This is a genomic window from Halobacillus sp. HZG1 (genome assembly GCF_035818575.1).
Classification (GTDB): Bacteria; Bacillota; Bacilli; order Bacillales; family Halobacillaceae; genus Halobacillus; species Halobacillus litoralis.
Map to the genome: position 1 here is coordinate 173,014 of NZ_JAYLVQ010000061.1, position 57,671 is coordinate 230,684.

49 protein-coding genes (2 of these 49 only partly in view) are annotated in these 57,671 nt (G+C 41.9%); 8 read left to right on the forward strand and 41 right to left on the reverse strand.

What is annotated here, in order from left to right:
* The 4 genes from VKA52_RS09970 to VKA52_RS09985 form a co-directional block, all read left to right on the forward strand.
* Positions 1-1,112, forward strand: the 3' portion of a protein-coding gene (locus VKA52_RS09970; RefSeq protein ID WP_326315544.1) for an acetoacetate--CoA ligase. The gene continues 832 nt to the left of window position 1, outside the view; only the last 1,112 of its 1,944 coding nucleotides appear in the window; its start codon lies beyond the left edge, outside the window; its stop codon occupies positions 1,110-1,112.
* Complete coding sequence (locus VKA52_RS09975) at positions 1,112-2,272, forward strand: thiolase family protein (protein ID WP_326315546.1); 1,161 nt, start codon at positions 1,112-1,114, stop codon at positions 2,270-2,272. The genes VKA52_RS09970 and VKA52_RS09975 overlap by 1 nt, the downstream gene beginning before the upstream one ends.
* On the forward strand, positions 2,269-2,691 hold the full coding sequence (locus tag VKA52_RS09980; RefSeq protein ID WP_326315548.1) for a Zn-ribbon domain-containing OB-fold protein: 423 nt from the start codon (positions 2,269-2,271) through the stop codon (positions 2,689-2,691). Before VKA52_RS09975 ends, VKA52_RS09980 begins: the two co-directional genes overlap by 4 nt.
* A gap of 95 nt (positions 2,692-2,786) precedes the next feature.
* On the forward strand, positions 2,787-4,286 hold the full coding sequence (locus VKA52_RS09985) for a sodium:solute symporter family protein (protein WP_326315550.1): 1,500 nt from the start codon (positions 2,787-2,789) through the stop codon (positions 4,284-4,286).
* 514 nt (positions 4,287-4,800) lie between these two features.
* Here VKA52_RS09985 and VKA52_RS09990 read toward each other — a convergent pair.
* The 16 genes from VKA52_RS09990 to VKA52_RS10065 form a co-directional block, all read right to left on the reverse strand.
* Positions 4,801-6,102: a hypothetical protein gene (locus VKA52_RS09990; protein ID WP_326315551.1), complete on the reverse strand. Its 1,302-nt coding sequence runs from the start codon at positions 6,100-6,102 to the stop codon at positions 4,801-4,803.
* A 21-nt stretch (positions 6,103-6,123) separates the two neighbouring features.
* The gene (locus tag VKA52_RS09995; protein WP_326315552.1) at positions 6,124-7,419 is read right to left on the reverse strand and encodes a lipopolysaccharide biosynthesis protein; all 1,296 of its coding nucleotides are present in this window, start codon (positions 7,417-7,419) and stop codon (positions 6,124-6,126) included.
* A 43-nt stretch (positions 7,420-7,462) separates the two neighbouring features.
* Positions 7,463-7,990 (reverse strand): acyltransferase, encoded by a 528-nt coding sequence (locus VKA52_RS10000; protein WP_326315553.1) that lies wholly within the window; start codon positions 7,988-7,990, stop codon positions 7,463-7,465.
* An 18-nt stretch (positions 7,991-8,008) separates the two neighbouring features.
* Positions 8,009-9,133, reverse strand: coding sequence for a glycosyltransferase family 4 protein (locus VKA52_RS10005; RefSeq protein WP_326315554.1), 1,125 nt, complete (start codon positions 9,131-9,133; stop codon positions 8,009-8,011).
* 18 nt (positions 9,134-9,151) lie between these two features.
* Complete coding sequence (locus VKA52_RS10010; protein ID WP_326315555.1) at positions 9,152-10,471, reverse strand: nucleotide sugar dehydrogenase; 1,320 nt, start codon at positions 10,469-10,471, stop codon at positions 9,152-9,154.
* Between the two features lie 43 nt (positions 10,472-10,514).
* On the reverse strand, positions 10,515-11,681 hold the full coding sequence (locus VKA52_RS10015) for a nucleotide sugar dehydrogenase (protein WP_326315556.1): 1,167 nt from the start codon (positions 11,679-11,681) through the stop codon (positions 10,515-10,517).
* A gap of 23 nt (positions 11,682-11,704) precedes the next feature.
* Entirely contained in the window at positions 11,705-12,871 is a 1,167-nt protein-coding gene (locus tag VKA52_RS10020; RefSeq protein ID WP_326315557.1) for a glycosyltransferase family 2 protein, read from the reverse strand.
* 12 nt (positions 12,872-12,883) lie between these two features.
* Positions 12,884-13,513: an acetyltransferase gene (locus VKA52_RS10025; protein WP_326315558.1), complete on the reverse strand. Its 630-nt coding sequence runs from the start codon at positions 13,511-13,513 to the stop codon at positions 12,884-12,886.
* A 21-nt stretch (positions 13,514-13,534) separates the two neighbouring features.
* The gene (locus tag VKA52_RS10030) at positions 13,535-14,167 is read right to left on the reverse strand and encodes a sugar transferase (RefSeq protein WP_326315559.1); all 633 of its coding nucleotides are present in this window, start codon (positions 14,165-14,167) and stop codon (positions 13,535-13,537) included.
* A complete protein-coding gene (locus tag VKA52_RS10035) occupies positions 14,167-15,282 on the reverse strand; it encodes a DegT/DnrJ/EryC1/StrS family aminotransferase (protein ID WP_326315560.1) in 1,116 nt (371 codons plus the stop codon). The genes VKA52_RS10030 and VKA52_RS10035 overlap by 1 nt, the downstream gene beginning before the upstream one ends.
* Positions 15,283-15,425: 143 nt before the next feature.
* A complete protein-coding gene (gene galU / locus VKA52_RS10040; RefSeq protein ID WP_326315561.1) occupies positions 15,426-16,310 on the reverse strand; it encodes a UTP--glucose-1-phosphate uridylyltransferase GalU in 885 nt (294 codons plus the stop codon).
* 20 nt (positions 16,311-16,330) lie between these two features.
* Entirely contained in the window at positions 16,331-18,196 is a 1,866-nt protein-coding gene (locus VKA52_RS10045; RefSeq protein WP_326315562.1) for a polysaccharide biosynthesis protein, read from the reverse strand.
* Positions 18,180-18,335 carry a hypothetical protein gene (locus VKA52_RS10050; protein WP_326315563.1) on the reverse strand — a complete coding sequence of 52 codons (156 nt, stop codon included), beginning with the start codon at positions 18,333-18,335 and terminating at the stop codon, positions 18,180-18,182. Before VKA52_RS10050 ends, VKA52_RS10045 begins: the two co-directional genes overlap by 17 nt.
* A 219-nt stretch (positions 18,336-18,554) precedes the next feature.
* Entirely contained in the window at positions 18,555-19,322 is a 768-nt protein-coding gene (locus tag VKA52_RS10055) for a tyrosine-protein phosphatase (protein WP_326315564.1), read from the reverse strand.
* Between the two features lie 188 nt (positions 19,323-19,510).
* A complete protein-coding gene (locus tag VKA52_RS10060; protein ID WP_442788836.1) occupies positions 19,511-20,209 on the reverse strand; it encodes a CpsD/CapB family tyrosine-protein kinase in 699 nt (232 codons plus the stop codon).
* Positions 20,199-20,960, reverse strand: a complete 762-nt coding sequence (locus tag VKA52_RS10065; protein ID WP_326315566.1) for a YveK family protein — start codon at positions 20,958-20,960, stop codon at positions 20,199-20,201. Before VKA52_RS10065 ends, VKA52_RS10060 begins: the two co-directional genes overlap by 11 nt.
* Before the next feature lie 270 nt (positions 20,961-21,230).
* On the opposite strand from VKA52_RS10065, the gene VKA52_RS10070 reads away from it, so the two are divergent.
* Positions 21,231-23,255: an InlB B-repeat-containing protein gene (locus tag VKA52_RS10070; RefSeq protein WP_326315567.1), complete on the forward strand. Its 2,025-nt coding sequence runs from the start codon at positions 21,231-21,233 to the stop codon at positions 23,253-23,255.
* A gap of 57 nt (positions 23,256-23,312) precedes the next feature.
* On the opposite strand, the gene VKA52_RS10075 is transcribed toward VKA52_RS10070, so the two are convergent.
* The 17 genes from VKA52_RS10075 to VKA52_RS10155 all read right to left on the reverse strand — a co-directional run bounded on the left by VKA52_RS10075 (position 23,313) and on the right by VKA52_RS10155 (position 46,693).
* Complete coding sequence (locus VKA52_RS10075) at positions 23,313-23,762, reverse strand: RDD family protein (protein WP_326315568.1); 450 nt, start codon at positions 23,760-23,762, stop codon at positions 23,313-23,315.
* A gap of 264 nt (positions 23,763-24,026) precedes the next feature.
* The gene (gene gndA / locus VKA52_RS10080; RefSeq protein WP_326315569.1) at positions 24,027-25,439 is read right to left on the reverse strand and encodes an NADP-dependent phosphogluconate dehydrogenase; all 1,413 of its coding nucleotides are present in this window, start codon (positions 25,437-25,439) and stop codon (positions 24,027-24,029) included.
* Positions 25,440-25,479: 40 nt separating this feature from the next.
* Positions 25,480-26,925, reverse strand: a complete 1,446-nt coding sequence (zwf, locus tag VKA52_RS10085; RefSeq protein WP_326315653.1) for a glucose-6-phosphate dehydrogenase — start codon at positions 26,923-26,925, stop codon at positions 25,480-25,482.
* 479 nt (positions 26,926-27,404) lie between these two features.
* Entirely contained in the window at positions 27,405-28,922 is a 1,518-nt protein-coding gene (locus VKA52_RS10090) for a tripartite tricarboxylate transporter permease (protein WP_326315570.1), read from the reverse strand.
* A gap of 16 nt (positions 28,923-28,938) precedes the next feature.
* Positions 28,939-29,403 carry a tripartite tricarboxylate transporter TctB family protein gene (locus VKA52_RS10095; protein ID WP_442788840.1) on the reverse strand — a complete coding sequence of 155 codons (465 nt, stop codon included), beginning with the start codon at positions 29,401-29,403 and terminating at the stop codon, positions 28,939-28,941.
* A 49-nt stretch (positions 29,404-29,452) separates the two neighbouring features.
* Positions 29,453-30,460: a tripartite tricarboxylate transporter substrate binding protein gene (locus VKA52_RS10100; protein WP_326315571.1), complete on the reverse strand. Its 1,008-nt coding sequence runs from the start codon at positions 30,458-30,460 to the stop codon at positions 29,453-29,455.
* A gap of 287 nt (positions 30,461-30,747) precedes the next feature.
* Positions 30,748-31,425 (reverse strand): response regulator, encoded by a 678-nt coding sequence (locus tag VKA52_RS10105; RefSeq protein WP_326315572.1) that lies wholly within the window; start codon positions 31,423-31,425, stop codon positions 30,748-30,750.
* Positions 31,406-33,013: a sensor histidine kinase gene (locus VKA52_RS10110; RefSeq protein ID WP_326315573.1), complete on the reverse strand. Its 1,608-nt coding sequence runs from the start codon at positions 33,011-33,013 to the stop codon at positions 31,406-31,408. The genes VKA52_RS10105 and VKA52_RS10110 overlap by 20 nt, the downstream gene beginning before the upstream one ends.
* Positions 33,014-33,219: 206 nt before the next feature.
* Complete coding sequence (locus tag VKA52_RS10115; RefSeq protein WP_326315574.1) at positions 33,220-34,302, reverse strand: glycosyltransferase; 1,083 nt, start codon at positions 34,300-34,302, stop codon at positions 33,220-33,222.
* Positions 34,303-34,313: 11 nt separating this feature from the next.
* Complete coding sequence (locus tag VKA52_RS10120) at positions 34,314-35,756, reverse strand: O-antigen ligase family protein (protein ID WP_326315575.1); 1,443 nt, start codon at positions 35,754-35,756, stop codon at positions 34,314-34,316.
* Positions 35,757-35,787: 31 nt separating this feature from the next.
* Complete coding sequence (locus VKA52_RS10125; protein ID WP_326315576.1) at positions 35,788-36,669, reverse strand: PIG-L deacetylase family protein; 882 nt, start codon at positions 36,667-36,669, stop codon at positions 35,788-35,790.
* Positions 36,666-38,192 carry a murein biosynthesis integral membrane protein MurJ gene (gene murJ / locus VKA52_RS10130; RefSeq protein WP_160911094.1) on the reverse strand — a complete coding sequence of 509 codons (1,527 nt, stop codon included), beginning with the start codon at positions 38,190-38,192 and terminating at the stop codon, positions 36,666-36,668. Before murJ ends, VKA52_RS10125 begins: the two co-directional genes overlap by 4 nt.
* A gap of 343 nt (positions 38,193-38,535) precedes the next feature.
* Positions 38,536-40,917 (reverse strand): cell wall-binding repeat-containing protein, encoded by a 2,382-nt coding sequence (locus tag VKA52_RS10135; RefSeq protein WP_326315577.1) that lies wholly within the window; start codon positions 40,915-40,917, stop codon positions 38,536-38,538.
* A gap of 20 nt (positions 40,918-40,937) precedes the next feature.
* Complete coding sequence (locus tag VKA52_RS10140; RefSeq protein WP_326315578.1) at positions 40,938-41,822, reverse strand: hypothetical protein; 885 nt, start codon at positions 41,820-41,822, stop codon at positions 40,938-40,940.
* A gap of 35 nt (positions 41,823-41,857) precedes the next feature.
* A complete protein-coding gene (locus VKA52_RS10145) occupies positions 41,858-44,083 on the reverse strand; it encodes a cell wall-binding repeat-containing protein (protein ID WP_326315579.1) in 2,226 nt (741 codons plus the stop codon).
* 609 nt (positions 44,084-44,692) lie between these two features.
* On the reverse strand, positions 44,693-45,403 hold the full coding sequence (locus VKA52_RS10150) for a WecB/TagA/CpsF family glycosyltransferase (RefSeq protein WP_326315580.1): 711 nt from the start codon (positions 45,401-45,403) through the stop codon (positions 44,693-44,695).
* Between the two features lie 12 nt (positions 45,404-45,415).
* Positions 45,416-46,693, reverse strand: a complete 1,278-nt coding sequence (locus VKA52_RS10155; RefSeq protein ID WP_326315581.1) for a nucleotide sugar dehydrogenase — start codon at positions 46,691-46,693, stop codon at positions 45,416-45,418.
* A gap of 523 nt (positions 46,694-47,216) precedes the next feature.
* Between VKA52_RS10155 and VKA52_RS10160 the strand changes: the two genes are divergently transcribed.
* A complete protein-coding gene (locus tag VKA52_RS10160) occupies positions 47,217-48,233 on the forward strand; it encodes a GNAT family N-acetyltransferase (RefSeq protein ID WP_326315582.1) in 1,017 nt (338 codons plus the stop codon).
* Positions 48,234-48,276: 43 nt separating this feature from the next.
* On the opposite strand, the gene VKA52_RS10165 is transcribed toward VKA52_RS10160, so the two are convergent.
* The 8 genes from VKA52_RS10165 to VKA52_RS10200 all read right to left on the reverse strand — a co-directional run bounded on the left by VKA52_RS10165 (position 48,277) and on the right by VKA52_RS10200 (position 55,850).
* A complete protein-coding gene (locus tag VKA52_RS10165) occupies positions 48,277-49,362 on the reverse strand; it encodes an MraY family glycosyltransferase (RefSeq protein WP_326315583.1) in 1,086 nt (361 codons plus the stop codon).
* Positions 49,363-49,948: 586 nt separating this feature from the next.
* The gene (locus VKA52_RS10170) at positions 49,949-50,512 is read right to left on the reverse strand and encodes a hypothetical protein (RefSeq protein ID WP_326315584.1); all 564 of its coding nucleotides are present in this window, start codon (positions 50,510-50,512) and stop codon (positions 49,949-49,951) included.
* Between the two features lie 74 nt (positions 50,513-50,586).
* Positions 50,587-50,823, reverse strand: a complete 237-nt coding sequence (locus tag VKA52_RS10175) for a helix-turn-helix domain-containing protein (RefSeq protein WP_160911077.1) — start codon at positions 50,821-50,823, stop codon at positions 50,587-50,589.
* A 275-nt stretch (positions 50,824-51,098) separates the two neighbouring features.
* Entirely contained in the window at positions 51,099-52,289 is a 1,191-nt protein-coding gene (locus tag VKA52_RS10180; protein ID WP_160911075.1) for a helix-turn-helix domain-containing protein, read from the reverse strand.
* An 83-nt stretch (positions 52,290-52,372) separates the two neighbouring features.
* Positions 52,373-52,510: an anti-repressor SinI family protein gene (locus VKA52_RS10185; protein ID WP_160911073.1), complete on the reverse strand. Its 138-nt coding sequence runs from the start codon at positions 52,508-52,510 to the stop codon at positions 52,373-52,375.
* 263 nt (positions 52,511-52,773) lie between these two features.
* Entirely contained in the window at positions 52,774-53,214 is a 441-nt protein-coding gene (locus VKA52_RS10190; protein WP_326315585.1) for an IDEAL domain-containing protein, read from the reverse strand.
* A 252-nt stretch (positions 53,215-53,466) separates the two neighbouring features.
* Positions 53,467-55,173 carry a phospho-sugar mutase gene (locus VKA52_RS10195; RefSeq protein ID WP_326315586.1) on the reverse strand — a complete coding sequence of 569 codons (1,707 nt, stop codon included), beginning with the start codon at positions 55,171-55,173 and terminating at the stop codon, positions 53,467-53,469.
* Between the two features lie 434 nt (positions 55,174-55,607).
* Complete coding sequence (locus VKA52_RS10200) at positions 55,608-55,850, reverse strand: hypothetical protein (protein WP_326315587.1); 243 nt, start codon at positions 55,848-55,850, stop codon at positions 55,608-55,610.
* A 451-nt stretch (positions 55,851-56,301) separates the two neighbouring features.
* Here VKA52_RS10200 and VKA52_RS10205 point away from each other — a divergent pair, with 451 nt between their 5' ends.
* Positions 56,302-57,594, forward strand: a complete 1,293-nt coding sequence (locus VKA52_RS10205) for a homoserine dehydrogenase (RefSeq protein ID WP_326315588.1) — start codon at positions 56,302-56,304, stop codon at positions 57,592-57,594.
* Between the two features lies 1 nt (position 57,595).
* Positions 57,596-57,671 carry the 5' portion of a threonine synthase gene (gene thrC, locus VKA52_RS10210; RefSeq protein ID WP_160911064.1) on the forward strand. Its footprint extends 980 nt past the window's final position, so the window shows 76 of its 1,056 coding nt (coding positions 1-76); it begins with the start codon at positions 57,596-57,598; the stop codon falls past the right edge of the window.

Here is a 57,671-nt window from a genome sequence, read left to right on the forward strand (position 1 = left end):
CGATTGTCCATTCGGTCGGTGGGACGCTTCTGCAACATGTGAAAGAACACCAGCTCCATTGCGATGTCCAGCAAGATGACGTGTTGTTCTGGTACACCAATACCGCCTGGATGATGTATCCATGGCTCGTGTCGGGGCTAACCAGTGAAGCCGCCATCCTGTTGTATGACGGCTCTCCTGTAAGACAGGATTCCCTCACCCATTTGTGGGACATTGCGGATGAAGTCGGCATCACCCATTTTGGTACAAGTCCTAAATACCTAGATACATTGATGAAAGCAGGCGTCGACCTGAAAAGCAGTCATTCGCTCGACTCTTTGAAAAGTCTGCTATCCTGCGGGGCTCCCTTAGCCCCTGAGCAATACAACTGGATTTATCAAACCATCAAACAGGATTTGTTCCTTGCTTCCATTTCCGGCGGAACAGAAATTATCGGCTGTTTTGTGATGGGATCTCCGGTCCACCCTCTTAAACAAGGCGAAATCGCATGCAAAGCGTTGGGGATGGCGGTGGATGTATTGGATGAGCGAGGAGCTTCTGTTTACGAAGAAAAAGGAGACCTTGTGTGTACGAAACCGTTCCCGAGCATGCCGCTCACCTTCTTCGGCGAAGGTGGAGAGGAACGCTACCGGAAGAGCTACTTTTCCAAACGACCAGGGATCTGGACCCATGGGGACTTAGCTGAACAGACCATCGACCAATCCTTCATCATTTATGGACGTGCCGATACAACATTGAATCCAGGCGGCGTCCGTATTGGGACGGCTGAAATTTACGGTGTCGTAGACCATATCAAAGAAATCAAAGACAGCGTCGTTTTCGGATTACCGAAAAATAACGACGAAGAAATCACCCTTTGTGTCGTTACGGGACATCTGACGGAAGACTTGGCAAAAGAAATACGCCAACAGATTCGGACCAAAGCTTCTCCCCGTCATGTACCGAAGCGAATTTATCAAGTGGAGGAAATCCCTCATACCATCAATGGAAAAAGGGTCGAAGGAGCAGCGAAAACAGCCGCTTTAGGAGAAGAAGTGAAAAACGAAGCGTCCTTACGTAATCCATCCAGCTTACAAGCATTTCGTCAGCTTTCAGAAAGGGAGTTCGTGTAATGGCCAGTCAAATTCAAGGGGCGATCACCGGAATCGGTGAGCTGAAGCCCGTCCGTTATTCAGAAGGAAAAACCACCTTAAGTTTGATTGCAGAATCCGTCCGACTTGCCATCCAGGATGCCGGCATCTCAAAGGAAGATGTCGACGGCCTGCTCGTCGGACCCCAAGTCGGGGAGACGCCACAGCATGTGCCGGCGACGGTTTCTGAGTATCTAGGAATCGATCCCACGATGTCTAATACGGTTGATCTCGGCGGAGCGACCGGTCCAGGGATGATATGGAGAGCAGCCGCAGCCATTCAGGCCGGCATGTGCGAAACCGTCGTCTGTGTATTAGCCAACAAAAATGAAAAAGGCGAAACACTAAGGTCTCCGAACCGTAATCCGATCCGCGAGTTTGATGTGCCTTTCGGTGCCTCAGGAGCGAATACATCCTATGCCCTCTTAAAAAGACAGCACATGGAAGAACACGGATCCACCCAGGAAGACTTTGCAAGGATCGCCTACTGGCACAGGAGAAATGCCCAGTTGAACCCGGATGCGATTTTTTATGGAAAGCCCGTTGAAGTCGAAGATATTCTCGCCTCCCCCATGATCGCCGACCCGCTTCATCTGCTTGAAATCGTCATGCCTGTCGCCGGTGGTGCGGCCGTTGTTGTAACCTCTCCGGAAAAAGCAGCACAGGGCAAGCATAAACCGGTCTATCTCAAAGGAGCGGGAGAAAAAATCACCCACCGGGCGGTCAGCCAGGCACCAGGCATAGACGCCTTGCCATTTAGCTATTCAATCCCGAGGGCGCTTGAACAAGCCCGGACGAACGTGGAAGACATCGACCTTTTTTCATTGTATGACTGTTATACAAGTGTCGTTGCAATAACCCTTGAAAGTGCAGGTCTATGTAAGCCAGGGGAATTCGGAGAGTTTGTCAAAAACCATAGCTTCGGTCATGACGGAGATTATCCATTGAACACGCATGGCGGTCAGTTGGGTTTTGGCCAGGCAGACTTAGCCGGCGGTATGTCACATGTTGTGGAAGCCGTTCATCAATTGAGAGGCGAAGCGGGAAACCGACAAATCCCTAGTGCTAAAAAAGCACTCGTGACAGGGAATGGAGCCACATTAAGTGAAACAACGGCGCTTGTGTTAGGAGGAGAACAATGAGCCAACAACCAAACATTTCTTTACCAGTTCCGACGATCACACCGATCAGTCAGCCTTTTTGGGAAAGCATCCAAGCAGGACACTTGAGCCTTCAGCAATGTGACAAGTGTGAGCAGTGGATCTTCTATCCCCGCGAACACTGTCCCCATTGTTTTCATGATTCGTTAACATGGAAAAAAGCGTCCGGACGAGGAAGGCTGAAAACATGGAGCGTGATCCATCGTGCGGGACATCCCGCGTGGCAGGAACATACACCCTATGTGGTCGGCGTCGTCGCTCTTGAAGAAGGACCTTCTCTATTGACACATGTATTGGTAGAAGAAACCGCCTTAACACATAATCTGAAAGTTGAAATGGAAATCAGTGAAATCGGGCCACACCCGTTGCCATTCTTCAAAAAACAGGAGGAAACGATATGATCCTTACTTATTTCATCGCTGTTGCTTTATTCTGGTTGCTCGGACTATTCATCTGGAAGAATTTTTACACGACGAAGAAAGGAGAACGATAAACGATGCTTACAAGTTCCAGTGTATTACTATGGACCGTCATCCTTTTGTTAGCTGTATACTTTGCCGCTGTGACGTGGGTGGGTAAAAAAGGGCGGGCTCACAGCCAGTCGATGGCTGGATTTGCTACGGCCCGGGGAAAAGTGAGCCCCTGGCTTGTCGGTGCAAGTTTCGCCACCTCCTACGCCAGTGCCAACCTTTTCATTGGCGTCCCTGGTCTCGCCTACGAACACGGGACCGCTGTGCTCTGGTACACCCTTGGATGCTTTGGTGTTTCCTGGGTCGGACTTCTTCTTTTCGCCAAAACGTTCTGGCGTTACGGGAAGAAATTCGGTCATGTGTCGACACTTCCGGAATGGCTTGGAAAGCGTTATAACTCGAAAGCCCTGCAAGCCATCGTATCTTTACTGATCTTATTCAATGTTTATTATATCGTCGGACAAAACGTCGGACTTGCGACCATTTTTGAAACCGTCATTGGGATTCCCTACTTCTGGGGCATCATCATCGGTGTGGCCATCACGATTCTTTACATCGGTCTAGGCGGTGCCTTCGCGCAAATCATCACGGACGGCATCCAGGGAATTCTTATGGCCATCACCTCGATCTTTATCGTCGTCTCCTTTTTCTGGACCATCGGTGGGGGATGGAACGTCTTCGGCGTACTGACTGATCGCTTACACAGCATCGACCCGAACCTGACTGCAGCCATTGCCGACGGCGGTCCGTATAACAGTGCGCTCGCCATCATGGCTGTACAGTTCCTTCTATTTAGTTTCGTATTGATGCCCCACCTGTTGAACAAAGTGTTATCGATTGAAAAAGAGGAAGACCTGGCTCCATTCACCTTATCCGCAGGGCTCGTGCTATGTATCATTTCCACTCTGATGGTTCTCGGTGGACTCGCTGCCCGCGTGCTCTTCCCAAGCTTACAAAGTGCCGATGCGGCCATCCCGACCTATGTGATTGAGGCATTCCCAAGTGTCATCGCAGCCATCATGATCGTCGGAATCATCTCCGCAATCTTATCCAGCACGGACAGCCTGTACTTAGGAATCACGACAAGTATCGGCAACGACTTGTACCGCATTGTCGCACCATTCCTAACATCCAGAAAGATGTCAGCAAAAGAGCTGGACAACAAATCGTTGAAAGTCGCGAAAGGATCACTGATTGTCGTCGGACTCCTGTCTCTCTACTTCTCCTTAGAACGACCAGAGTCCTTGGCCTTCCTAATCCAGTTCAGCTTTTCTGCGATCATATCCGGAATCATTGCACCGATCACTCTCGGATACTTCTGGAACCGTGCGAATCAATATGGGGCGATTGCTGCTGTAATTACGGGTGCTTCCTTATATGTCGCTTTTACATCTCTGAACTTAATCGGAAATATCTTTATTGCGATGTTCTTTAGTGCAGCTGCGGCCTTTGTTATTATGGGTTTTGTGAGTGTACTGACACCTAGGGAGAAGAAAGAGAAGTTAGTGTTGGAGAAAACTAGTTAAGCGATGAAAAGTAAAAGACTCTGAAACGTAGCATGTCTTTTATAGACATTACCTTGCTCCCAGGGATGTATAGACGTACGGCAAAAGCTTATATGAACAAGAAAGAAATTGTGTACCACAGTCACTACCTGTATGAATTATGAATTTCTTTAACTTACTAATAATACGGCAGAATCAACTTCATTAAGAATAGTCCTATCGTGTGATCATCATTTTTGAATTTTTTAAATTTCTTACAGTTGAACACAATCCTAAAGTAAGGGTAAAAAAACTACAAACACAATTGGATTAATAACTAATCTTCAACAGTATAATGGAGATATAACTACTTTGAACGATATGGTATTGCAACAGATGTCTGAACCTAACTGAGACAAATAAATAAACAACCCCCTGCTAATTTTAGGAATTAGCAGGGGGTTGTTTATTTGTAATGGTATTTACATTAATTAGTAAATTCCAGTTAAAAAGATGGCTAGGTTGTTAGATTGCAATAGGAATCACTTAGTAACTTTTATTGTCTTTTAGGAAAGGAGCTAGTTCTATTGATATTATTTTTATATTTTATAATTTTTATAGGAGTTTCACTAAAATGCTGACTTAAAGATAAACCTAAAAATATTACTAATAATACAGGATAATTCCATCCACTTAAGGTTTCAGCTTGAAGTCCTACTACTAAAGAATAAACAATGTACTGTTGTCCTAAAACCCTCAATTTTTTATTAGTACTTTTAGATAAAACATAAAAAGCATAAATGGATATAAGTATATTTAATATGAAAAATACAACACCGTAATTAAATAAAGAGAATAAGTAGTCATTATCGATTGATGAAAATGTGCCTGGTCCCAATCCGAAACCCCATGTTAAAAAATTCGAGTTTTCTTTAAAAACTTGCCAATACATATTCCATATTGACGTACGGGCTTCAAAAGAATTTACACTAGTTAATGACCCAGATTCAAGTATATTTGTAATTTGGTATAAATACCTTAAATTAGATCCATATTCTACCAGAAAACTATAAGCCATTACCAAAATAACTACTAATCCTATAAAATATATAGGCAATTTCCATAAGAAAAATTTAATATTGTGTTCATCAAACAAGACTTTGCAGAAGAATAGCAAAAAAGGGAATAAAATAAATAAAGATCTTGAACCAGACAAAGCCACTAAAGTAGCTCCAATAATAATAAATAAGAATCGAACAGCTTTCTTCTGATCTAAAATAAAAATTATTATTGTCATCTGAGTTACAATCCATGCAAATGTGTTAGGATTAGTCATTGTTCCTGTGATTCTAACTATGGATCCTAAAGAACGTGTTTTTTCTGAATAATAAAGCGAGTTAAACAGTTGTGTATTGAATAGTTGATCAACACCTACTATTAATTGAACCAAAATAACTATATATGCAGTAGCTAAAAGACCCTTAATTACTGTTTCTACTTTTAAGTGAACCCCTATTAAATAACTTGTTAATAGAATTATTGAAAAGAAAACGGGCTTAAGTATATCAATTGGAGCAATTATATTTATATCAGCTGAATTAAATAGCGCAGATAACCCGATTAATAATGAAGAAGTTAAAAACATAACTTTCAATATAAGTACTCTCTTGGTAATCTTATATTTCCTATGAATAAGAAAAATAATAAAAAGTGATATTATTCCAATCATTAAATAACTTAAATAATGAAAGTTACTTATGTTAGGCTTGATCATTAATATAAATGTAAGTGGAATAACAGCAACTAATAAATACTTTTTTATATCCGAGAGGCTTATATTAATAGAACTTAAATTCATTAAAGATACACTCCGATTTATTTACTCTTTAGATATAGCAGTTAAATTAAATACAGTAATAATGAAATAAAAAACATAACTTATAGACATAGACAAGCTTATTCCAATTATTAGATAGTTAACATTGTTATTATCGATTAAGTAAGCTAATAACATTCCGGATACTAACAGTATTAACCTAGAAACTTCCCACAATAGATGATATCCAGTGGCTTTTATTACAAATAATGTTTGTCCTAAAGGTGTTATAGCTAATTGAGCTAAAAACATTGGTATTAAAAATTGAATATAACGACCCGAACCTCCCCAATCATCTCCCAATAAATATGTTACTAGTGGAGGAGCTACTGCCCCTATTATAATAAATGGGATTAACGAAAATAGGAATAACTTTATCACATTTTGTTTAAAAAACCTTAATAATTTAACTGGTCCTTCTCTAAATAATTTTATAGCTTCCCCATAATACACTTGAGAGATGGATTTAGTAATAAGTGTTATTGGTAAACCTATTATTCTCTGACTTAATAGAAATAATCCTGCATAATATGGGTCATATAACATACCTATCAACAAAATTGGAATTTGCATTGTTGTAGCATTTAATAAATCAGAGAGTGTAGATTGGAAAGAAAAAGATTTATATTTCGCCAGAATTAAACGTTGTAATTTATTTCTCTTAATTTTTTTTTGGGGGGTATTTTTACTTTTAAAGAATTCCTTTGATAATCTAATAACACCTGCAGATCTTCCCACGCTATCTCCCAATAAAAGCCACAAAGCATTACTACTCGCAATTAACGCCATTGATATTTGAATAACTATTTGTGATAAACTTTGGCTAATTTTTGATATAGAGATATCTTTAAAAGCACTAATTCTAATGGCATAAAAATTAAATATTTTATAGCAGCCGGCAAAAAATAAGCTCAAAGGAATTATCCAATAATATATAATTAATTCTTCAACATTAAAAAATCCTAAAAAAGTACTTTTATAAACAAAAAGAAAAATGAAAATTATTAATGTGAAAAAACATAGTATCTTAATAGATAAATAAACTACACTTCTTGCTAACTTATCATTAACAATTAGGGGTATGATCTTTTCAAAACTTAATGTTGATAAAGCCAATAGTATTGATAATAAAGCTGTAAATGAAGCTAAGACCCCAAAATTTTCAGGGGAATATAGTCTAGTTAGTATAGGTGTAGCACTAAAAAGTATTATTTGAGATAATATGTTGCCACTAAATAAAACTAAAATCGATTTTTTCAAGTTCGACAGATTATTTAACTTCAGGCTTCCTAGTTGCATGTTTCGACAACCTTTACATGTTTAATGATATATTCCAAAAAAATTAGTTAATTAATTTTTTTAAAGGTTTTGCTGGCACTCCTCCTGCAAAATAAAAGTCTGGTATTTCTCTTGTTACTGCTGAACATGCGCCGATTATACTTCCTTTTCCTATTATTACTCCTTTAGTAATTACACTATTACTAGCTATCCATGTACCACTTTTGATTAGAATAGGTGCTAACTCACTTTTAGTATTGCTAATCTTACCATCAATATAAGAATGTTTTGTGGTCGCAATGACAACCATAGGTGATATAATAACATCGGATTCAATTTCTAAACCACCAGTCCCATTAATCCACGTATTATGAGCAATATATACATTATCACCAATTGTAATATTTCTCGGATTAATCAATGTTACTCCACTAGCTACTTGTAGATTTCTTCCACACTTTTTAAAAAAAGGTGCTAGTAATGTCCCTCTTATTTTATTTGAATATCTACTATTTGGTAAAATTGAAGTAAATAATAATATAATGTACATACAAAAATTCGATAGAAGCCCTTTAATCCTCTTGATATTCATTAATCTCCCTCCATTCCATTAAGAATCCTCTTTATTAAATAAGGTTTCATTATATAAATCTAAATATTCTAAATTAATTTCATACCAATGAAATTTAGAAGTATATTCGGAACTTCGCTTGGAGATTATATGGTATTCTTCTAGAATTTTTTTTACTTTTCCAGCTATCTCTTCAACATTAAAGCAATCTACACTATATCCAACTTCTCCCTCATCAAACTGTTTATCAAACCCTTGACCTTTTGTATAAATAACTGGTAAACCTTGACTTATAGCCTCAGCATATACTAAGCCAAATGTCTCTTTAATTGATGGCATTACGAAAATATGATTATCGTTATATATCTCAATCAAATCTTCTTTTGGTATAGGTGGAATGTAGTTAATTTTAGAAATTTTATTAATCTTATTAAATACTCTTTTTTCTTTAACCTTTCCAACAACCGTAAAACAAACATTATAGCCTTCTTCTTTCAATAAATTTATAGCCTTGACAGTTGTAATTAAATTCTTATTCTTGTCTATATTGCCCACATATAAGATTTTCAGGGTGTCGTAGTTTTTAATACTTTTTTTATAATTCCTATTTTCAATATAATATTCATCAATTCCGTTAGGAATTATAGTTGTTTTCTTGTAAATTTTTTCTTTTTTATGTTGAGGCACGTAATTCTCCAAAACTAAATTTCTATAATTTTTTGATATGAATACTATCTTTGAAGCCTCATCTAATATTTCCAAACCTAGTTTTCTTAAATGTATCATTCTTTTGAAAAAGATATTAACATCCGTATTTCTTACAGCAACAATATATGGAATACCATATTTCTTCTTAAGCTTCATCGCAACAATCCCATTAGAAAATAATGAATGAGCATGTATTAATGAATAACTAGGAACATTGTAATTAATGGAAATATCCTCATAAATTTTCTTGTGTTTCATATTAAAGAAATATCTATCCATCTTTTTATGATTCATTCTAAGATCGGTATAATCTCCCATATCGTATTCAATTTTACTTACCGAAGAGGACACTGGTACAATAACATTTACATCTAATCCATTGTTTAACTGTTGATCATACAAATTTTTATAAAACCTACTACTACTATAATATGAATTAATATGTAATACTCTCATATATTCTCCTCTTTTTTTCTATAATCGCCAATAAGAATACCCTTTTGCTTCTATTTCTGATTCTTTAAACAATCCTTTTATATCAATTAAGACCTTTTCTTTATTACTAATTTCTTTCTTGAAAAGGAAATCTATATCACTTAAGTTTAATTTTTTAAATTTTTCATGTGCTACTGCTAATACTAAACAATCAATATCTTTAATTTCGTTAATATTTATTAAATCTATACCATATTCACGTTTAACTTCACTCGGATCGGCTTCTGGATCTACTACAAGAGGTTCTATTCCGTAATCTTCCAATTCACTTATTATGTCTACTACTTTTGAATTTCTAGAGTCAGGGGTATTTTCTTTAAAAGTGATTCCATAAATCACAACTTTAGACTGCTTTACTACTTTATTAGCTATTATTAATTGCTTTATTATAGAATCAGCAACAAACTTTCCCATTCCATCATTTATTTTTCTTCCAGATAAAATAATCTGACTGTGATAACCTAATTTTTCTGCTTCATAAATAAAATAATAAGGGTCAACCCCTATACAATGACCACCTACAAGCCCTGGATAAAATTTAAGAGCATTCCACTTTGTATTCATTGCTTCAACTACATCATTTGTATCTATATTCATACGATCAAATACCATTGCAAGCTCATTCATAAAAGCAATATTAATATCACGCTGACTGTTCTCTACAACTTTAGCGGCTTCAGCAACTTTTATAGAGCTAGCTCTATGGACTCCTGCCTCTATAACAAGTTCATATACACCTGCAATTTTTTCTAAACTTTCATTGTCCATACCTGAAACAATTTTAGTTATCTTATCGAGCGTGTGAACTTTATCACCTGGATTTATGCGCTCTGGAGAATAACCGACCTTAAAATCAACTCCACATTTTAGGCCAGACTCTTTTTCAAGTATAGGAATACAAATGTCTTCTGTTACTCCTGGATACACAGTAGATTCATAGACGACTATTGACCCTTTTGTTAAGTTACGACCAATTATCTTACTTGCTCCCTCAACAGGTGTAAGGTCTGGGGTTTTGTCTAAATTTATTGGAGTCGGGACAGCAACTATATGAAATTTAGCTTCTCTTAGCTTTTTTTCATCTGATGTAAAATCTACTGTTGATTCCTTAATTGCTTCATTACCTACTTCATTAGTTGGATCAATTCCTGTCTTATATGATTCAATTTTCTTTTCATTTAAATCAAACCCAATAACGTCGACTTTTTTCCCAAAAGCAACAGCAATAGGCATACCAACATAACCTAGACCAATCACCGCCAACTTTTCTCTTTTATTTACCAAATCATAAAATAGCATATATAATTTCCTCCAACCTTTAATAGCTTAAGTGAGATATTTTTCAATCTCTACTAAATAAATCCCTTGTATATACCTTGTCCCTTACTTCAAATAAATCATTAGACAAGCGATTAGCTACAATTACATCTGATAATTCCTTGAAATTTTCAAAATCATTTATAACTCTAGAGTTATAAAAAGTTTCTTCGTTTAATGTTGGTTCGAATAAAATAACTTCAATCCCTTTAGCTTTAACACGCTTCATAATTCCTTGTATTGCTGACTGTCTAAAATTATCTGAATCCATTTTCATAGTTAATCTGTATATACCAACAACCTTAGGGCTCTGTTTAATAATCATTTCTGCAATATGATCTTTCCTTGTTCTATTTGCATCAACAATCGCTGTCATTATATTATTCGGAACATCTTCATAATTTGCTAACATTTGTTTAGTATCTTTAGGTAGGCAGTAACCACCATAGCCAAACGAAGGATTGTTATAGTGGCTTCCGATTCGTGGATCTAAGCCTACTCCATCAATAATTTGCTTACTATCTAATCCTCTAACCTCTGAGTATGAATCTAGCTCATTAAAAAAGGCTACTCTCATCGCAAGATAAGTGTTAGCAAATAACTTAATAGCTTCCGCTTCTGTTGAATTCGTGTATAATACCGGTATATCCTTTTTAATAGCCCCTTGAGCTAACAAATCAGCAAACATTTGAGCTCTATCAGATTTTTCACCAACAATTATTCTTGAAGGGTATAAGTTATCATTCAGTGCTTTCCCTTCACGCAAAAATTCAGGCGAAAATATAATATTATCTGTTTCAAATTTCTCTTTTATTTTTTCGGTATAGCCAACTGGTATTGTGGATTTAATTACCATTACCGCATCTGGGTTAATTGATAATACATTAGCAATAACCGCTTCAACTGTTCTGGTGTTGAAATAGTTTTTCTCCGGATCATAATTTGTAGGTGTAGAAATAATTACATAGTCAGCATCTTTATATGCTTTAAGATTATCAGTTGTTGCAGTTAAGTTTAATTCCTTAGTTTTTAAATATTCCTCAATTTCATTGTCTAAAATAGGCGATTTCTTATTATTAATCATATCTACTTTCTCTTGAATGATATCAAGAGCTTTCACTTCATTATGTTGAGCTAATAGAATTGCATTGGATAAACCAACATATCCTGTTCCTGCTATGGTTATTTTCATAATTTATAACTCCTTATAAAATCTTACCTAGTGCTCTCAGCCTTTTCCCAAAAAGGTTTAGCCTTTCCAGTTACTATATTATATACTCCTGCCCATTGGGCAATTATTGTGACGCAATAATAATAAATTAATGTCAGATACTTATTATCCGATTTCGTAATTACTTTAATTGGAGCCATTAGATAAAAAAGAACCTGACCTGAAAATGTTACCGTATATAAAAATGACTCTTGGATTAGCAGCGCATTTGCTAATAATAATAATAGATGAGAAATCCACAATAAATACCTACATGTTCTATGTCCGAAATAAAAATACGAGAACCATTTATACTTAAAAAAGTTCAGTATTCTTACATCGGGTAATATGTGTTTAAGAATTATTCGATTCATTCTTACCTTACGACCAAATTCATCTTCTATGACTTCTCCAGCTTTTTCATAAGCAACGGCATCATGATTTGCAATAGCTCTTTTACCTTGAAGTGCATATAAAGGTGGCATCGCACTATCATGACATTGAATCGGATCAAAGTCATAGTAGTCCTCCGTCCTACAAGCATATAACGCACCATTCCCCGCGGTAATTGTCTGTATTCTGCTCTCTATTTCCCGGGTAGCAATATCACTATCCCAATAGCTTGCTTCAGCATTACTAACAGCACTAGATGTCTGGTTCACAATGGATAATCTTCCTGAGACATAAGCAATATCATCTGAAGTAAAAGCAGCCATCAGTTCTTTTACAGAATTTCTATCCAAAATGGAATTAGCATCTGTCATAACTAAATACTCGGTTGTAACATTTTTTTGCGCTTCATTCTGAGCATTTGTTTTTCCTTTTCGCGCTTTAACTTCGTAAAGTCGTATGTTCCTATTTTGATGTTCATTAATGAACTGCTTAACAATTTTATTTGTATTGTCAGTACTATTGTCCGATGCAATTAAAAATTCTAGCTTATCTTTGGGGTAATTTAACTCAATAATGTTATTTAATTTTTCTCGTATCACTTTTTCTTCATTATGTGCCACCACCATAACAGTTACTGAGGGTTTATGATGATAATTCTTTTTGAGCGTTCTCCCACGTAATACTTTTCCAAAAACCTTCAAAGATAATGGATAACCAACCATAGCCCATACTATAATAAATCCACATATATAGAATATTATTTTATATAATAGCTCCATGTAATTTCTCCTTTAACCCTTACTGACTAACTTCTTTGCTGGAATCCCAACATACACACCTGGTTGGAGTATATTGTTAACCACGACTGCACCTGCACCGATTTTACAGCCTTTAGAAAGCTTTATGTTGTTACTAACTACACTACCAATTCCTAACCAAGACCCTTTGCCAACTCTAACCGTCCCTGCTATATGAACTCCTGGTGATATATGAACAAAATCTTCAATAAAGCTATCATGATCTATTGTAGAACCAGTATTAATAATGCATGCTCTACCTATTTTGGTACAGCAGTTAACAATAGCGCCTGCCATTACAACCGTACCACAACCAAATTTAACTTTTTCACCGATTACCGCATCTGGATGAACGATTACTGGAATGGTTGCACCTAACTTTTCAATCTCCTTATGGATTTTTTGCCTTATTGTGTTATCGCCAATCCCTACAAGAATATCGTATTGTTTTATGTATTCCTCCACATTATCTGATGTTCCAATAACCCTAATTCCCATAGAAGATTCGATGCTTTTATCGTTATCTAAAAAAGAAATCTCTTGCCATTTATTCATTTTTAATGCAACATCCGCTACCACTTTACCGTGACCACTAGCACCAATGATAAGTAGCTTATTTTTCATACTATTATTCTTCCTTTTTACTTATTTACTTCCTTTAAAAGGTTCTACAGTTGCCGAAGTCTCTGAATTAATTCCCTCTCGGACAAATACCTTTTTAATGGTAGACAAAACAATCTTTAAATCATGAACAAAACTCACATTATCTACATATTTCACATCTAAATTAAACTTGTCTTCCCAGCTGATTGTATTTCTACCGTTTATCTGTGCTAAACCAGATAAACCAGGCCTTACTTCATGACGCCTTTTTTGGTGGTTATTATACAATGTTAAATAGTGAACCAGTAACGGCCTAGGACCAATGATAGACATATCTCCTTTTAGAATATTGAATAGTTCAGGCAGTTCGTCTAGAGACGTAGAACGTAGAAAAGTTCCGAACTTAGTTAACCTTACATCATCTGGGAGTAACACTCCATTCACATCTCTCTGGTCTGTCATAGTTCTGAATTTATACATCATAAAAATCTTTTCATCCATTCCCGGTCTTTTTTGCTTAAAAAGGACTGGACTACCTAATTTAACTCTCACTAGAATTGCTACTATTGGAAGGACTGGAATAATGGAAAGAATAATTATAGCAAGCAATGAAAATGAAAAATCCATAGGTCTTTTTATATACCTTTCATAAATACCACTTTGTGATTTTTTCATTATTTTAACCACAACCCTCTAATAATCTTAACGATTCTCTGTAAGTCCTCATCCGTCATCTTCGTATCAGAAGGTAAACATATACCATTTTCAAATAACTGTGTAGAAACATCTGCACCCACAAAATCATAACCTTCAAAATATGGTTGCAAATGCATTGGCTTCCATATCGGCCTCGACTCAACATTCTCTTCTTCAAGTGCCCTCATGACATCTATCGGCCTTAATTCGCCATTCAGAGTCAAAGAACTCAACCAATAATTTGGTTCATCCCACTCATTAACTGGCATGAACTCAACACCTTCAAGATCTCCAAGTTCTCTCTTATAAAAATTAAAAATATATTTCTTTTTCTCAACTCTTTCTTTTAGCACCTTAAGCTGACCTCTTCCAATCCCAGCAACGACATTACTCATACGATAATTAAACCCTAATTCACTATGTTGGTAATGCCTCGCCTGATCACGAGATTGAGTGGCCCAAAATCTTGTTTTTTTTATCATTTTTTCATTGTTAGAAACAAGCATCCCCCCGCCAGATGTTGTAATAATCTTGTTTCCATTAAAGGAAAAGATTCCATAGTCTCCAAATGTCCCTGTATGCTGACCTTTATAATAGCCGCCTAACGACTCTGCTGCATCTTCAATGACCGTGACGTTGTATTTATTACATACTTCCATTATTCTATCCATATCCGCAGAAAGCCCGTATAAGTGTACTACGATTACTGCTTTCACTTGAGGGTATTTATTAAATGCTTCTTCGAGAGCGCGTGGACACATATTCCAGGTCTCATAGTTACTATCTATAAATACTGGTGTTGCACTTTGATAAATTATGGGGTTAGCTGTTGCAGAAAAAGTTAATGTGGGGCAAAATACAACATCTCCTTCACCTACACCAGCAGCCTTCAAAGCCAAATGAATAGCGGCTGTCCCTGAAGATAAAGCTGCGGCTGATTTAGAACCAACCTTGGATGCCAATTCATTTTCAAATTCATTCACATTATTACCCAAAGGGGCAATCCAGTTGGTATCAAAAGCTTCTTGGACGTATTGTTGTTCATAGCCTTCATCACTCATATGAGGGGATGAAAGAAAAATCCGATCTCCCATAACATAAAACTTCCTTCCATTCAATTCTACTATTTTAGTATGCTAGGACTTCCATGTACTTTCTTTATAAATAAATCCAAGTAAACCAATTCACATTTTATCATTATTAGAAGGTTGCCATAGGCAACCTTCTGCATTTTTCATTATTTTATAACCATTTTTTCTTCCTTTAGAATCTCTTGCATATAACTTAAAACATGGCTTTTAAGTTCACTTCGCTCAAGCGCAAGCTCCAATGTAGTCTTAACAAACCCAAGCTTTTCACCAACATCATACCGCTTACCCTTAAAATCATATGCAAATACACGCTGGATCTCATTCAGCTTCTGAATCGCATCTGTCAACTGAATCTCACCACCAGCACCCTTCTCTTGTTTATCCAGAAACATAAATATTTCAGGGTTTAGTATGTAACGTCCCATAATAGCAAGTTTTGAAGGAGCTGTACCTTGTTCAGGTTTCTCAACAAACGTTTTCACCTGGTAACGGCGACCATCTTGATCCAGCGGCTCAATGATGCCATAACGGTGTGTTTCTTCTTCTGCTACTGTTTGAACCCCAATAACTGAGGATAACGTCTTTTCTTGTTGATCCATCAACTGGCGAAGACATGGTTTATCTGAACGTACAATATCGTCACCAAGAAGAACAGCGAATGGCTCATCACCGATAAATTTACGCGCACACCATACAGCATGTCCAAGTCCTTTTGGTTCTTTCTGGCGAATGAAGTGAATCTCCACATTTGAAGTCGCATTCACTTTTTCAAGAAGATCAAATTTCTCTTTCTGCATCAAGTTATCTTCAAGCTCAAAGTTTTTATCAAAATGATCTTCAATCGCGCGTTTCCCTTTACCTGTCACAATAATAATATCCTCAATCCCAGACTCAATCGCTTCTTCAACGATATACTGAATGGTAGGTTTATCAACAATTGGTAGCATCTCTTTCGGCATAGCCTTCGTGGCCGGGAGAAAACGTGTTCCTAATCCTGCAGCTGGGATAATTGCTTTTTTCACCTTTTTCATTAAGAGCTCCCCCTTACAATCTATAACACTTGCTCCATAGCTTTCTTACTAGTTGGAAGTCTATTATTAGCTAAGTCAATTGCATAATTCCTCAAATCTTCAACACTGCTTTCTGCATGATGCTCAACCAGATACTCAACTAACTGATAGTCAAACTCTACTGTCTTCCCAATAAAAATCTTCGGAAATACAGGCTTCTTATTAACTTCCTTATCACTAAGAAGCTCTTCATACATCTTCTCACCAGGGCGAATCCCGCTAAACTGAATCGGAATCTGCTTTTCCGTAAATCCGGAAAGATGAATCAAGTTTTTCGCAAGATCAACGATCTTCACCGGTTCACCCATATCAAGAACAAACACCTCTCCACCTCGAGCAAGGGCACCTGCTTGTAAGACTAGCCTTGAAGCTTCCGGTATCGTCATGAAGTATCGCGTCATATCCGGATGAGTAACTGTTACTGGACCACCTGCAGCAATCTGCTTCTTAAACAAAGGGATGACACTGCCACGACTTCCAAGAACGTTACCAAATCGGACAGCTACAAACTTCGTCTTGCTTTGTCGGCCCAGGTTCTGAACGACCATTTCTGCAATGCGTTTCGTAGAGCCCATCACGTTAGGAGGGTTTACCGCTTTGTCTGTGGAAACGAGCACAAAGGCTTTTACACCTGCATAGTGTGCAGCCTCGGCCACGTTCTTCGTTCCGATGACGTTGTTCTTCACCGCTTCTTTCGGATTCGCTTCCATTAATGGTACGTGCTTGTGTGCAGCAGCGTGATAAATGTAGGAGGGTGAATAGTCCTGTACCACTTGGAAAATACGCCCTCTGTCCTGAACATCGGCAATGACGGTCACAAGTTCAGTCTCGATGTCTAATTGTTTTAGTTCCATATGAATCGTATAAATGCTGTTTTCTCCGTGACCAAGCAAAATGAGTCGTTCCGGACCAAACTTAACAAGCTGTCGGCAGATTTCTGAACCAATACTTCCACCAGCACCAGTAACCATGACCGTTCGTCCTTTAATTTCAGATTCTATGGAATCAATATCAAGTTCAACAGGCTCACGACCGAGAAGATCTTCGATTTGGACATCACGGATTTGATTGACTGACACATTTCCTAATGCAATATCTTCAATCATCGGCAAGGTCTGAACATTTTTGACAGTTTTTTTCGACATTTTAATCAAATCTTTAATAACCTCTTGCTTCACAGATGGCATCGCCATGACGATATGATTTACTTGATGTTTAACTGCTAATTGCTCAATATTTTTTGTACTGCCCAGAACAGGAAGTCCGGAGACGGTTAAATGGTGCAACGTATAATCATCATCTACAAATCCTACGAGGTCACCTTTGAATTCTTTGGAGTCCTTCATTTGTCTTGCAAGCATACGTCCGGCAGCACCTGCACCTACAATAAGTGTGCGCTGTCGACTAGGATCATTGACTTTGATTTTCGCTTTTTTCAATTTTGGCTTCAGTGTCATGCCATAGTTCCTATAATACTGCCAGGCAAAACGCACACCACCGATAAGTAATATATGTAACATCCACGTAATTGTTAAAGCCCGCTCATAAACGTTTCCGAATACAATGGCTTGAATCAATACAGCAGTAATAATCGATAAGGTAACTACACCAAAGATACCGATCAACTCTTCGGTACTTGCGTAGCGCCACTTCTTCTTATACATACCCGTTAGGCTGGAAAATACATGGTGGCTGATAAGCAGTGTTGCTGAAAGTACGATCATGACATTGTCAAAGACAGCAACGTAAGGATTCAAAAAGAAGTGGGACATATAAACAGAAAAGAAAACAATGATAGAATCAACGAAAACTAATAAAAGCAGCCGTTTTTTATATGCGTGAGTCACTTAGATTCCTCCTCTTTCTTTGATCAATGGCTTTATGTAATTCTTTTTCCAATAAAGTAATTTTCCATTCTGGTGCTTGATACTTTATGTATCGAATGGTTTTAATTGCTGACTTCGGTAATTGTTTTTCTTCCTCCATCCATACATCTCCTTAAATGCCGCTTGCGTTTTGTAACTTTTTTGTAACAATCCACATTGTACCAATATCTATGAATGCTTAAAAGGGGATAATAGTAGAATTTTGCAGATTTTTTATATTTTTTGTAAAAAATCATAATAAAGCGTTTTCTTATATCGATATTTACAAATTCATATAAAGGGGGTAATCCTCATACTTTGGATTACCCCTTTATTCCTTTTAAAACAAACCGAATATTTTCTTCTTTTTCACGTGATTCGGTGGCTCTGCCTGCAAGGCTCTTCCAACCAGTACATCTTCCGCATTCTCTGATAAGAGATAAACGAAATCCAGACCGAATGTACTTCTGATTTCACCGTAAGCTTCTGTCATACAGAAGCCTCGAGAACCCGTATTATGAGCATCACTGGCAATCAGATGCGCCAGGTTTGCTTCCAGCAGCTGCTCCGAAAACTTTTTGATTTTCTTCCCGAACTTACCGCAGACACTAGCCGCAGTCAGCTGAACGTAAGCCCCATGCTTGACGAACGAATACAAAAGATCAGGGTTCTCCATGATCGCTTTATTCCGCTCAGGATGAACAATGATCGGCGAATAACCGGCTACTTGTAAATCAAAGAATAGTTGATTCGCATAACGGGGGACGCTCCCTGATGGAAATTCAACAAAGACATAATTGCTTTCCTGATTTAATGGTAAGACTTCTTCCTGTTGCAAGCCTTTAATCATCTCGCCATAGATTCTCGTTTCCTGGCCAGGGAGAACTTCAAGGTCTATGCCCCGCTCCTGAAACGTTCGATTCAATTCATTTACTTGGATGAGGATGTCGTTCTTATAGTTATCGTAAGCCCCATTTTTATGATGAGGGGTAGCTATGATGGTACGTATGCCGTCAGCGACCGCCGCTTCGGCCATTTTGACACTTTCTTCAATTGTTTGTGCCCCATCATCCACACCAGGTAAGATATGACTATGAATGTCAATCAAAAGACCCATCCCCTTTCTATTATTTTACAGACGGTTTTTTATACTAAGCTAAATTATAGCAATATCAGACACTTTTTTAAACACTAGCTTACTAGTTTTTTAAAATTTTACATTTTATTTTCATATTTGTAACAACTTTGATAATTATTTTAAATATCAAAAAGAAGAGTCCGAAGACTCTTCTTTATTTATTGACCGTAATAATAATAATAGTTGCTTGAAGATGTAACCTCCTGGTCGTTCAACACGACTCCAAGAACATTGGCTTTTGCCTGATCCAGTTTTTCTTTGGCTTTCGCAGCCGCTTCTTTTTCCGTCTGTTTGCTTCGGACCACAAGAAGGACACCATCGACGTAGTTGGATAACACCTGCGAATCTGTTACAGCTAGAACCGGTGGTGTATCAAAAATGATCATGTCGTAATGCTGTTTCGCTTCTTTAATGAACTGCTCCATCTTATGAGAGCCCAGTAATTCAGACGGGTTCGGCGGGACCGGACCGCTCGTAATGACATCCAGGTAATCTACGTGGGTCGTGTTGACGAGGTCTTTCACCCGCTGTGTTCCGGCTAGATAATTACTCAGCCCCAGCATATTTTGAATACGGAACGTGTACTGAACCGTCGGTTTCCGCAGGTCTGCATCGACCAGCAGCGTTCTTTTCTGTTGTTGAGCGAATACGGCAGCCGTATTCGCTGTAGTCATGGATTTACCCTCAGAAGGTCCGGCGGAAGTTACGAGCATAGTTTCTAACTCGTTATCTACCGATGTGAATTGTAAGTTCGTACGGATTGTTCGATACTGCTCGGCAATCGGTGATTTGGGATTGTCTTCAGCAATCAAGTTTCTGGCTTTTGTATTCATGGTGTTCTTTTTCTTACGTACCAACGGATTCACCTCTAATTTCTGAAACTTTCGCTCTTCCTCGTGCCGGACTCTTAGTCGGGAGATCTTTCTCAGAAATGGTAGAGACGACGCCCAGGACTGGAAGGCCAAGGGTTTCTTCAATATCTTCTTCTTGCTTGATCGTATTGTCCAAGTATTCCAATAGGAAGGCGAGACCGACACCGATCATTGTACCGACAACAAAGGCGATCGCAATGTTAAGTGCAGTGTTCGGACTTACAGGTGCTGGATCAGGACCTAACTCAGCTTCTGTTAAGATATTAATGTTGTCGACACCATTCATCAGTTGGGGAACTTCCCCTTTGAATACATTGACAACGGTATTAGCAATGTCTACAGCGCGCTGTGGATTCGTATCGGTAGCGGTCACATTCACCACCTGGGATTCCTGCTCATTGCCGACTTGAATTTTGTCAGCCAGCTGCCCGGCTGTCATATTCAACCCTAATTCATCAGAGACTTCTGTCAAAATGCGTGGGCTCTTGATGATCACGTTATATGTATTGATCAATTCCACGTTTGTGCGGATATCGTTGATATCATAAGCGGCATTCTGCGACTGATCCTGGGACTGATTAACAATGAACTGAGAGGATGCTTCATAGGACGGGGTAAGAACAAAGAATGTAATAAGTGCACTAAGTGCAGCTGCCCCGACAGCTAGACTGATAATCATCCAGATTCGTTTCTTAAGGACCTCGAAAATTTCTTTCAAGGAAATCGTTTCTTCCATAGGTGTACCTCCATTTTTGTCGAAATTTACACAATAAGCACATTATAGCATAATGCTCTCTTTCGTTAAGGGGAAACATGACATTTTTTTCAATTGCTTTACAAAAAACAGTTCGATACTCCCCTTTTACAAACATCGGATAATCTTGGAATCTATGAATAGTATCAAGTATTTTTGGTACGAATGAACTATAAAAATAGGAGTAACCAACAAAATCCAACAGAAAATTATGGATTACGACCCAAATCATTCACGGGACGTTGTATAATGATGGATGATAATCAAGATGAGAAAGGGATGTGGTCCATGAATAAAAAAGCGATCGCTATATTTGTGCTTGTTCTTACCGTTATAGGAGCAGGGACGTTTTTCACAATGAAGGCCGTTGGAGCGAACACACTGAACAGCTTATACTCGGAGGCGAAAGAAGCCTATGAAGCGAAAGACTACGAAAAAAGCATACCCCTCTATGAACAAGTGCTCCGAAAAGACGCAGGTCACACAGCAGCCATAACAGAATTGGCACAGTCCCATGCAGCGCTTGAGCAGACAGAAGAGGCAATCAAAACCTTGCAGCAGGGAATCTACCAAAATCCAGAGGAATCTTCTCTCTACCTGTTCTTATCTGATCTTTTCTTAGAAATTGAAGACGTAGAAAATTCCTACGAAACGTTGGAAAAAGGAAAGTCCTATACGGGGTCAGGAGGAATCAATGATGCTTTCCAGCAATTGACGGACAAAATTTACTTACATATGGAAAGAAGCCGGGTACAAAAGGGATTCGATCAGGAATTGTCACTGGTGTGGGAGAACGAAGAAGGTGACCGCGTCCCTCTTCAAGCTGATTATGTTATAGAAGATGAGGCAGTAGGCACACTCTCGAAGTTAGAGGATTCTCCTGCCGTGTTATTTACCGGAGAACAGCTGGGAGAAACTTCGGTCGAAGTGGAATGGAAAGCCATTGAAGAGAATATAAAGATGGAAGTCGTCGACCAGCTTCTTTCTGAAGTGGAACTCACCCCCGGCGATTTGGAACCGCTCGCCATTGGAGAAACATTGAATCTTGAAGTGACGGGTAAAGATGCTTCAGGAGAGGATATGAGTTTTGAGCCCGAATGGTCCACGAAAGAAGGGAATGTTGCCGTACAATTCACCGATGACCAAAAAGTAACTCTTGAAGCAACTGAAGCCGGCAAAGATGTCTTGACCCTTTCCTTTGAGGACTTTACCCAAGAATGGGAGGTCATCGTCGAAGGGGATGGAGAGTCTTATGTTCAAACCCATGTAGAAGGAGAAGGCCGCATCAAGTTATCTCCTGATAAAGAGGAGTATGAGGAAGGCGAGGACATCCAATTAGAAGCGATTGGCGAAGAAGGCTGGGAGTTCGTCCGATGGGAAGGTGACCTTCAAGGAAGTGAGAACCCGGTCCAGCATACGATGGACGGGCACTTGAACGTAACCGCCGTCTTCGAATCCAATACTCACGACCTCCGTCTGAGTATATCTGGAGAAGGGGAAGTTTATCGAGATTCCCTTGCTACCTCTTTCGCTCATAACGAAACGATTTCTCTACGAGCACGCCCGGAATCAGGCTGGACGTTTGAAGGTTGGGAAGGCGATGTTACGAGTTCACAAGAGGATATTGAACTGATGATGGATGAGGAAAAGTCGTTACGTGCGATTTTTGTTAAAGATGAAGAGGATGAAGAACCAACAGAAGAGGAAACGGAAGAAGAATCACCTTCTGAAACTACCACCTATCGATTGAGCGTCCAGAAGAGCGGACAAGGCTCTGTTCAAAAAAATAAATCCGGCAGCCGCTTCGATGAAGGAACCCTTGTTAACTTATCAGCCACACCTGCGGATGGTTATACTTTTGCAGGATGGAAAGGGGATGTGAGTGGCTCTTCCAGGCACATTACCTTAAGGATGAATAGCAACTATTCGGTACGGGCGGTCTTCGAGAAAAAAGCGTCTCCAGAGCCCGAACCAGAACCTGAGCCGACTCCTGAACCAGATCCCGAGCCGGAACCTGATCCTGAACCTGAGCCTAAACCAGAACCAGAGCCGGAAAAATATTCTATAACGGTAGGAAAAACGGGGGAAGGAAGTTTACAAGTATCGAACAAGACGGTACAAGCAGGTCAGACGATTACGGTTACCGCGGTGGCAGCAGAGGGGTGGATATTCGCTCGTTGGGCCGGAGATGCCTCCGGAACAAGCCCAAGCACTTCCGTCACTATGAACCGCAATAAGTCTGTGACCGCCATTTTCAAAAAATCATCCGAAGAATAAAGATGTTCTAAAATACGTGAAAAATCGCAAGCCCCGTCGGGTTTGCGATTTTTCAGTTTAGGCGTGCTCACCTTCCATGACCTGTTTTGAAGATGTCTCAGGAGCTTGATGTGTCACATAAGTACCCGCAATAAAATCGTGAATCGACCGTTTATCCTCACGAATACCGACCATGAACGCACTGACGATAAGCGCAATTCCTAATGTAATGGCATAAACGAGTGCCCCGATAAGCTCTCGCAACAGCATCTGCTTGACCCCTACCTCTGAACCATCCTTCTTCACGATACGAACTCCGGCCGCTTTCTTCCCTACCGTATACCCGTACCATGCAATGGGAAGTACAATAAAATATACCGTACTCAGAGTATCCAAAGGGTTGGATTGTCTTAAGAATTCTCCGTAAATGACATAAGTAATCAGAGTAAAAATCACACCTAAAATAACGCCATCCAGTAACCGGGCAGCAAAGCGCGCCCAAAATCCTGCCGGTTGTTTAATATCCATACTTCCATCTCCTTTCGTTGTTACGTACTATATACCACATTTTGGAATTTATAGTCCTTTGGATGCGGTCACTTTATAATGCCCCTTAGGTATGGATTTTTTTATCGTCCAAGCCAGACCGTCGAGTTACTCTTGGCTCCCGTTCTTTCCTCAGACACATATTCTTTCGCACGATCTTCATTCTCTTATGTAGTCACTCTCCTTATGCGTACTACTAAAAAGAGCGCAAGCCATTTTATAGGCTTGCGCTCTTTCTTATAATCTTTAACCGTTAATCCAATCGGTATGGAACGTACCTTCTTTATCGACGCGCTGATATGTGTGCGCACCGAAATAGTCACGCTGTGCTTGCAGCAAGTTGGCTGGAAGCTTGGCCGTACGGTAGCTGTCGTAATAAGCAAGGGCGCTTGAGAACGCAGGTACCGGTACACCGTTTTGAATCGCTAGAGCTAGTGTTTCACGAAGCTCTTTTTGATAAGAAACCGCGATATCCTGGAAATAAGGATCGAGAAGCAGGTTCGTCAGATTCTCGTCTTTGTCGTAAGCGTCTTTAATCTTCTGCAGGAACTGGGCACGGATGATGCAGCCGCCACGGAAGTTCATAGCGATGTCGCCGTACTGAAGGTCCCAGCCTTTTTCTTCGGACTGTGCACGCATCTGCGCGAAACCTTGCGCGTAGGAGCAGATTTTACTCATGTACAACGCTTTGCGAAGAGACTCGATCACTTCTTCTTTGTTTCCGTCAAAAGTAACTTCCGGACCAGTCAGGTATTGGCTCGCTTTCTCGCGCTCTTCTTTCATCGCAGAGATGAAGCGTGAGAATACAGACTCTGTAATGATTGGAAGTGGAACACCAAGATCAAGAGCACTCTTACTTGTCCATTTTCCTGTTCCTTTTTGACCAGCTGTATCAAGAATCACTTCAACAAGCGGCTTGCCTGTTTCTTCGTCTACTTTTGTGAAGATGTCGGCAGTGATCTCAATCAGGTAGCTGTCGAGTTCGCCTTCGTTCCACTCTTTGAAGACTTCGTGAAGCTCTTGTGCAGATAGGCCAAGAACATTTTTCATGATGAAGTAGGCTTCACAGATCAACTGCATGTCACCATACTCGATGCCGTTGTGTACCATTTTCACGTAGTGGCCGGCACCGCCGCGGCCCATGTAGGCGGCACATGGTGTACCTTCAACGTTCGCTGCGATCGCATCAAAGATCGGCTTCACTTCTGCATAAGCTTCACTAGGTCCACCTGGCATGATGGAAGGTCCTTTACGGGCACCTTCTTCACCGCCGGAGAATCCTGTACCGATGAAGTGAACACCTTTTTCTTCTAAGTAAGCGGCACGGCGTTCTGTATCCTCATAGTACGTGTTACCACCGTCAATCAGCATGTCGCCTTCTTCCAAGTGAGGGACAAGGCTTTCGATGACTTTGTCTGTTGTGTCGCCTGCTTTGACCATCATCAAGATTTTGCGTGGTTTTTCAAGGGAAGACACGAATTCTTCCGCGCTGTAGGCCCCAGAAATATTCCCTGTATTCTCATCATTTCCGACCAGTTCGTCTACACGGTCTGTCCAGTAATCATAGACAGACACGGTGTAGCCGTTATCTTGAATGTTCAGGGCAAGATTCGCCCCCATGACTCCTAAACCGATGACTCCAATATTCTGCTTATCCATGTTCCGATCAAATCCTTTCCATTCTATCTGTAAAAAGTTTTTACCACCATGTATAGCCGTCTTCGTTCAAGAGCTTCTCAGCTGCTTCCGGTCCTTCAGATCCTGCTTGATAGCCGTGAAGAGGGAGAGCGTCGTTTTCGAATGCTTCCAAGATCGGCTGGACCCACTTCCAGGATAGCTCCACCTCACTCCAGTGAGCGAAATACGTGGAGTGCCCCTGCATGGCATCTTCCAATAGGTTTTCATAAGCCTCTGGCTGGGCATCCAGGTTTTTAGAAAAGTTGATGTACGCCGGTTCGAACTTTTCATTCGAATCGTCCTTCAAATTGATACGCAGCCCGACACTTTCGTTCGGATTGATTTCAATCATCAACAGGTTAGATACGGCTCCCGCCGCATCTTCATCAGCAGCAACTTCATTTTTGAACTCAATAATGATGCGTGTCGATTTTTTCTCAAGACGCTTTCCTGTACGGATATAAAAAGGAATGCCTTTCCAGTAATCGTTGTCGATGTACAAACGAGCTGCGAAGTACGTATCGTTGTTCGAGTTTTCCGCTACACCGTCTTCTTCCAAGTAACCCGGGATCGGTTCCGCGTTCATTTCACCCGCTTCATACTGCCCACGCACGACATGCTTGGATATTTCATCTTCCTCCACAGGGCGCAAGGATTCCATAATCGCTTTTTTCTTTTCTTCAATCTGTTTCGGCGTCAGTTTTTCCGGGTGATGAAGGGCAGTCATCATCACGAGCTGAAGCAAGTGGTTCTGCACCATATCACGAATGGCTCCAGCCTTATCATAATAACCCGCTCTCGTTCCAACACCGACGGTCTCACTCGCTGTAATCTGAACGTTCGCAATCTGTTCATGATTCCACAGGGCCTTCAAAATCGGGTTCGGACGAATCAACGATTCAAGATTCTGCACCATTGGTTTTCCGAGGTAGTGGTCGATACGGAAAATCTCATCTTCCTGGAACACTTTCGTCAGCTCTGCATTCAAATGACGCGCTGAGTGTAAGTCACTTCCGAATGGCTTTTCAACGATCAGACGCTTCCAGCCGCTCGTGTCCGTGATTCCATTTTCGTGAAGAGACGCCGCGATCGGCTCAATCAACTTCGGTGCAACCGAAAGATAGAACAGACGATTTTCCGGAATGGAAAGCTCGCTTTCTCTTTCCTCAATAAAGGATTTCAATCCTTGATACGATTCATCCTTCATCGCATCAAAAATGAAGTAACGGAAAGAAGCAAGGAACTCGTCCAGGTTCGATTCGTCTACATCTCTTCGTGAGAAAGATTCCAGAGACTCTTTAATGATGTTGTGGAAATCTTCCTGCGTATACGGTCTGCGTCCAAGTCCTACGACGGAAAGGGAATTCGGCATTTTCCCCTCGATATATAAATTATAGAGAGCGGGATAGATTTTACGTTTCGCCAAATCGCCGCTTGCTCCGAATAAAACAAAGGTCATGTCGTCCATCATTTCTGCGGTATCGATTCCATGACTTTTCGTGTTGAATTGGTCCATGATTCGTGTTACCTCCTGTACTTTTGCGCTTTTATTAGTATAAAGCATGAGTACCAAATATGTAAGTGAACAGGCTTACGCCAGGAACACTATTTTATTGTTTACCTCATCCATGACATTTATGAAACATGTCTTATATGTATGGTTTGCCATGAAAATTATTTTACTGAAAATTCGGCTGTTTTTAAAGAGGCAACAGGAGGCACATAGTCCGCATCAGGCTTAATTTCAGCGATGTGAGAAACGTGACGCTTTGTATGTCGGCTATACTCTTAGTGTGAGCGTTTTCACTTTAATTTGCAATAGATTGAAAAAAATTTTCATAAAATATTTCATTTATAAGTCCGTTTTCACTCTGAATGAGAGAGTGTTTTTCCTCTACTATTAGAGACAATCTTTACGATAAAAAGAAAAAAGCCGAACACTCCTTTTCAGGAAGCATTCGACTCTTCTTCTGTTTGATCCGCTTGCGAATTTTTTCGATTACGAATGATTGGAACAACAAACGATAGAATACTTACGATGTAAAGTCCGATGGATACCGGATCAGAGATTAGAATCATCATATCTCCACCAGCTGCTGTCAACGACTGTCTTAGTGACTGCTCCATCATGCCGCCAAGGATAAAAGCTAAGATGAACGGAGCTGCCGGGAAGCTGAATAGTCTCATTAAATAACCAACAAAACCAAAGATCAACAGTAAGTATAAATCGAATGTACTGAAGCTGATGGCATAAACGCCGATCAAACTGAAAATGGCAACTAGCGAGATGAGCATCGGTCGTGCGATCTTCAATATTTTTGCGATGTACGGAATAAGTGGTAAGTTCAGAATCAATAAAAAGATATTTCCGATATACATACTGGCGATGATCCCCCAGAAGACTTCCGGACGATCGGCCATCAGGAGTGGCCCGGGTTGAATTCCGAGAACGAGAAAAGCCCCTAACATGACGGCTGTCGTTCCGGACCCTGGAATACCTAGGCTGAGTAACGGAACGAAGGCACCACTGGTCGCTGCATTATTGGCCGTTTCCGGTGCCGATAATCCTTTGATCGATCCTTTTCCGAATTCTTTTGGATTCTTGGCGATTTTCTTTTCTGAAATATAACCGATGAAAGAAGCGATTGTCGCTCCTGCACCTGGCAGAACCCCAAGAATGAAACCGAGGAAGGACTGTCTGCTCATCGGGCCGCGCATTTCTTTGAAATCCGCTTTACTGAGCTTCAAACTTCCGATATCCCCCTGATTTTGCAGCGATTGATCTTTTCTGTTTTTCACCAGAAAACAAATTTCAGCGAGAGCAAAGAGCCCAAGAGCGATGACGAGAAAATCAATACCTTCTAATAAGTTCGGATTGTTGAACGTAAAACGGCTCGTTCCCGTCTGCCCGTCGATTCCAATCGTCGCCACCATAAAGCCGACGGTGGCTGTAATCAAAGCTTTGATCGTTGAGCCATCTGAGAGACTTGCGATGGCCGTCAGACCTAAGAACATGAGGGCAAAATATTGAGGCGGACCGAATGAAACGGCAACCGCAGATAAGGCGGGGGCGAACAACATCAGAAGAACAACGGAAACAGTCCCCCCAACGAATGAGGAAATCGCAGCTATCGCCAATGCTTTCCCTGCTTCTCCCCGCTGCGCCATCGGATAGCCGTCAAAGGATGTAGCGACCGTGCCTGATATTCCTGGTGCGTTCAAGAGAATCGAAGACGTCGATCCACCGAATACCGCTCCGTAATAAACACCTGCCATCATCACTAAAGCGACAGATGGGTCCATTCCATATGTGATCGGAATCATGATTGCAATTGCACTGATTGGTCCAAGGCCCGGCATCATCCCAATGAGCGTGCCAGCAACGACGCCGATCAGAACGAACAAAATCCCCTGCCAGCTGAATGCGACCTGAATTCCCTGCATTAATCCATCCATTGCACCCATGGTGACTCACCTCCTCTTAAAATGGTAGTAATCCTTGTGGTAGTCGGATTTGTAATAAATAATTGAACGAAAGGTACATAATCAGTGGAAATAGAACCGCAACGAGGATGGTTGTGACGAGTTTTCTATACCCCAGGAACCAGGAACATGCAAAAATGAATAGCATGGAACTCAAAACAAAACCGAGGATTTCCAGTAGGAAGATGTAGAGAAATATCATGCCACCGACCGCGAGTAAAACCAGCATTTCTTTTTTCGGTACCTGACGTTTTTCCTTTTCCTCTTTCGTTTCTGATGATTTATCGAAGAATAAAAAGACGGCCAGAATGATTAGTAAATAGCCGAGGATTTTTGGAACAAAATCCGAATCGACCGGAACATAAGGGTACTCCTTTAAGTTGTAGCTCAAATAAAGATAACCAGCAGCGAACAAAATTAAAAAGATACTCACTTTCTGGTTCAACGTTTTCAGCAAAATCATCACCTTCGATCTAATAGAAAAGGGCCTGCGTACAGACCCTTTCTATCTATTATTGATTCAAACCAAGCTCTTCCATCAAACTTCCGAGTTGATCCCTTTGTTCATCAAGGAACTGGCTGTACTCTTCACTATCCATATACATTTCATCCCAGCCATAATTGGTACGAATCTCCGCAAATGCTTCTGAATCACTGACTTCTTTCAGTTTTTCCTCATAATAAGCGACTTGTCCTTCAGTCATATCTCCAGGTCCGAAGAAACCTCTCCAGTTCACGAATGTCGCATCAATGCCCTGCTCTTTCGCTGTCGGGAAGTCTTCCAGTACTTCACCTTCCAGACGTTCTTCTGCGGTAATTCCGAGGACACGAACTTTTCCTGCTTTCACTTGTTCGACGGTTTCAGCGATCCCAGTAGAATATACATCTGCACTTCCGTTCAGGATCTGTGTCATTCCTCCGCCATCCTGAGCAGAAACGTACTTGATTTTCTGAATATCGACACCCGCTTCTTTAGCGATGGTCACAAACTGCATGTGGTCCATGGAACCAGGAGAAGACGTTCCCACGACCGTAACGCTGGAAGGATCTTTTTTCATATCTTCAAAGAGCTCGTTTAAATCCTGCCACTTCGCATCATCAGCGACTGCAAAAGCTGCATAGTCCGCAATCATGTTGGAAAGTGGAGTGAAATCTTCATGAGACAAATCCGACTGTCCGTTCAATGGAACGAAGATCAATGGTGGTGAAGAAACGAAAATGTTGTGCGGGTTGTTCGTACTGTTGATGTACGACCAGCCGACAGCTCCACCGCCTCCTTCTTTGTTGACGACCCCGACGTTCTGTTCCGTGATCTCTTCTTCTTCAAGGATTTTTCCGACAGAGCGAGCGGTCGTATCCCAGCCACCGCCGGCCCCAGCAGGTGCGACGATTTCAATATTTTTATCCGGTGTCCATTCTCCATCGCCGCCATCCCCGCTCGTTTCCGAAGAGTCACCGCCACAAGCAGCTAAGAACAAAACAATCAATAAACTACCCATCATCCATAAATGCTTCTTCATAAGTATAAGTCCCCTCTCTTCTTGCTATTTGATGATAGTTTATAAGATAGAAACCTATATGTAACCGTTTTCAAAATAATCAAAATTAAAAGCATAAAATCAATTAACCAAATAAAATTCACGAGAGTTATAATGGATAAAACTGTAAGACCTGGTCACCCAAGAATTGGGTGACCAGGTCTTACAGTTTCTAACAATTCTTCTCACTTTCATTCATCTATTCCTTTCTTCCGTTTACCCAAAAAAAAGACCCGTCATACCGACGAGTCTTCTTCGTGCTCTATCCTTTATCTTTTATAATACTTTCTCTGTGGGCGGCCGACTTTTCCGTAGTTCATCTCCGCCTTTCCTTTTCCTATGCTGATCAAATACTCCAAGTACCTGCGGGCGGTGGTTTTTGAGGCTCCCATCTGGCCGCTTGCCTGTTCGGCCGTCAATCCATGCTCCCCAGCATCTGAAAGCATCTGTTCCACTTTCTCAAGCGTCAGTGGGTCGATACCTTTAGGTACCGATAGAGAAGCAGTAGAAGTTGTTTCGTTGGAGGATTTGATCAACTGGTCGACAGCCGCCTGGTCGAAGGTCTCGATCTGTGCCATCTGCCTTTTTCGCTCCTGATAGTTTTCAATTGTCTCCTGGAACCGCTCCATCGTAATTGGCTTGATAATATAATCGAACACGCCATACTTCAGCGCCTTTTCCACCACTTCTTTTTCCCTCGCCGCCGTAACCATGATGACATCCGTTTGTGGCGCAATTGAACGAATATCATGGAGAAGGTCAACGCCCAGCTGATCTGGCATATAGACATCCAACAGAAGAAGATCCGGCTGTTGTTCTTCAAGCATCCTTAAAGTCTCTTCGCCATTCAAAGCCTTCCCGACAACTTCGACTCCATCCACGACTCGTAGAAATTGTGCATGCAGTTCTGCCACCCTGAAATCATCTTCACTGACCATGACCTTCATCCGGTCCACCTCCTGTATATTTCGGTAAAAAGATCGAGAACACCGCACCGCCTTCGTCGCTATTGTCCACTTCCATCGTTCCAGAGAGACCCTCGACAATCTCACGCACATTGTGAAGACCATACCCCCGATAATCTCCTTCTTTCGTAGAGAAACCTCGCACGAATAAAGATTTGTACACGTCTTCAGGAATGCCCGGTCCGTTATCGGATACTTCAAAAACGATGTCATGTCCCACATCCGTCACAAAAAACTCGACTCTTTTTTCCTTTTGGCCACTCACCGCTTCGAAAGCATTATCAATCATGTTGCCTAACATCGTGATTAATTCCGTCCTTGTGATATGTCCGGGAACACGCTGCAGTTCTGAATCTTCCTGAATGATGAAGTCGACTTTCTGCTCAGAAGCCGTACTCATCTTCCCCGTCAAAATGGCCTGCACCGTTTCATCTTGAATCCGGTCGAAAATCAAAGCTTGATGCTTTTGGGACATCTGGAAATCTTCTTCAATCATTCCCATTGCTTCTTCCTGTTTCCCTAACTGCAAAAGCCCGAGCAGCACATACATCTTGTTGGCGTGCTCATGCGTCTGGGAGCGCAGACTTTCCGAGTGACTTTTTACTTCGGATAACGTCTGGACCATGTTCCTCACTTCTGTCTTATCACGAAAACTGGAAACGACCCCGGCAACCTCCCCGTCGTGGATGATCGGCGTTCGATTGACGATCACGACCTTATCCAGCAGAATCATCTCTTCATCTCTGATGGCTTTTCCTGTCTCTAACACTTTCAGCATTTGCGTGTTAGGAAAGACATCCGTAATGAACTGCCCCTCAGCTCCGCCGGATAAGTTTAACAACTCAATAGCGGACTGGTTGATCATCGTCACCCGGCCGTCGGCATCAATAGATATGATCCCTTCTTTAATAGAAGAAAGAATGGCTTCACGAGTTTGATAAAAGGAGGTAATCTCATAAGGTTCCAGCCCAAGTGTATCCTTCCTTATACTCCGCGCCAGTAAAAGGCTTCCGACAGCTCCGACCACTAATACAAGGACAGCTACACCAAAAACGTTTTCAAGCTTATTCCACACGATTGACCGTACGTCCTCTAACAAGAAACCTACCGAAACGATGCCGATAATATCCCCATTCTCCCCGATGATCGGGGCTTTACCTCTTAAGGAAGGGCCAAGTGTCCCTTCTGCTTTCGATATGTAATATTCGCCGTTCTTCAAGGCCTGCTCATTGTCACCACCGACCATCCGCCGGCCGATTTTCCACTCATCGGGATGGGCATACCGGATGCTGTCCTTATTTCCAATCACCACAAATTCAGCCCCGGACTCTTCCTGCACACTCAAAGCAATCGGCTGAATGACTTCAGACGGGTTCTCTGTGTCAAACGCTTCCTTGATGGAAGGCATAAATGAGACCGTACTCGCGACCTGAAGGGCGAGCTGCCCCATTTGGTCTTCCACATCCTTCTTTTCCATATATGCAAAAACTCCAGCCAGCAGTCCGATGACCAGAACGAGCAATGATAAAATCAGCACCATGATTTTTGTACGCAGGGAAACTTTCACCATCATCTCCACCTATGAAAACGTTATCTCCATTTATCGTAACACAGGAGAAGATTTAAGAGTTTGGTAATATCTGAATTTTTCATCATCGAATGCCTAAAAGACGACCTGAAAGAAGCATTTCTAAGAGGATAGAAACTGCGCAGCATAAAAAACACCTCCACAGTAGTTAATATAACTGTGAAGGTGTTTCTATGGTTTCGCTTTTTTTATTTTTCATAAAGGGTAACGATGCGCTCAAGGAGGACGTGGCTATCATTCTCTTTCGCTGCCGTTTCCCCTTTTTCAATCATTGCTTCTCGTAAACCTGGTTCCGTGAGAACACGCTGGATGCCATCTCTTAATGAATCGGAGTCTTTTGGTTCAACAAGGACGCCTCTTCCGTCACTAAGTAGATAAGACAAACCACCAACGTCGGATCCCACGACGGGTGTATGGCAGGACATCGCCTCAAGAGCGACGAGTCCGAAGCCTTCTATATGAGAAGGCAGGACGAAAACGTCAGCCGCTGCTACCCATCTAGCCAGCTGTTCTTGATCTTTCGTCCCGTGGAAATGCACAGCTTCCTTATACTCGGGCTGAATGGACTGCTTCAACTCATGTAGGAAGCTTTCGTCTTTCACACTGCCAATGAAATGAAGCTCGGCATTCTCTACATTCAAGTCCTGGAATGCTTGTAAGAGTTCCTGAAGACCTTTGGCTTTAATATGGTTGCCGACGAAAAGAATGTGCTTCTTTTCTGTGGAGAGCTCCAACTCTTTTTTCGCTTCATCGGCATTTCGCGGTTGGAAGACACTACGGTCGACTCCCATATTGATGACCGACACTTTTTCTTCCGGAATACCGAATTCACCCGTGACTTCAGATTTCAAGGCTTCTCCGACCACAATCACAGCGTCTGCTTCATGAAGAGTCTTTTCTGTCGCTTTCCGGATCAGCCCGCCTTTTTTTGCCATTTGGTCCAAGTCGCCACCGTGGGAAGTGACGATCAGCTTGGTTCCGAATAACTTTTTGAAAAAGAGAGCTGGGAGACCGCTGGGGAAAATATAATGCGCATGAACGACGTCATATTTCTTCCCTTTTGTAAGGAGAGCGAACAGGATCTTCACAAACCATAAACCGTATTTTCTTAAAAGGTTCAACTTGCCTGATCGGTTGTCTTTATTCACCGCGGTATCGATGTGAAGGCCTTTCTGTCTTAGAGCCTCGACCTGGTTCTTTACGAAAATGCCGTAGGTCGGTGTTCTCCGGCTTGGATACATGTTGCTTATGACAAGCACGCGTTTACTCATCTTCCTCCCCCTTACATGTCATGTTCATGCTCGGATCTCATGTTCAACAGATAGCCCAGCATAGCGAAGTAGAAGATCGTAAAGGAATCGCCTTCCCAGATGTTGTACACCATTCCGGCTGCATACGCTCCGATGAGGACGGCAAGTAGGAACGGAGCAAGCAGCGTATCATTTTTGCGTTTCCAAATCAGATACAGCATGTTCAATAAGAAGATCGCGAACAGAATGACACCTACGATTCCCGTTTGAGTGATGACCTGGATATATTGGTTGTCGGAATAAAATTCTCTGTCGATTCCGTAGTCATCATAGATCGGGGAGCCAAAGCTTAGCGTCGCCCCATCACCGAACGTGGCGAATCCCGTTCCGATAATCGGGTGATCAAGGAAGATTTCAAATCCTTTGCTTACAATCCATAACCTTCCTGACTGACTGCTTTGTTCACGTGTTTCTTTATCAAACGTCGATCCCATCCGATCACGGAAACTACCTTCACTATCATCATACTGAGACTGACGCTCCTTGCTTTCCTGGCCAAAGTTCGTATCTTCGACCATCGCTGTGCCGACACTTACGGGTACGGCAACCAGCAGAATCCCTGCTACAAGTGCGAGGATCATCGGTTTCAGGAAGTACCATGTCCTTGTTGCCAACAAGTAAATGAGCAAAGCGACACCGAAGGCAATCCACGTGCCTCGCGAATAGGTGAGAGACCAAACACCGAACATGAGCGCAATACACACATAAAGGAAGGTGCGCCATTTTCCTGTGAAAATCTTACGGAAATAAAGAATAAGAACCACGGCAAAACTCAAGTAATAAGAAAGAACGTTCGGGTTCCCGATCATGCCATAGATACGGATTCTGTTTTTCGAAGACAGCGGCATGTTCTCCCAGCTCTCTGGAAGGAGCCAGCTTCTTAATGAAAGCTTCTCAATGATTCCGTGAATACTGACCATCACAGCGACAATCAATGTCGTGAAGATAAACTTACGGATATCTTCCCTTGTGATGTGCAGTCTTCTTACAATATAGAAAACAAGATAGAATAAAAGAATTCCTCGAATTTGGAAGATGATGGCGATTGGGGATACGCCTGTGATCAAGGCAGAGACGGCTCCAACCGCGCAAAATGCGAAAAAGGCATATTCAAACCAGTAAAAGTCGAACAGCTTCTTCCAGTCTTTCCGGTACATAATTAAAATCCGGAATAATAGAGCGAAAATAATGATGTCGCCGATTCCTTTCAATGTCGGGTTGAATTCCAATAAGAAAGGACGAATCGGGAAATACATGAATAAAATGATCAATGAATTCTTCGGCTTAAAAATCGCATAGGCGGCAAAAGCCAGCATAATCACTAGATCGAGAATCGTCACATCCACATAGGCGCCTCCGAGAAGGAGCAATAACGTCAATGGAACGAAATAAAGTTTTTTAACATCAATTGGCATGCTGTGCACCTCTTTTCTATGTTGAAGGAATTTATGATTTTCTGTACAAATCTTTCTTCATGGCGTAATTTTTGAAAATCGCCCATATTAATGTATCGGTCCTGTTGACCTGCTTGAAGCTGCGCGGGAAATTGTATTCCATTTTCTCCAATGTTTCACAATGGTTGATGAAACCATGGCGGTCCCATTCGACAAAACCTTCCGCTGTTTGAACTTTCGGTTCAGCCAGCTTCCCTTTATATTCATTCAACCGGAGAAAACCGTCGAAAGCGATCGCTTGAGAGTCAAAGACCTCTGTTGCTTCGACTTTTTTCGCATGTTGGGCCGACGTATCGACAAGCACATTGATCGCACTGGGTGGGAACGCACAGTTGATTTCGTACATGCGGACCTTCCCGTGGAAGTCTTCCATTTCTTGAAGCGTATCGCTCAGCAGTTTCGCTGTTGCGGTATGGTCGACGTGTGCATCTATATATGGGGTACAGTAGATCAACTCTGGCTGGATCGTGTTGATTTTTTCTTTCAACATTTCGATGCTTTCCCTCGTACTCTTCACTTGTCCGTCCGGCTGGTTCATGTAAGTGACACTCGAGAGACCAAGGATTTCTTTGACCTTGTCGATTTCATCGCGTCTTAGCGCCATCAACTCTTCGGAACTATGATCGGATACACTGCTTCCTCCATCAGTGATGAACAGGCAATGGATGTTCGCTCCTTGTTCCGCATGTTGTCTAAGCGTCCCTCCAGGTCCGATAGTCTCATCATCCATGTGAGGAGCGAGGACAAGTACATTGTTCACTTTTTCATTCTTCACGGCTTCCATGTCCCCGCTGTAATGCCGGCCGAGAATCACGTTCGTGACCGGCGCATTGACGGGGCGTACGGCGTTCATGAGAAGCTCTTTTTTATTCATGAGGCTCCTCCTTTCTTTTTGCGTCTTCGGACTTGATTCAATAAGAACAGAAAGGCATCGGCTTTTAATAGGAAAGCCGTTCCTGCAAAAGCGGCTGCACCAACGATAGCTACGAGGATGATCTGAACAAGGTTCGGCAAGTTGCCAATTCCTTGCTGCAGTCCGAGAACCGCACCGCTCATAACAAGTGCTGCTGCTGTAATTTTGGCATAATCGATGGTGATGTACTTAAAGTCGAGTCCACCCACAAGTTTTACAAACACAATCAGGCAGGCCCCTGTATAGAAAAGAGCCATCAGAGAAGCAGCAAGCGGAATACCTAAGTACCCGAGCCACTCAGCGAAAATAAAGTTGAACACGATGTTCAAAAGAATGGAACCGAGGCTGATCATCAGAATCAGGTGGCCTTTTTTCATCGTATAAAAACCTTTGTTGATGATGTTATTCAAGCTGAAGAACAACACAGAACCAAAGTAAAAGTATGCCACCTGAGAAGTAGCCGCTGTCGCTGAATTGTTAAAGGCTCCTCGTTCATAGAAAAGCTCAATCAAATTCGGCATCAAAAGCATCATGCCGATAATGGCAGGCAGGAGAACGAGGTACATCGTCGTGAGGCCTTTCTCAATCCCTTTTTTAAACTGCCCTGTATCGTTTGTCGTAATCGCTTTGGACAACATAGGGAAAATGATCGTTGCAATCGTCACGCCAAAGATCCCTTGGGGCATATGAACAAGGTTCTTCGCATAGTTGATGTACGTGACCGCCCCTTCGCCCTGGTAACTGGCGAATATCGAACCTACCATCAAGTTCACCTGGCCGACCGCTACCGTCAGTCCGACGGGAAGGAACACCCAGTAAAATTTCCTGACCTCAGGCCAATCCATCTTTGGTTTCAGTGACAGCGCCCTCTGCGGGATGACAATGAAGGACTTGAAGATCAAAGAAAAAATCGTTCCGGCCAGGTACCCGAAGGCCAGCGAATAAGCTCCGATTTGATTGGCAAATAAGAAAGCTCCGAGAATGGAACTTAAAATAACGATAATCTGAGAGACAATCGACAAGGCAAACCTGTTTTCCGCATCAAAAAAAGCTTCTAAAACGGAGTTCATCCCCACAAAAGCAATACAGGAGAAGAAAATTACGGTTACCCATGTCGCGATTTCAGTCGCCGGCTCACTGAAATCAGGGTAGAACAGACGGATCATGAGTGGAGCAAGGAGCATTCCGAGAATGGAAAAGACCAAGGCTAATCCAGCTGTTCCTTTAAACACTTGTCCCAAATGGGATTTGCCGCGCTTTTCGTCCTTGGCATCGATGTAACTTGGCACGAGCGCATTCTTCATCCCGTTCTGCATGAACAAAATCAGCATATTCGGTATGATGAAGGCAGCCAAATACGCATCGGCGATGTAACTGTCACCGAAGTAATAGGCGATGACCATGTCACGGAGCAGTCCGGACACTTTCAGGATTAAGGTCGCGCCGATAAATAGTATGCTTGCTAAGCCTAATTTAGATTTCAATTTCTAACCCTCTCTTAATGCATGTCAACTGGAGTAGAATGCTATGTATAACTATAGTCCATACTTTTCGATTTTACCATAACCTTAATAGAATCGTAATCGTTCGGTCATATCTTTTCCATTATCATACAAAACCACCACAACCTTGCACCCACTCCCTATTCCCAGCCCGATCTTTTCTTAACCTTCTATTCAATATTCTCCTTGTTAATTTCGCTAACAAGACTGGCATTTAATTTAATAAGAAAGAATCCCCAATCATTTACCACATCATCTATTAGAACAGCAAAACATAAGGAGATAATAAAAAACGGCCTTCGTGAGGAAGGCCGTTCTTGGTTCGTTAGCGGATTTTCAGTAGCTCATAAGCTGTTTCATCTGAAATAGCTGCATCTCCGCCTAGGTAATATTGTTTCGGACTGATGGGCAGTCCTTGCATATACTTGCGAACACTTGATGGTACATTGTCTGTTCTTGTCAAAATAATCGGGGACTCATAGGAAGCTGCCATTGGAGAAGCTGCCAGGGCGTCTACGATTACTTGACCTCTAGCGAAAAAGACATCTTCAATCCTGCGGTTGTTGAAGTAACGTTCCGCAATTTGAACACTCGTGCTGTAGCGATCGTCGCCGGAGACACGTTCGACTTGGTTTACTACGGATTTCAGCTGTTCTTCCACTTTGTGATGGACAGCTCCTGTTCCACCGATGATCGTCGCTTTCTCCACTCCATGTTCCTGAATGAACTTCACGATGTTGTCCTCCAGGCGATATGGAAGTGTCAAAAGAATCGGGGTATGCTCCTGCCCTGCGTAGGATGCAATGGACAACGCATCTGGAGATGTCTCTTCAGATGTCGTAATGAAAATTTCATCCACATCGATATTGCTGCTCAACTCATCAGCGACTTCATACGCTGTCTCGAATCGAGTTTGACCTGAAAGACGCACAACATTCCCTGCACCGTATTCATTCTCCAACTGTGTTTGGACAGTGGAGGACACGGCTGCCTCACTTCCAAGCAGGTAGATCTTCGAAGGGTCCATACGCTTCAATTCTTTGTTCACCGTCTCAGGCAGTTCATCTGTCTGAGTCAAAAGAAGTGGGGCATCGTGATAAGATGCAAGCACGCTCCCTGTTAATGAATCAATCGGTAGATCCCCACGTCCGATGACGGCTACATCAGGGTTGTTCCAGTGCCACCCAAAGTTTGAAAGAGCTGCACTCGTTTCGTATCGATTGATGCCTGACAGGCGGTACGCGTTCGGTTCCTGTTTTTTGGACAAGTAGCTTGATGCGACATATCCTTTCACGCCACCTGCGGTTTCAACCGGATACCACATCCAGTGTTGGGTATTGCTGTCTGATCCTACAGGCACGTCGGTGACGGTTAATGCATCACCCTGGGACAATCCGGTAAGAACCAGACCATTCGGAGATTGACGCAGGTTTAAACTTCCGGCAGTTACATAGACCTTCTCTCCTGGACGGAAATAATGCTTGGATGTGTGCACAGGTCCATCTGTGTCTACATTCTCTACACCAAAAGAAAGGAGACCATCTGAATCAGGGTTCAGCTTGTGTGTCGGGAAAGGTGTCAGATTCAGCAATCCATAGCTCTTGATCCGGTTGAATATTTTCTCTTGATACGCAATATATCCGTTCGCAATCGGGTCGTTCCTTTGAGATAGACCATTATAAGCAAGAATGGCAAAGTACCAGTTCTCAATCGCCTCTCGATCTCCACTGTTTACGGTTGGAATTAAATCATGATCGGCATAATTCCACTTCGTTTCAAGAATTTTTAACCCTTCACGGATATTGTAACGAATGTCTGTGGCTAATTTCGTAATTTCTTCCTGACGCTCTTGGTCATCCGTGATGAAACGATAATCAGACACTTGCATGATCCCGATACCGATGCAATCATAGCCAAGTTTCAGGTTGGTTCCATCCCAGGCCATGCCTCGTGTTTTCTCTTCGGTACACTGGTTTTCGTAATGGTCGACAGGTGTACGTCCTGTATCCCAATATTGCTGCCATCCGCTTTCCTGGAAGGCAATCGCTTTGACGATTTCAGGAGGGATATCGAAGTTCTTCGCTTCTTCCGTGAGCATACGATTGATCTCTGCATAGCTCGGGTTCTCATACTTTTCATCGACTTCTGTAGTGCTTTGGGTAGTGATGAGACTTTGCGCAGTCAACTTCTCCTGCGCTTCCTGCTTCGTCACCTCACCAGTTTCAATAGTAAAAACATCATTCAGCATGGCCGATGGCTCCGTACTGATGGCATCCTCATCATATTCTGGATAGGAGATATCCAGTTGATCCTCCTGGATATCGATCGTTGCTCGATCATAGTTTTGAGACTCATAGACTTTTTCTATTCCATCCTGCTTGACTTGATAGACATCAAAATACAAGCTGCTGGCTGACCCTCCGGCTCTATAGATAACAACGAGAGATTCTTCACCGACATAATGCACATCAGTAACTTCGGCCAGTTTTTCCGTTTCTTCTATTACCGGCTGTCCATTTTGTTCAATTTCGATCGTCGTCTCCAGTTCATTCCTGACGACATTTACTTCCGTCGTTTCATTCAACTGGATAGATTTATTGCTCTCCTCTACGATCCACGTCTCCGATTGTTCGGCACTAATCGCAGCAGGAAGCAAAAGACTCGTGGCTAACAACGCTGATGTTGAAGTAATAAATTTTTTTAACATCCATACCGTCCTTTGCAATTTTACTTAATATCAATCAACTTGGAGTTCATGGTGTACCCATTCTCTCCTTTGTCCTCAATCTTTTCTTTAATCAGTCCATAGTCCGGGGCATAGTGGAACGTAGATCGGACTTCGGCTCCAGATGAATCCGCTTTTTCTATCTTCTGTACAACTAATACGTTCTCAAAGTCACGGACTGGTGTTGACGTTGTCTGTTTGTCATCAATGAGCTTAAATGAACTGTCGGATTGGCTTGATTGTGTGACATCGATGAGAACATCTACCGTTTCTACCGGCTTGAACCCATCCAGCATGCTTGCTGTATCTTCTGGGTTGAACTCCTCATAAACAACCGATACCGTACCTTCCGTCCACTGGAGCACTTGAAGTGTGACCATATCCCCGAATGTGATGACTTGCTGAACATAATTACCCTGGATATCTACAATCTCATAAACGGCTTTATATTCATCATTCTGCATAAATGTCTTCGTCATCGGCTTTTTAGGCATATAGGCTTTCAAACCGACGTTTGACGTTTGTTCCTCTTTTGTTTCTTCTTCAGAAGAACCTTCATTGGCTGAAGCTTCAACCGTGTCTTCCTCTGGTTCTTCTGCTTCCACAGCTGGATCTTCGCTCGCTGCTTCTTCACCGGAGTCTGTGTTATCTTCCTCATCCTCTGGCTCTGTAGTAACCGCGCTCTCTTCTTCTTGTTCCTTACTTTCGCTTTCATTTTCTACGCTTTCAGGATCCTCGGTTTTCTCAGCCTCTGCCGGTGGTTCTTCAGACGCTTCAGATGTATCCTGATCGGCCTGGTCATTTTCCAAGCTTTCCGGATCCACATCTGCTGCACAGGCGCTTAAAATAAAAGCGACGGACAGCATGATGGTTAACAGTTTCTTCATCGACACCTCTCCTTTGCTGTATCCAGGATGCATTCTTATTTGAGGTAACCAGCGATTTCATCACGTTGAGCGTTGTCAACGACTCCCCCAATGACGTGGAGATCTTGAACAACATTTTCAGTTCCATACCAGCTCAATGTTTTTTGAAGCTCTGGATTCAAGTCGTTTCCTACTAATACAAGTGGTGCTTTCGTGCGGGCTGAAATGGCGGATGCCGTCAACGCATCAGGATAATTACGGCCAGTAGCTACAAGCATGGTGCCAGAACGCATATCATCCTTGAAATAGTCAATCGTTGCCGCTACTGTTTCGTAACGGTTTATGCCGGACAGGCGGACCACGCGATCTCCACCGTTACGTTCAATCAATGTCTCTTCCACTTCTTCAGAAACAACCGCCGTTCCACCAAGAATGGCTACTTCTTTTCCATGAAGGAACTGTAGACTTTCTTCCGTGATTTTCTCCTGATCTGTCAAAACAATCGCCCATCCGTTGGCTGCTGCTACAGAAGATGCTTCAAGTGCATCAGGGAAGCTTGTACTTGAGGCCACAAATACTCCCTCTACATCAGACAAACGATTGTTGATTTCTAAATTGGACTGAATTCGATCCTTACCTGAAATACGTTCGACAGAAAAGAGATTGCTCAATTCATGTTGAACTTTTTCAGAGATGGCATTAGTTCCACCAAGAATGACCACTTTGTTTGCGTTCAGTCGTTTCAGTTCTTCCACGACAGCAGGATCGAGACGGTCGTCACGATTTAACAGAATCGGCGCATTGCCAAGTTCAGCTGCCAGCGGCCCTGCAGAAAGGGCGTCCGCAAATTCAAACGCGGTCGCTAGAACAACGGTCCGCTCTCCATCTTTATCAAAACCATTCGGGTAAAGGCTCTTAGAGACTTCAATAGCCGTCTTTATACGATCTTTCCCGGCGAGTTCCGTTGTGTTGAACATATACTGATAGTCTTTAGAGCTGTTGTCCCATAGAACTTCTTCAGTAGTCCGGTTTCTGACCTTCGTATTTTCCCATTCTTTCGCATAGGCGATCGCTTTTTCCTCACGATAGAAAGTGTTCAGCACACCTTTTTCTGAGTGAACGACTTCGAAGTCTTCACTTAAATAGTTACTCCAAATGACTTCATCGTTTTCTTTATCGATAACCGCTGTATTTCTCCAATCCCCTGCGTAATCCAGGGCTCCTTCTAAGCTGTGGGTCTCTTTCAATACTCCTTGAGAAGAGTGCTTGACCTCATAAGCTTTGGCTAAGTAATCCGACCAGATCACTTCTCCTTGTTCGTTATCTACAACTCTCACATCACTTGATTTCTTTGCAAACGCGACCGCTTCGTCTCGAGACATAAACAAACGGTCTTTCGATTGGTCCGTCTTATGGTAGACGCCATATCGTTTACTCGTATTTTCATAGATGACTTTTTGCTGATACTTGTCAAAAACATAAGCGTACTCCATGTTTTCCGCATGGCTGATCGCTTCTTCTTTTTCGCTTGTCAGTTTGACTTTCTCACCTTCGTGGTTGAACACTTCATAGACGCTGAAATAGCTATCGACCGCTTCAGTCACGGATTGGACTGCTTTTTCCTGAAAGCTATCCGTTTTGATGAGCTTTTCTTCTGTCGGGTTCGACATGTAGCCAAACTCCAACAAAGCTGCCGGCATGACAGCATTTCTTGTTACGTATAGGTTACTTGGAACCATACCCCGTCCCTCTCCCAGTGGTGTTCCGTCCAGAATATGCCGGTGCATCGTTTGTGCCAGACGTTTACTTTCAGGTGCATATTCAATTTGTTCTGGAGATGGTGCGTAGGTCGTGCTTATGTTGTTCATATCGAAGTAATAGGTTTCATACCCTCTCATGTAAGGGTTTGATGGTAGAGCATTTGAATGAAGAGAGAGAAATATCGCATTATCATGATCACCATTTGCCGATTGATCCGCGAAATCCACTCTTGCCTGCAGGTCATCATGCAAACCATAGGCGAAATGGCTGTCACTTGTGCGTGTAATATGTACGTTGTAACCTTTCGCTTCTAAAGCATCATATAGCTTTTTTCCGACTTCCAAGTTGAAGTGCTTTTCATAATATCCAGTAGATCCTCCAGAATAACCCGTTGTACCTGAGAATCTTCCACCGTGCCCCGGGTCAATAACAACAGTCTTCTCCGCACTCGCTTCCGCCGCCGGGTAAAGAACAAAAAGAGTAAAAAGCGCAAAAAACAGCAACATATACAGTCTTTTCATAATAGCCTCCTAATAGGGTTATATTTTCATAGTTTTCCTTGAAAACGATTAATCTGGAAAGTCATTTCCTTTAATTTTCCTTTTGCTAATCACCTCATCTTTTTTAAGCATGCGATCGATGTTCTTCTCGGGTTGTTTTATGTAAGTTTTAGTTTACTTTAAATCGGGTAGTGTAATTGTAGGGTAAGTATGGACAGGTATAGTTATAGATGAAATTGAACAAGCACCCAATGGAAACATCATAGATTCTTATCAAACGATCTCAAAGATTAGAAGAATCTCTTCCTATATGTAATATCGGACGATTCAAGAAGATTGTTGAACACACCCGGAAATTTTTATCAATTTATAAATGATTTGGGATAATTATGTCGAAATTAGTCATTCTAATTACAATATGTAATTATATATAACGCAAATGTAACTAACAACCGTTGCTTTGCCAACTTTTCCACTTTTTCCTTTATTCCGTACAAAAGTATCAGGTCTTTCCTGGAAAGATTGTACTAGATGTAGGAGGGATAAGGTCTAAAGATGTGGAGAGGAAGAAAAAGTGCCCAATAAATATCTACACAAAAAAGAGCAGCTGCTTTTGCAGCTGCTCTTTTTTTATTTATCTCGCCATACTTTCAATAGGAAGGCAGGAAGTTTAATCTGCCTTTTGATCCGCCACGGTTCAGCAATGAGCCTGTACAACCACTCCAAACCGAAGCGCTGAAAGATATCCGGTGCTCTCTTGATTCTTCCTGAAATGACATCAAATGATCCACCCACACCCTGAAAGATGCTTACATTCAACTCATTCATATGATCCACAATCCAATATTCCTGCTTTGGACTGCCGAGGGCTACGAATAGAATATCCGCCTGAGATTCATTAATCGTCTGTATGACTTTTTGTTCATCTTTCTCATATCCGTCCAAAACACCGGCGATTTTCAACCCTGGGTATTTGCGAACCAGTTCGTCTTTCGCTTCTTCTGCGATCCCAGGCTTCGCCCCGTAAAGGAAGACTGATTTATCATGCTCTTCCGCCTGTTCACAAAGCGTCAACAGCATATCAATCCCCGTTACGCGTTCTTTAATGTTCCCTTTTTTCAAGCGGGAGGCAACAAGCACACCAACACCATCAGGAATCTGGTAAGTCGCTTTGTTTAAGAGGTTCTTTAAACTCTCATCCTCCTGAGCTTTCAAAATCTTCTCCGGATTGATGGCTACGATGAATGACTGTCTTTTATGATTGATGTCGTCTATGACATTTTTCTTTAACTGTTCGTATGAATGACTACTGACATCCACACCTAAAAACTGTTCCTTCATATCGTCACCTTTTTACACATTCTTGGAATCGCCGAGGCGCTTCGTCACAAACCCGGCTTCTTTCCAGTGGTCAAGATTCAGGCAATTTTTTGTATCGAGCACGACGCGATTGCTCATCTTCTCCTTGATCGAAGCAGGGGTAAGAGCTTTGAATTCATCATGATCCGTCAACACTACAAGAATGTCGGCTCCTTCCAATGCTTCTTCCATATCCTGTGTCTGATTGGATGCGATGTTCTCTTTAATGTGAGGATCATAGGTTGTAAAGCTGATCCCCCGCTCTACCAGTTCCAGAATCACCTTCAAGGAAGGACTCTCACGATGATCATCAATGTTCGCTTTGAAAGACAGTCCAAAAAGGGCCACCTTCGGATCCTGTATGAATTGATCTTTCATCAATTTCTCCACTTGATCTGCTGTGTATACAGGCATGTTATCGTTCGTGTTGCGGGACAGTTGTATGATCTGTGAAAGATCTGGTTGAAGCTCTGCAAGGAACCAAGGATCAACGGCAATACAGTGTCCGCCTACACCAGGTCCCGGTGTATGAATGTTGACACGCGGGTGGTAATTGGCAAGCTTAATCGCTTCCCAGGAGTTCACTCCGATGCGATCGCTGATCATCGCAAGCTCATTGGCAAAAGCAATATTCACATCGCGGTACGTGTTTTCAATCACCTTCGCCATTTCAGCCGTTGTAGCATCCGTCAAATGGATGTTCCCTTTGACAAAGGACTCGTACAACTCTTTGGTCATTTGAGAAGACTCTTCATTAATACCGCCGACAATGCGGTCATTATCTACAAGCTCCTGGAAGACCTTCCCTGGAATGACACGCTCCGGTGAATGCGAAACGAACAGCTGCTTCCCGATTTCAAGCCCGGTTTTCTCGAGTACAGGAAGCATTACGTCTTCAACTGTACGTGGAGGCACTGTGGATTCAAGAATAACTAAGTTCCCTTCTTTCACAAAAGGAACAATGGCTTCTGTTGCTTTGCGGACATAATCAAGGTTGGCTGTTTTATCTTCCCTGATCGGGGATGGAACAGCAATGACGAAAACATCCGCTTCCGTTGGTTCCATGGATGCTTTGAAATTCCCGGCATCCACCGCTTCCTCCAAGCGCTCCTGCAGTCCGTTCTCTTCTATATGAAGCTGTTTCGCATTGATCATTTCTACAGCTCTTTGATTGACATCCACTCCATGAACTTTATGGCCGTGAATGGCAAACATGACGGAAGTCGGAAGACCGATATAGCCTAAACCAACCACACAAAGTGACTTTTTCATACAACATAACTCCCTTTCTCTTCCACCTACAACATCGTAGACATCTATTTTCATAAAAGTTTTATTTATACATCTTTCCGTTCGTACTTTCTTTATATCATTCGTTAAAATTGAAGCTTTATGACGTTTTATGCCATTTATGATAGACCACGACAATTTTCATCCCTTTCCTTCTTCCCGTCCTGCTTGTTCCTTTAAACGTCATTTCAAGCAAAACAAGCAAACATACTCAAACAGGAGAAGGCATTCATTTCCCCTTCATGTAGGAATATCTGGAGGCATTGGGCGGGTATTGTCATCGTGGACCATTGATCGATAGAACGGAATTTTATAATGACATGGTCGACAAAGAAAGCCAATACTCTCCAACATTCATTATATCTGATTCATTTCAAGTGCGCTATTCCTGCGTCCAATCTTAAATGAAAAGTCAAAAACTTGTAATGAAGTGGTCATGCGCGGGCGATCATTTTTTTGATATACTCTTATGAAGTATGCTTTAACAAAGAAAGGACGACACATGATGACAGTTCGACGCTATCATAAGGGAGACGAAGACCAAATCCAAACCCTTTTTAAGAAAACATTCAACCATACACGTCCATTGGCTGTGTGGAAATGGAAATTCATAGAGAATCCTAAACAGGAGCGCCCCTTTATACTTGTATTCGAGGAAGACAATCAAATCCTCGGTCATATCAGCTTGTGGGTGACAGATGCTTACTTGAACGGTGAAAAGAAAAAGGTAGGCCTTCGTGTGGATACAATGGTAGACCCGGATGCGCGCGGAAAAGGAATTTATAAAAAGCTGAATGATGCGCTGTTAGTAGAAGCGAAGCAAGATGGAATCGACTATTTATATGGATTTCCTGCTCCCAAAGCGAAAGAGTTATTTTTACGATACACAGGGGCAAGTCATCTGACAGACATGCCACGCTGGATGTTGATTCAGAAGCCGATCCATTTGCTCGCTTCCAAGTTCTCCCCTCTTTCCATCTTTAAACCTTTGGACCGGATCTTTCAATCGTTTAAAAAATCGAAACTTCAGACAGATGGGTATGAAGTAAAAGAAGTGAAGCGTTGCGAGCAAGAATTTGATCAGTTAGCTGAGAGGTCAAAGCACGCGGAAGAAGGCTTGGTTGTCAGGGATGCCGCATATTTAAATTACCGTTACTTTGACCATCCCGAGCACCAGTACAAAATGATGGGAATCTATGAAAACCGCCGATTGGTCGGTTATGTGGTCACGCACCAAATTTTCGGTTCCTTTGAAAATGGTATGCTGGTGGATTGGCTCGCTGAAGATGAAAAGTTATGGCCTGTCCTATTAGCTGCGGCCCGGACCGAATTAAAAGATACAGATGTGATTCAATCCTGGGCGTTGACACACACGCTTGCCGCCAGCACTTTAAAACAAGAAGGGTTCATTCATAAAGATAGTCCTATGCCACTCGTCGGAAAGGCAATCGACCCTTCTCTAATTACAATGGACGATGCCGACCAATGGTTCATCACCCCTGGGGATGTGGACTCTTATTAAAAAAAGAAGCTCGCTGACAATCCGCGTCAGCGAGCTTCTTTTTTTATGATTTATCTCGATCTTTCTCTCTTTGCGTCTTAGAAAACAGCCCGATCACAGGACGTTTCCCTCGATATACGACTCCTGTCATCTCCGCAAACAGATGGAGTAAGAAAAGAATGACAAAGGTAATAATCAAGGAGATTCCAAACGATGTCAGCGAGAACAACAACGCAAGCAAACCGAAAACGGCGCTGAAAGCATAGATGATTAAGACCGTAGCTCTATGACTGAATCCTGCTTCCAAAATTTGATAGTGGATGTGTTTATTGTCCGGCATCATAATTTTCTGCTTATTGATCAGTCTCCTCACAATCGAGAACAACGTATCAAAAACAGGGATGGCTAATACAATGATTGGAATGACAAAACTGAATAAGGTCACATTTTTAAATAATCCGACCATCGAAATGACGGCCATGGAGTAACCGAGAAACAATGAACCCGTATCCCCCATATAAATGGAGGCAGGGTGAAAGTTGTGGAATAAGAAACCGATATTGCTTCCGATTAAAACAACGCACAAATATACAATGGCTACTTGAGGCTCAATCGCCAGTGCCATCACGGCAATACTAATTAATGAGATGGTGGAAACACCTGCAGCGAGCCCGTCCAATCCATCAATCAGATTAATAGCGTTGGTGATTCCAATAATCCAAAGGAACGTAAAAATGATACTAACCGGATCACTGAAGGACACCATTCCGATAAACGGAATACTCAGCACATCGATCTTCAAACCAGAAAAGATAAGAACACCTGCAGCCGAAACTTGACCCAAAAGTTTAAATAAAGGCCGGATCTGATAGCGGTCATCAAGTAGACCCGTCAGAACGATAATGAATGCACCAATACAAATAGGGATCAGATAAGGAAGGTCCGGGCGAATATAAAGCATACCAGCCGCAGCTCCTCCAAAGATGGCAAGACCACCCATCCGCGGAGTAATTTCCTTGTGGATCTTCCTCATTTCAGGGTAATCCATCATCTTCCATTTCACCGCAAGTTTCATAACTGGAAATACAAGAATGAAACTCACAGCCATTGATAATACGATTGCAATGATTATGTCTATATAAATATTCATATTAATCCTCACTTACATCTTAAGTTTCCTCTAGGCGGTTAAAATTATAACATAGATAGGTGGAGGTTAAGAGTTCCCTTATGTACATGTGCACACAAAAAACACCGCTCACCTTGTCCAATGTGGCGATGCTTTTCTTCTATTGCTGAAGTTGTTCAATCAAATGATCGATAACATCCCTTGAAGTAAGCAGTTCGGCGTCTTCCGTCTTTTGAATAATGTTCTGCAAAACATCCTTTAAATTATCCATGCTCCCCACCTTTTCTAATTGATTCTTTATATCTTCTATTTACTTAAATGTTCGTCACTAAACGACTTTTTCTGGCTGTACATCTATGTATCTCTTATCCTATTAGACGTTTCAGCATCAAAAAAGTTTCAAAATATGATTATTTCCGGGGAAATATGTTAAATAATTCAATCTTTCTCTTATACTATACTATTTTTCTACAAAATAAAATAAAATTTGTCAGAATATAATATGATTTACTCCTAACACCCGTGTGGGTAGTTGTACAGGAAGCGATAATACACAAAGAAAAACCTAACGGGCCGGGATCAGACGCTCGTCAGGTTCTGTTTTCCCTTATTCATTTGTCATCCATGTCTTGTGAAGAACTTTAAGTCTATAACTGCGTTTGCTGAAACGATGAATATGCTTTTGCAGGATCCTCTTTCCTTCCCGGTGAAAAGTAAAGAAAATCACTGCGGGATGATCCAGAGAGTCATAGAAAAAGATGGGGTTGAGACTTCTTTTGATGTCCCCGAAGTCCCATTGTCCAAGTAGATCCAAGGCCCTCACGTAGGCGTCATCTATGATTGCTTCTTCAATCACTGATGTTTTACGGGTGCTGTATTCATTGAGATGATGATCGCATACAGCCGCCTGCAAGTAAGAAAGCGGGGAAGCATCTCCTATGATTCCATCCGTCCATTCCGCTTCTGCGATTTCTTTCCCCTGATATTCTACATAGATATGTCCTTCTTTCCTCAGCACGTTCCATCCGGACTTAAGACATAGCTGGGAATAGTGAGATACGACGGCATTCAAATTCAGCCGTTCATCAGACGGAGCGTGCAAAGGTGGAAGAGGAATGGAATAAATGTTCCTTCGAGCTGCTTCTCTTGTGAACATGACCTTATTTCTCACCATCCTCCTCCTCTCTTACCCATCCAATGGGTGGTACTTTTATAAAAATGGAATCGCACTCTGCTCTACTCACTTCAAACCTTTTCCTCATCATCTTCCACACGGGCATACTTATGAGTCAATAATTCTTCCAATGAAACGTCAAGAGTTTTCGCCAGTTTCCCCATCACAATAAGCGAAGGATTGGCTTGGACGCCGCGCTCAATATTGCTGATGTAAGATTTTGAAACCCCGGACTTTTTTGCAAACTCATTGACTGATAGATTTTTCCCCATTCTTAGCATGCGTATCTTCTCACCGATAGGGGTCATTGCTTTACCTCGCTTTCCTGGCCAATAATTGGTTTCCTATACCACAATTGTTCTCTATTAAGAATATTATAATGCTTTTATTCACTAAAAGAAACAGTTATATTTCCTTACCTTTATATTTTCTAATGAAACCTCTGTTACTCAAGCCTCATCTTTTCTTTAATGAGAACGTTCAAACAATGGGTTTGAGTAATAAGAAACCATCCTATTGGAGCTTGCTGCCCTTCCTTGGCAGCAAACGAACATAAAAAAAAGACGAATGATGATCCGTCTTTTTATTCCTCATAAACTCTGTATTTATTTCTAAACTCTTTCGGCCCGATGCCTTCGATACTTTTAAACACTCGTGTAAAATAGCTCTGACTGTTATATCCGAGTAACGTACTGATATCCATAAGGGAATGATGAGTGATACATAGTAATTCTTTTGCCTCTTTTATCCGTTGTTGATTTATAAACTGAGTAATAGAAATCCCTTTTTCTTTTGTAAAGACTCCAGAGAGATAATTCGGATTAACATTAAGAGCTTCAGCGATTCCTTTCAAGGTCAAATCTTTGGTTAAGTTTTGGAAAATGTATTTCTGCGTTCTTTCCACCAAGGGAGAATACATCCTTCGTTCACCATTCTTCTGTATCCGCTCCAAAAACGATTTAAGGATGTTCATTTCTAAGGCTTTCAGATCTTCTTCTGTTCCCTGAGATTCTAAGAAATTGATATAAAAATCACTTAGAGAATCCACTTCATCCTGCTGGGCACCTTTTTCCATGCATACATGCCCTAGTTCAGAAATCCAACGAATCATTTGATTTTTATGATGGCGGAGGTCTTTTCCGTTTAATGTTTTCTCTCGGAGCTTTTCGTAAACTTCGATGGCTTCATCTTGACCATTTTTAAATAACTCGAAGAATTTTTGTTTGGTTGCTATCGTCTCAGGATACGAAGATAGCGTTTGGGTGAAGGACTGATACTGCTTATGGATTTTCGCCTGTTCCATACTCCCCGTCACCTTTTTTCTCTGCTTCGGTAATAGTTGGTTCATCAATCGTTTAAGCGCGCTTACCTGTGATTGATTCAGCATCGGAAGTTGAGCAAGATACTCGACAAATGGTTCCTCCAACCCAGCATCCAAATCGTTCATAATAAGGTTCATCCTTACATGTTTATGGCTTACTTCCTGTTGAACAAAGGGACCAATGCCAATCACCAGGCTCTTTTTATTTTCATCTACATAAGGGTATAAGAGAAGATGTTGATAATAATGATCTGTGTACACTTGCATGGTAAAGGGATGCTTTCTACACTCATTGATATAGGTTTTATGTATACTCCTAAGAGCTTTGGGTGGCTTTTGAAAATGTTCCGGATAATGGTAGATCATCTTATTTCTTTCATTAAACATTAACACAGGGATGTTCATAGTGATCGAACAATCTTTCAACAAGTTCATTAACTCATATTTTGTCATAAGGACCTCTCTTCCTGCCCCTTCTTTATGCTTAGTACTTCTCTATCATGGCAAAAAAAGAACACCCTTTCAAGTAAAGGATGTCAGACCGTTTTGGCTGATTTAGATTGTTGTTTTAAAAAGTTTTTAACCTCATCTTTACTTAACCCCATGGCTTTCGCTTCTTTCAATAAAAACACCCATTCTTCATCCAACTTCCGTTCTCTAGGCAGCGTTTCCATCCGGTCATCCTCCCCTAATGGTCAATTCGATAAGCAGAGCTTGAGGAATGGCCTTCGCCAGTACCATCAATGCTCGTAGAACTTTGTCCATGTTATATGTATTATTATAATGGATAAATCTAGAATTCAATTGAACTATTATCACTTAAATTTCACATTTTTCAGATAGTTTTTGATAAGTCGAATAAAGATGTTGTATTTTTTTGACGAATAAAGTATAGAAATAAATACCCAGGCATGATTGAATTCACACCTGGGTGTTTTCATGTGTACATGTTATTCCATTTTTCAGTGAGAAGACGGAAGGCGTCTTCATCATGTTGATCGATCGCCTTGTCGATGAGGCGTCGAAGGTTATCTTTTTCTAATTCACGGATGATTTCCTTCACTTCTTTAGATGATTGCTGACTAATTTCGATCCCCTCTTCATAATACGGCGACACAATCGAATGAAGGTGCGAGATAAACTCAGGCAGTTGCAGTAAATCGGAGACAGAAACATAAACCATTTTCTTGCCCCGCTGGAAGACGAATATATCGAAAACGTTATGCACCCGTTGACGATTGCGGTCGATTATAATTTCTCTTGATTCCATCGGGATGAACTGATACAACTCGTTATCAATGAGTAGCGAAAAGTACTGGTAGGCTAGAACGACTCGAATGAAGCGTTTGTCTTCTTTAACATAGTATGGCTTAAGCATTTTTATGTTCAACATGGGCCCACCCCTTTTTCATTAAATCTGAATTTTCAGTATTTTATTCTATTATCGCGTATTTGTCAACAAAATGAAAGCGATTAATATGGAATGGGCTTTGGGGTTCGGCGTTTTTGAAAGGTATTATTGGCGAAGCGATTGTTCCTGGATGGATAACGACCCAGCTGAGCATAATGGCGACTTCATTTAAATCCATAATAAGAAAACCACCATCCAGTGGGATGGTGGTTCAGCGATTTAGATAAGCGCATGCAAACGTTCGTTAACGGTTGCTTTTACAGCGGCCAGCAGTTCTTCACTTTCTTTTCTTGTGCCGGATTTTACTCCGTAATAAAACTTGATTTTCGGTTCTGTACCTGACGGGCGCAGGCAGAACCAGCAGTCGTCCTCAAGGATGAACTTAACGACATTGGACGTCGGAAGGTCGATTTCCTCTTCGGTTCCGCCCTGGACATGTTTACGAAGGGTCGTTGCATAATCTTCAATGGCCACGACTTTCTTTCCACCTGCTTCTTTAATTTCAGCGTTACGGAAGTCGTCCATAATCGCCTTGATTTGTTCAGTTCCTGACTTTCCTTCCAGCTTCATCGACTGAAGGTCTTCAAGGAAGTAGCCGTGTTTTTCATACAACTCATCAAGGGCATCCAGTAACGTTTTGCCTTGATTCTTCCAGTGTGCGCCAACTTCTGCTGCAAGGACAGCCGCCTGGACAGCGTCTTTGTCACGAGCAAAGTCTTTAACCAGATACCCGTAACTTTCCTCATAGCCGAACATGAACGTGTGCTCTCCACTTTGTTCATATTCACGAATTTTTTCCCCGATGAACTTGAAGCCTGTCAGCGTGTCGAGGGAACGGATGCCGTAGGAGTTAGCGATGACCCGGCCGAATTCAGAGGTTACGATCGTTTTGATTAGAAGCCCGTTTTGCGGGAGTTGTTCCGATTGTCCGAGAATATAATCCAGTAAAAGGGCACCCGTCTGGTTCCCTGTAAGAACGACATATTCGCCTTTTTCATTCGGAACGGCAACACCGAGACGGTCGGCATCCGGGTCTGTCGCCATCAGCAAGTCAGCCCCAATGGCTTTTCCTTGATCAATCGCCATCTCAAAAGCCTGATGCTCCTCAGGGTTCGGAGAGGCAACGGTAGAAAATTCAGGATCCGGCTTCGCTTGTTCCTCAACGATGTGAATGGACGTGAATCCACTCTGCTGCAGCCCTTTTTCAACAAGATCACGAGCCGTACCGTGCAGTGGCGTGAACACGAGGGATAGATCCTTTTGGATATCCGGCTGGACTGTAACACCTTTCAATGCTTCAAGATAAGCCTCATCGACTTCATCATCAATCCAGCGAAGCAGTCCCTGTTCTTCCAGCTCTTGTTGATCAGCCGCTTCTACCTTCAATTCGTTTTCCACTTTGTTTACAAAATCGATCATGATTTCCGCCTGCTCAGGAGGAAGTTGACCGCCGTCTTCGTTGTAGGCTTTGAAACCATTGTATTCCGGAGGGTTGTGGCTCGCCGTTACGACAACGCCTGCTGCTGCGTTCAAGTGGCGGACAGCAAAGGATAATTCCGGCGTTGGTCTTAGGGACGTGAATACGTAAGAAGGAATGCCGTGATGGCCAAGGACACGAGCGGTCTCTACTGCGAACTCCTTGGACATATAACGGGAGTCATAAGCAATCGCTACGCCCCTGTTGGACAAGCCCTGGTCATTGACATAGGTGGCCAGGCCTTCGGCCGCTTTTCTCACGGTGTAGATGTTCATGCGGTTTGTTCCTGGTCCGAGCTTTCCGCGCATTCCACCTGTCCCGAATTCCAGGTTCTTGTAGAAAGCATCTTCCAAAGATTGTTCATCTGATGTTAGTTCTTCCAGCTTTGATGCAAGATCAGCATCAAGTTCGGTAAATTCTTTCCAACGGTTGTAATCATTTTTCCACATGCACAACACTCCTTCGTGATTATTTTTCTTTAGCGATTTAGGGAAGCCATTTTCTATGAGTGGAAGTCTATCATTCACATTCCAACTCGTTCTTCTCTAGTTCTTTTCATTCGCCATTATTTGGTGGAAATCCTGTTTTTTCGGCGCATTTAGATAGAAATCTTTTACTTTTCTTCCCTTTTTACACCGAAAGCAAATAAACTATGTAACTTCATCTAATATTGTAACATTTAAGTAGGATGTTTCTATTATGGAAATATCTGTATGACCTGGTACACCTTTTATTCCCAATAAATGAATACCACTTTTAATAGTGTTCTCTTGCGGACTGTGTGTTGGGAATATTTGTATGACCTGGTCATCCTATCACTTCCAAAAGAAAGAAGGCCGCTGTGGAAGCTAGCGGCCTTCTTTCTTTTGTTCCTTATAATGAGTTAATCTGAGGGAAAAAATTTTAGTAGATCTTTTCTTATCTCTATACATATATCTATATCCATCGTCTCTTTCTTCTCTTTATGGATGCGGTAGACGGTTGCTCTTCCTTCTCTTATAAATTCATCTTCGCGTCCATATATTCCCCATTCTTTCATAAGTCTCCTTACGTATTCATCATAGACTTCAAGATTCTTGGGTAATAATAACACTCCTTGCATCCCCTGTTGTGTAAGAATAGTCACTGACTGTTTCACCTCCTCATCTGTCCCATTTAGTTATAATGTACCTTCCATTATTAGTCAATATATCCTATATTTTTCGCTTGTTTGCATTTCTATTTTTTTACAATGAATAGTTCGAAGAAAACGATTTTCCACTCAAAAGGTTTATAAAAACGCCCTTTTCTTTGTGAAAACAGCTTACAAAATGATTTTTTCTAGTTTTGTTAATTTATTGTAAAAGTTCATCTACTAACTGAAGAAGCACGACTTTATCTATCCATTCAGCCGATGGATTCTTTTAGATAGGGGGAAGAACCAAAATACACCTTCCATTTTCTGGTGTACCAGGTCATACATTATATGGAAGGTTAAATCGTCGGATAATTCGGTCTTGTGCTTCAATTTCCTTTCCGTTACAATGTCCTTTATACAAAGAATAATGTTTATTTCAAGTAGACAAGGAGTGTGAACGATGAATAAAGCCATTACCGTAGGACTACTAGGACTTGGAACGGTCGGAAGTGGAGTGATTGAGATCCTCCGCGATCATAAAGAACGCATTGAACATAAGACAGGGTGTAATGTCACGATTAAGTCTGTGCTTGTCAGTGACATGTCAAAAACCCGCGAGGTTCCGGCTGAAACCCAGTTGACGGATCAGTACCAGGATATTACGAGAGATCCGGAGATTGATGTCATCGTAGAGGTGATGGGTGGGATCGATCACACGCTTACTATATTATTAGAAGCCATTGAACACGGAAAACACATCGTCACGGCGAACAAGGATCTTGTCGCCCAACATGGTGAGCAGCTTTTCGAAGCGTGCCAGAAGCATCACTGTGACTTGTATTATGAAGCGAGTGTGGCCGGCGGTATTCCAATCATCCGCTCGATCATGGACGGCCTGTCCTCCGATCGTATTACAAAGATGATGGGAATCGTCAACGGCACGACAAACTATATTATGACGAAGATGGCCCAGGACGGGGTGGACTTTGACAGCGTCTTGAAGGAAGCACAGGATCTTGGTTTCGCAGAAGCCGATCCGACGGCTGACGTAGATGGTCTGGATGCGGCGAGAAAGATGACAATTCTATCAATCTTAGGTTTCTCTATGCCTTACAGTCTGGAAGATGTTGATATTAAAGGAATACGCGGCATTTCTTCTGATGACATTACCTACGCAGAAGAGCTGGGGTATCGCATCAAGCTGATCGGGATTGCGGAAAATAACCACAATGGTGTTTCGGTCAGTGTCGAGCCGACATTGCTTCCGATTCAACACCCGCTTTCTTCTGTTAATGATGAATTTAATGCCGTTTATGTGTACGGAGATGCCGTCGGCGAAACGATGTTCTACGGACCTGGGGCCGGTAAACTTCCGACAGCCACTGCTGTAGTAGCGGACTTGATCGCCGTATTGAAAAACATCCGCCTCGGGACAACAGGTACAGCCTATGTGCAGCCACAGTTCCCTAAGCAGGTGAAAGCGAAGAAAGATCAGCTGACGAAGAAGTATATCCGTCTTCATGTTGATGACAAGGCAGGCATGTTGAACGACTTGACGAACATTTTCGCCCAATACGACCTTTCTTTCGATCAATTCACCCAGCGTTCGACCGATCAGGAAGGCGAACGTGAATTGATGATGGTCACTCATCAAGTAAGCGAGGAAGATTTTGAAAAAGCTATTCAGGATATTGAGTCGCTCGATTCTGTAAGAAATATCGACAGCATATTCCGTGTAGAAGGAGGAAACTGACATGTGGCGTGGATTGATTCATGAATATGGAGAGTTTTTACCCGTTTCCGAAAAAACACCAAAACTGACGTTGCATG

Bases quoted from the DNA above. Each gene is read 5' to 3' on its own strand.
- VKA52_RS09975 (WP_326315546.1), top strand. From the start codon at position 1,112: ATGGCCAGTCAAATTCAAGGGGCGATCACCGGAATCGGTGAGCTGAAG.
- VKA52_RS09980 (WP_326315548.1), top strand. From the start codon at position 2,269: ATGAGCCAACAACCAAACATTTCTTTACCAGTTCCGACGATCACACCG.
- VKA52_RS09985 (WP_326315550.1), top strand. From the start codon at position 2,787: ATGCTTACAAGTTCCAGTGTATTACTATGGACCGTCATCCTTTTGTTA.
- VKA52_RS09990 (WP_326315551.1), bottom strand. From the start codon at position 6,102: ATGAATTTAAGTTCTATTAATATAAGCCTCTCGGATATAAAAAAGTAT.
- VKA52_RS09995 (WP_326315552.1), bottom strand. From the start codon at position 7,419: ATGCAACTAGGAAGCCTGAAGTTAAATAATCTGTCGAACTTGAAAAAA.
- VKA52_RS10000 (WP_326315553.1), bottom strand. From the start codon at position 7,990: ATGAATATCAAGAGGATTAAAGGGCTTCTATCGAATTTTTGTATGTAC.
- VKA52_RS10005 (WP_326315554.1), bottom strand. From the start codon at position 9,133: ATGAGAGTATTACATATTAATTCATATTATAGTAGTAGTAGGTTTTAT.
- VKA52_RS10010 (WP_326315555.1), bottom strand. From the start codon at position 10,471: ATGCTATTTTATGATTTGGTAAATAAAAGAGAAAAGTTGGCGGTGATT.
- VKA52_RS10015 (WP_326315556.1), bottom strand. From the start codon at position 11,681: ATGAAAATAACCATAGCAGGAACAGGATATGTTGGTTTATCCAATGCA.
- VKA52_RS10020 (WP_326315557.1), bottom strand. From the start codon at position 12,871: ATGGAGCTATTATATAAAATAATATTCTATATATGTGGATTTATTATA.
- VKA52_RS10025 (WP_326315558.1), bottom strand. From the start codon at position 13,513: ATGAAAAATAAGCTACTTATCATTGGTGCTAGTGGTCACGGTAAAGTG.
- VKA52_RS10030 (WP_326315559.1), bottom strand. From the start codon at position 14,167: ATGAAAAAATCACAAAGTGGTATTTATGAAAGGTATATAAAAAGACCT.
- VKA52_RS10035 (WP_326315560.1), bottom strand. From the start codon at position 15,282: ATGGGAGATCGGATTTTTCTTTCATCCCCTCATATGAGTGATGAAGGC.
- galU (WP_326315561.1), bottom strand. From the start codon at position 16,310: ATGAAAAAGGTGAAAAAAGCAATTATCCCAGCTGCAGGATTAGGAACA.
- VKA52_RS10050 (WP_326315563.1), bottom strand. From the start codon at position 18,335: ATGGAGGAAGAAAAACAATTACCGAAGTCAGCAATTAAAACCATTCGA.
- VKA52_RS10065 (WP_326315566.1), bottom strand. From the start codon at position 20,960: ATGGAAGAAACGATTTCCTTGAAAGAAATTTTCGAGGTCCTTAAGAAA.
- VKA52_RS10070 (WP_326315567.1), top strand. From the start codon at position 21,231: ATGGATGATAATCAAGATGAGAAAGGGATGTGGTCCATGAATAAAAAA.
- VKA52_RS10075 (WP_326315568.1), bottom strand. From the start codon at position 23,762: ATGGATATTAAACAACCGGCAGGATTTTGGGCGCGCTTTGCTGCCCGG.
- gndA (WP_326315569.1), bottom strand. From the start codon at position 25,439: ATGGATAAGCAGAATATTGGAGTCATCGGTTTAGGAGTCATGGGGGCG.
- zwf (WP_326315653.1), bottom strand. From the start codon at position 26,925: ATGGACGACATGACCTTTGTTTTATTCGGAGCAAGCGGCGATTTGGCG.
- VKA52_RS10090 (WP_326315570.1), bottom strand. From the start codon at position 28,922: ATGGGTGCAATGGATGGATTAATGCAGGGAATTCAGGTCGCATTCAGC.
- VKA52_RS10095 (WP_442788840.1), bottom strand. From the start codon at position 29,403: ATGATTTTGCTGAAAACGTTGAACCAGAAAGTGAGTATCTTTTTAATT.
- VKA52_RS10100 (WP_326315571.1), bottom strand. From the start codon at position 30,460: ATGAAGAAGCATTTATGGATGATGGGTAGTTTATTGATTGTTTTGTTC.
- VKA52_RS10105 (WP_326315572.1), bottom strand. From the start codon at position 31,425: ATGAAGGTCATGGTCAGTGAAGATGATTTCAGGGTGGCAGAACTGCAT.
- VKA52_RS10110 (WP_326315573.1), bottom strand. From the start codon at position 33,013: ATGGTGAAAGTTTCCCTGCGTACAAAAATCATGGTGCTGATTTTATCA.
- VKA52_RS10115 (WP_326315574.1), bottom strand. From the start codon at position 34,302: ATGAGTAAACGCGTGCTTGTCATAAGCAACATGTATCCAAGCCGGAGA.
- VKA52_RS10120 (WP_326315575.1), bottom strand. From the start codon at position 35,756: ATGCCAATTGATGTTAAAAAACTTTATTTCGTTCCATTGACGTTATTG.
- VKA52_RS10125 (WP_326315576.1), bottom strand. From the start codon at position 36,669: ATGAATAAAAAAGAGCTTCTCATGAACGCCGTACGCCCCGTCAATGCG.
- VKA52_RS10135 (WP_326315577.1), bottom strand. From the start codon at position 40,917: ATGTTAAAAAAATTTATTACTTCAACATCAGCGTTGTTAGCCACGAGT.
- VKA52_RS10140 (WP_326315578.1), bottom strand. From the start codon at position 41,822: ATGAAGAAACTGTTAACCATCATGCTGTCCGTCGCTTTTATTTTAAGC.
- VKA52_RS10145 (WP_326315579.1), bottom strand. From the start codon at position 44,083: ATGAAAAGACTGTATATGTTGCTGTTTTTTGCGCTTTTTACTCTTTTT.
- VKA52_RS10150 (WP_326315580.1), bottom strand. From the start codon at position 45,403: ATGAAGGAACAGTTTTTAGGTGTGGATGTCAGTAGTCATTCATACGAA.
- VKA52_RS10155 (WP_326315581.1), bottom strand. From the start codon at position 46,693: ATGAAAAAGTCACTTTGTGTGGTTGGTTTAGGCTATATCGGTCTTCCG.
- VKA52_RS10160 (WP_326315582.1), top strand. From the start codon at position 47,217: ATGACAGTTCGACGCTATCATAAGGGAGACGAAGACCAAATCCAAACC.
- VKA52_RS10165 (WP_326315583.1), bottom strand. From the start codon at position 49,362: ATGAATATTTATATAGACATAATCATTGCAATCGTATTATCAATGGCT.
- VKA52_RS10175 (WP_160911077.1), bottom strand. From the start codon at position 50,823: ATGACCCCTATCGGTGAGAAGATACGCATGCTAAGAATGGGGAAAAAT.
- VKA52_RS10180 (WP_160911075.1), bottom strand. From the start codon at position 52,289: ATGACAAAATATGAGTTAATGAACTTGTTGAAAGATTGTTCGATCACT.
- VKA52_RS10185 (WP_160911073.1), bottom strand. From the start codon at position 52,510: ATGGAAACGCTGCCTAGAGAACGGAAGTTGGATGAAGAATGGGTGTTT.
- VKA52_RS10190 (WP_326315585.1), bottom strand. From the start codon at position 53,214: ATGCTTAAGCCATACTATGTTAAAGAAGACAAACGCTTCATTCGAGTC.
- VKA52_RS10195 (WP_326315586.1), bottom strand. From the start codon at position 55,173: ATGTGGAAAAATGATTACAACCGTTGGAAAGAATTTACCGAACTTGAT.
- VKA52_RS10205 (WP_326315588.1), top strand. From the start codon at position 56,302: ATGAATAAAGCCATTACCGTAGGACTACTAGGACTTGGAACGGTCGGA.